Here is a 55,870-nt window from a genome sequence, read left to right on the forward strand (position 1 = left end):
AGCGGATGAGGTAAGCGCCCATCAGCTTATCGCAGGAAATTCCTTTGCGCAGCAATTCCATTGCGGCGTACACGGCAGGGATACTGCCGCCAAAGGGAACCGACCACGCAGGTTCGATTTGGTTTCTCGCAGCCAGCCTTACCGCTGTGCCGTCCGCAAGCTTGTATCTTGAGTGAAAAAAGGCAAACGACGCGCCGCCGCCGATGAGTAACACGGCGAAAACCGCGCCCAGAATATAGAGCGCGATCGGCGATTCCTCGTTTTCCGCGTTTTTCTGCAGGTCTTCAAAAGACATATCCGCCCTGGCGGCCTGCGGGAACAGCCCTCTCTCAAAGCGGCACAGCAGATTTACATAGTCTCCGCCGTCCAAAGATTCGGAGGAAGCGGCGGTCAGTATTCCGCTGCCGGCGATCTGCACATCACCGGGAAAGCCGTATCCCCAAATCCGGGCGTTATTCTCTGTTAGGGAGGTGTTTGCCATCCGGATTTTAACCGAGATCGCTTCCGGGGCGCTGGAAAGATCGGACACAAACTGATGATAGAATCCGGCGTAGTCGCCGTAATCCTTTACCAGCCCATCCAGAACATACTGGATGGTGTATTGATGATCTCCATACGTGCCGATTCCCCAGCAAAGCTCGTAGCCGTCGGTCGTTTTCAGAATGCCGCAGGTGCCGGCCTTTTCTTCTCTGGAACGGTCCGCGTCCCAGGTGCTCAGGGTTTGATACTGCGTGCCGGATTCGTCCTTTACCGTAAAAGAATGAACGCTCATGTTGTCCATGTGGTTCAGAACCTTGTAGTATTCCGTGCCGCTGTACACGCCGCGAACGCTCCAGACCTCCGTTATCACGGCGGAGCCGTCGCTTTGCAGAGCGGCTTCCACACGAATCGACGGAATCGCATCCTCTGCTGCAAAAACCGGAACCGCGCCGAAAAGAAAGAGTATCGTAAAAATCGCGGATAGCAGAAGTGTTTTCTTACGGTTTACTTTCATAAGCTTCTCCTGTGTTGTATTATATTTTTTATTTTTATAGAGAAACTGCCCAAGGCGCCGGCCTGCCGTGAAAATGACTACTGGAAAACAGGTATTCCATAACCTTGTACTTTTCTTATGTTTATCGGCGCAAGTCAATCAAAATCAAAATGTTCTGCAATCGTATCATAATCCCATTGCCACTGATCCGCCGCAAATGGCTTGAGCAATGTAAACGTTTCGGAATCCAATAATTTGTTCATGCCGGGATTGGCAATCAGAATAGAAATATTGCTCAGCCAGGTTTCATCCTTTGATTCAGCAGCCAATTTTGCGGCAAGCTCCAACGGCTTTACAAGCAATTCGGTGGAAATGCGCTGAAGACGATCCAGAATTCGTTCGGCCCCAGGCCAGTTTAAATCCTGCAGCCAGTTGAGCAAATCCGCCAGATACGGTTTGATTTCTTCATCACTCAGTATTAAAAAGGAATCGAGGCGTTTTCCCAGCTGTCAAAATGATCGGTTGGCTGCAGTAGGTACTTATGATCCGTTTCTTGCAATGCCGCGATAAATCCGGATTTTGTTTGATCCGCTGTGCTGTTCCAGGATAAATCTTTTAATATGTCCTCTTGTTTTTGATTCATGTATCGATCTCCTGTTCGTTGCACCTATCTGAAACTGGTAAGTCTGATTTTAGAATACCATGAAGTTTGTATGTCTGTAAGCCAAAAAGCGTTACCGCTCCGTTCTTCAGCCGCGCTTCATCCGTTTTTGCTGGCGCACGTCCTTGCCCAGAAACGTCAGGCGCACGTAGCTCCCGATGATCCGGGAAACAAAACGCTCGGAATAGCGCTTTTGCAGCTCGTACAAAGAAAGATTGGTGCTGATGATCGTGGGCCGCCCGGCCATCAGGCGCGTATTGACAATATTGTATATGGCGGCGTCGATGAACGAGGTGGAAAACTCGGTTCCAAGGTCGTCAAGAAGCAAAAGATCGCAGCCAAGCAGCAGCGCGTTGGTATCCTCATCCTCTTCCGCGCGGCCAAAGCGTTCCCGCTCCAGGCTGGTAGCCATATTCTGTGCGGAGAGATAAATCACTCCAAAGCCTTTTCCCACGGCTTCGCGCGCGATGGCCAGGGACAAATGGGTTTTGCCCAGCCCGGTTCCGCCCTGCAGAATCAAGCTGGGGGATTTCAGAGAAAAGTCGCGCGCGTAGGTGCGGCAGAAATGAAAGATATTCTCCATCTGCTTTTTCGGCGCGAGTTCCCCTTCGTTCAGCGGCGTTTCGGGGTAGTGCTCCAAAGAGAAATCCTCAAAAGAGCAAAGGGAAAGCGGCGTCATTTCGTTCAGGCGCTGGTAAGCGGTCTTGCGCAGAAGATCGCGCAGGCAGCTGCACATTCTGCCGTCTACATACCCGGTGTCTCCGCATTTTTTGCACTGATAATGGGGGCTCAGGTAGTCCCGCTCCAAACCTGCCTGGCGCAGCATCTGATGAAGCTCCTGCTGTAACGAAAGATTTTTCTCCTTCAGGCGAGTCAGCTCCGTTACGGTGTCGCTGCCGGTCAGCACGGCCTTGGCCGCGCCGATGGCCGTTGCGGCCAGCTGCCGCTCAATCTCCTGCGCACGGGGATACATGGCGTAAAAGGCTCTGCGGCGCTCGTCCGCGGCCTCGGTTTCGCGCATACGACGGTCATTCAGAATACCAAGGGCGATTTGGTAAATATCCTTTCCATAGGCCATCGACGCATCATTCCTTTCCCAATAGATCGGGAACCTGAGCGCTCATGCGCTCATATTCCTCAATGTCATAAGTGGTTTGCTGCGGCTTGGACTGTTTCTGTACCGCGGCTTTTTCTTTTTGCTCCATCGCGGCCTGCTGGGGCGTTGTGATGCCCTCCCGCTGCCAGCGCTCCAGAATCTTGTTCATGTAGCTCAGGCTCAGCTTGCCGATGGCGTCCACGCTGCGGTCATAGGCCTCGCGCACCATTTGGGGAGAAAATTTCCACTCCAGCAGCCAGCGGTTGGAATACCGCTCCTCCCGCGCGCTCGGGGCGCGGGGAGAGAGGCGCAGGGCCTGTTCGATTTTTCTCCATGCCTTATTGATTTCATCCAGCCGGCGCAGCTTTTCTTCTGCCTGCCCGTGGGTGGAGATGCCCTCTTCCGCCCAGTCGCGGGCCACCGCCTCTATGTAGCTGGTGTTGTCCTTGCCCTTGCTCTTGACGAACTGCAGGAGCATCAGGGTAACGTCTACGGGCAGGCCGTAATCGTCGTGAATTGCCAGCAGAGTAGAAGAAAGCCCTGGGGATAGAGGGCGCCCCAAAAGCTGCTGGGCCTCCTGCATCAAAAAGCGGATTTCCGCCGACTGATTGATTCGTTCCGCAATAAACAGGCCGTCCGGCTTGGGGATGCGGCGCGGCGGGGCAGGGGGGAGGCTTTCGGCAATGGGAGCGGCGGCCAGCGGAAGCTCCGGCTGTAAGGGGGGCTCCGCGGCAGAGGGCTGTGCCGCCTGCTCCGGAACCTCCTGTGCTACAAGACCGGCCTGCACCCAGTACTGCATCGCGTCCTGCACGTCGGCGGCTGTGATGCCCAGTGCGGCGGCGATCGTTTCATGCGTAAAGGATTCTTCCGCGTGGCGGAGCGCCCACAAAAGAACCTTCAGCTGATTTGGGCTGGCCATTTTAATATGGGAATCGACCAGTGCGCTGGGAACAGCAAAAACCGATTTCCATGCACCGGGATGAATAGAAAATACCATGGTGTACTCCTTTGTACGATGGAACCCGCACGGGATGAGCTGGCAGATCAGCAGGCAACTGCGCCGCCCCGCCGGCAGGATCCATAAAAAGACATGACATACTTTTCCTCTGTTTCAGAAAGAAATCATGCCGCAGAGGGCTTTTATAGGATACCACAAAAATGCGATATAAATGATTATAACATAAATCGGCAAGAGAAGGAATAGAACGGCAAAATGGAAGAACTGAAATAAAAAGAAAAAATTTGAAAAAAGGGGTTGACTTCAGGCGAATTCTGTCATATAATAACTCTCGCAGTTTGTTTGCGGATGTAGCTCATCTGGTAGAGCGCCACCTTGCCAAGGTGGAGGTAGCGAGTTCGAGCCTCGTCATCCGCTCCAAGGAGAAGGATCGGTTCTGTTGTTGCAGAATCGGTCTTTTTTATTGTTTTTTTTCTTTTTTGGCGCCCGGTTTCCAACGGAAAGGCAGATGATTTTCTCTTTGCCGGAAAAGAGAAATGCGTGGTCGCGGAAGAATTTCCGCAAAAGCGCTTACCCGAATTCAATCATATGGAGGAAAAAGATGGAGAAAAGAGCGAATTCTTTTGTGGAAAAATGGCATTCGGTTTATTTTTTTATGCCTGTGTTTGAGCAGCCGGTGAAAATGCCTTCTCTCAAAGAATTTGAACAGGCGATGACCGGAGCATTCGGGAGAATAGATTTTTTGGCAGATTCCCCTCAAATGCCACGAAAGGCTTCTGATTTACTTGGCGCCGCTTTATGGGAGCATCCCGCTTATTACCAAAAGGAAGATCGTTCTGTTCCAAGTCAGCTGGTGCTTTATGGGCCGGATCTGTTTGATCGGAGCCTGTGGGACGATCAGATCATCGCGCAATTTTGGGACTGCCAGCCGGATCGGCAGGCATTTGCTGCGCGATGCCGGTATTCTTTGATGGCCAGCAACATGATGGCGGCGAACCTGCCGCCGATGGCACAATACCGGATTATGGCTGATTATGCCGATTTGATTTTGGAGCTGTTTCCGGAATGCATTGGCATCTACTGGCCGCACAGCCAGCGGCTGGTACCGCGCGAATCCTTTGCCCGCTCCGAGTGGAACTCGCCTGAGCTGCATTTTTTGGACGGCGGTCTGAATATTCGCTTTTTCAATATAACAGATTCCGACGAAATGCTGTTCGATACCCTCGGATTGACTGCGATCGGCTTGCCTGATCTTCAGCTTCACTGCAAAGAGCTGGAGCCGAACGACGCGGTTCTGTTTCTGAAAAATCTGGCCGCATACCTGTACCGTCAGGGCGACGTGATTCAGGACGGCAATACGGTGGAGGGAATCGGCGGCGGCAAATGGCCCTGCCGGCATGAGGATGCTTTGGCCGGGCCGCAGCGTGTGGTGCTGGATATTCTTCCGGGAAAATACGCGGGCGGCGGCCGCGCGTAAACAGAGTTTATGGATAGAGAAATCCCTCAAAGCCGCTGCGGCTCTGAGGGATTTCTCTACCCATATTGTTTCATGTCTTAAAGGATGGGGTTTCATATTGCTTTCCGGTTTTCACTTTGTTTTTTTCGGGCTGAGAGGCTTTCGCTTTTTCTTCCTCGCTTTTCCGGATGGAGGGCAGCTTGATCTGGGAGAGCACCAGCGCGCTGAACATCAGAACGCAGCCGAAAATCTCCCGCGGGCTCATGGCCTCCTGAAACAGCAAGGCCCCGGAAATGACGCCGAAAAGAGATTCCGTGCTGAAAATCAGCCCGGCAATCGCCGGCGAAACGGTTTTTTGGCCAAGGGCCTGAAGTGTGTATGCAACGCCGACAACCATGATCCCCGTGTACAAAATCGGGCCGATGCTTTTTGTTACCGCCGAAAGATTCGGCGATTCCATCTGGAAGGCGCAGAAAAGGGACAAAACGCCCGCAACCAAAAACTCCACCGGAACCAGCTCCAGACTGTTTGTTTTCTTGGAGTAGGTATCCACCAGGGTGATTTGTATGGCCCAGAACAGAGAGCCGATGAAAACATAAAAATCGCCCTTGGATACGCTGAAATGTTCAGACATACACAAAAAGTATAATCCCACCGCGGCCAGCGCGATGCTCACCCAGGTCATCAGTTCTGTTTTGCGGTGGAAGAACAGGCCGATCAGAGGAATGATAACAATGTACATCGCGGTGATAAACCCGGTTTTCCCCACAGTGGTATCGGCAAGCCCCAACTGCTGAAAATAAGCGCCCAAAAACATGGCGATTCCGCAAAGTCCTCCGCCGATCACGAGATCCTTTCGCAGAAACGGGTTTCGACCCTCGTGGCCGACGCGCTTCAGAATCAGGCTCAGCGGGAAAAAGATGACGGCTCCCGTCAAAAACCGGGCGGCGCCAAAGGAAAAGGGCCCAAGGTACAGCGTGCCCAGCTTTTGTGGCACAAGGGCGGTTCCCCAGATTACGGCACAAAGGGAGAGCATCAGCTCCCCCCGGTATTGCTTCAGTCGATGCATTGGGATTCAGTCCTTTATCATGAAACTTCCAACTCATTGTATCATTATTCATTATGTAAAACAAGCGAATTTCTCGCGTCCCGTCGAAAAAACGTTGGAACCGCCGGGCTTTTTCCGGGGGAAAAGAGACTGTAAAAAGCAATAATGGTACGGCATTCCCAGTTTTGATTCCCTCGCCGCCCAAAAGGCGACACAATGCTTCCGTTTATATTTTAAATTTATTTTCAAAGAGAAAACCGTGAATTCAGTAAATATTCCGATATTTTATACAGGGTGGGAATGTTTGGGTCGGTTCGCGGAAGAAAAGGGATTCTTGCCGAAGAAAGCCCTTCGTTTTTTGAGATTTTGAGCACGATTTTTCTCTTTGGCTACCATTGGGCCGGTTTTGGAAATACACTATACAAAGCGTCGGGTTTCAAGGGGGATTTTTTACTCAAATTTTGTAGGATTTACATGCGGCAGTTTCTATGAAAAAGCAGGAAAGTATGTTATACTATGAAATGTTTGTGAATTTTTCAAAAGAGGTAATTGGATGGACATTAGAAACGATTTAAGAAACATCGCGATCATCGCGCACGTCGACCACGGCAAGACCACTCTGGTCGACCAGCTTCTGCGTCAGAGCGGCATTTTCCGCGTCAATGAGGCCGTCGCCGAGCGAGTGATGGACTCGAACGACCTGGAGCGTGAGCGCGGCATTACGATTCTTTCTAAGAATACTGCGGTCATGTATGACGGAACAAAGATCAATATTGTAGACACCCCCGGCCATGCCGATTTCGGCGGCGAGGTGGAGCGCATTCTGATGATGGTGGACGGCGTTCTGCTTTTGGTGGATGCCTTTGAGGGCTGTATGCCCCAAACCCGTTTTGTTCTGAAAAAGGCGCTCGGCCTTGGCAAAAAGCCGGTGGTCGTCGTCAACAAAATTGACCGCCCTGGCGCGCGCCCGCTGGAGGTTGTGGACGAGGTGCTCGACCTGTTCATTGAGCTCGGCGCAGACGAAAGCCAGCTGGAATTCCCGGTGGTATACGCCTCCGGCCGCGACGGCTACGCCACTCTGGACCCGGACAAGCCGGGGGAGAACATGATACCCCTGTTTGAATCCATTTTAAAGTTTGTACCGGCCCCGCAGGGCGATCTGGAAGGACCGGCGCAGGTGCTGTTCTCGAACATCGACTACGATGATTACGTCGGGCGCATCGGCATCGGCCGCGTGGAGCGCGGCAGAATCCGCGACGGCCAGAGCGTGGTGCTGTGCGGCCATGAGGACGGCAACCGCAACGCCCGCATCGTCAAGCTCTACCAGTTCGAGGGCCTCAGGAGAGTGGAGGTAACCGAAGCGGCGCTGGGCGATATTGTGGCCGTTTCCGGCATTACCGACCTGAATATCGGCGAAACGGCCTGTGCGCCGGATTGCGTGGAGCCGCTGCCGTTCGTCAAGATCGACGAGCCGACGGTTTCGATGATGTTCATGGTCAACAACAGCCCCTTTGCGGGCAAGGAGGGCAAATTTGTCACCTCCCGCAACCTGCGCGACCGCCTTTTTAAAGAGGTGGAAACGAATGTGGCGCTGCGCGTGGAGGAAACCGATTCCGCGGATACGTTCAAGGTGTCCGGGCGCGGCGAGCTGCATTTGTCCATTCTGATCGAAACCATGCGCCGCCAGAACTACGAGTTTCAGGTTTCTCGCCCGAGCGTGATCTACAAGACGATCGGCGGCAAGCGCTGTGAGCCCATCGAGCTTTTGATGATCGAGGTGCCGGATCAGTACGTGGGCGCCGTCATGGAAAAGCTCGGCTCCCGCAAGGCGGAGATCGTCAACATGGGCACCCGTGAGAGCGGCGTGACCCACATGGAATTTAAAATTCCCGCCCGCGGCCTGATGGGCTATCGTTCGGAATTTTTAACGGATACAAACGGCAACGGCATCATGAACCATGTGTTTGATTCCTACGAGCCGTACCGCGGCGATATTGTACAGCGCGCCCAGGGCTCGCTGGTTGCGCACGAAACCGGCCCCTCCACCGCTTACGGACTGTTTTACGCGCAGGACCGCGGCAAGCTGTTCATCGGCCCCGGCGTGGAGGTTTATGAGGGCATGATCATCGGCGCCAGCCCCAAGCAGGAGGATATCACGGTCAACGTCTGCAAGAAAAAGCACGCGACCAACACCCGTGCCTCCGGTTCGGATGATTCGCTCAAGCTGACGCCCCACACGGTGCTCAGTTTGGAGCAGTCTTTGGAATTTATTGCGGAGGACGAGCTGGTGGAGGTTACGCCGAAATCGATCCGTATGCGCAAGATGATTCTGAACAAAGAGCAGCGCATGAAACAGTCCAACAGAAAAAAATAAAGAAAGCGCCAGGGAACTGATGGATACATCCGCCCGCAGAGAAGCAATGAAGCTGATTATACTGGATTTGGAATGGAACGGTACCTATAGCCGCCGGCTGAAGGGCTATATCAATGAAATCATCGAATTCGGAGCCGTCAAGGTAGATGAAACCCTGGCGGTTGTGGATACCTTTCAAGCATTCGTCCGCCCTCAGGTGGGCAAGAAGATCAGCGGAAAAATCCGCACCCTCACCCGCCTGAGCAACAAAGACCTGGAGGACGGCGTGCTGTTTATGCAGGCGGTCAGCCGGTTTAAAAAATGGGCGGGCGACGCGCTGCTGATGACATGGGGAACCTCCGATCTGTTGGCTTTGATTGAGAACTGCCGTTATTTCTGCGGTGACGGTCACATTCCTTTTTTAAAAAAATATGTAGATTTGCAGCGCTACTGCGAATCCCGGCTGCCGGGCATCGGCACAATGCAGATGGGCCTTTCCACCTGCGCGCAGCTGCTGGGGATTCATGAGGAGGAGTCGGAGCACCACCGCGCCTTGAACGACAGCATCCTTTCGCTCGAGTGCTTTCGGGTGCTGTACCGCAAGGACGCGTTCGAGTCGATGATTCAGGATGCGGACGACCCGGATTTTTACCCCCGGCTCACCTTTAAGACCGTCATTCTGTCCGACTGGGAGCACCCCATGGTGCGAAAGGCGGATATGACCATCCTCTGCGACCGCTGCGGCCTGGAGGCGGAGCGGCTTGGCGATTGGGCTGTGCGCAACAAGAGCTTTCGCGCAGATTTCTACTGCCCGCGCTGTGATTACCGCTTTACCGGCCGCATACAGTTTAAGCTGAAGTACGACGGCCTGATCGTCCGGAAAAAGAATCTTCCCTTTCAGGAGGAGCCGCAGGAGGAAACTGCGGAAGGCGGCGCGGCGGATTCGGAGCCGGAGATGCAGGACATACAGGAGGAATCCTGAACGATACGGCCAGTTTGGGAAACGCCTTTCCCCCGCCCGCGGCGGGGGAAATCAGCCGTTTTACGGCGGAGTTATAACAGGAGGAGCACGGCATGCTGAATCAAATGGAACTGCACGAAACAGACGGGGTAAAATACCTGACCTTCCCGGCGCTGGAGCAATACCCGCAGCTGCTGCATTCCTTTTCTACCCGGGTCGGCGGGGTCAGCGGGGGAGAGTTTGAGAGCCTGAATTTCCGCAGAGGGGATTCGCGGGAAAATATCCTTGAGAACTACCGGCGCATCTGCCACGCGGTGGGGTATGACTTTGACGGTCTGGTTGCTTCCGCGCAGGATCACCACACAACTCTGCGCTATGTAACGGAGCAGGAGAAGGGCGTCGGCGTCACAAGGCCGCGCGACATGGAAAGCGTGGACGGCCTGTACACCGATGTTCCCGGCGTCACGCTTGTCACCAGCTATGCCGACTGCGTGCCGCTGTATTTTTTCGATCCCACGAAGGATGTGATCGCTCTGGCACATGCCGGCTGGCGCGGCACCGTACAGCGGATCGGTGAAAAGATGACCGAAGCTTTGTGCAGGCAGTTCGGCTGCTGCACGCAGGACATCATAGCGGCGGTAGGGCCGTCCATCGGCCCTTGCTGCTACGAGGTGGACGAAACGGTGCGGGAGCAGGTGATGCGGCACACGGATTTGCTGCCGGAGGAACTGTTGGCCGAGCAGGCAAACGGAAAATATCTGCTGGATTTGTGGGAGTGCAACCGGAGGATTCTGGTGCTGGCCGGCATCCCGGACGAAAATATTTCGGTGGGCGAGGTCTGCACGAAGTGCCACCCGGAGCTGTTTTTCTCCCATCGCCTGATGGGAGACAGGCGCGGCGGTATGGTGGCCATGATGTGTCTGAAGGAGGCGCAGGCCCTTGATTCTTGAGAATTGCATGCTGTGCCCCCGCGGCTGCGGGGTGCGCAGGGAGCCGTCAAAGGGTAACGGCTTTTGTCATATGGGCAGCCATCCCGTAGTGGCGCGCGCGGCGCTTCACTTTTGGGAGGAGCCCTGCATCAGCGGAATGCGCGGCTCAGGTACGGTGTTTTTTACCGGCTGTACCCTGGGCTGTGTTTTTTGCCAGAACTACGACATCAGCACCCGGCGGCAGGTGGGAAAAGAACTGACCGTCGCCCAGCTTGCCGAGGTGTTTCAAAGCCTGATCGAGCAGGGTGCGCACAACATCAATCTGGTCAGCCCCACGCAATTTGCCCTGCCGATTGCCGAGGCGTTAAGGCTGAAAAAGCTTCCGGTGCCGGTGGTATACAACAGCAGCGGCTATGAAACCATTGAAACGCTCCGGCTGCTCGAGGGCTTGGTAGATGTGTACCTGCCGGATTTGAAATATGTGAGCTCCGAACCGGCCGCGCGGTATTCCGGCGCGGCCAATTACCCCGAATACGCCAGGCGGGCGATTCTGGAAATGGCGCGTCAGACCGGCGAGGCCCGGTTCGACGAACAGGGAATGCTTGTCCGCGGTACGGTGGTGCGCCATTTGATTCTGCCGGGCCATACGCGCGAATCCATCGCCGTGCTCGATTGGCTGAGGGCGCATTTGCCCGAGGGGGTGCCGGTGAGCCTGATGGCGCAGTACATCCCCTGCGGAAGGGCGGAGCAGTACCCCGAGATCAACCGTCCCATCACCGCCCGGGAATTCCATAAGGTAGAGGAATATCTGATGAAATCCGGGCTGGACGGTTTTGTGCAGGAGCGCTCCTCCGCAAAAAAAACGTATATCCCGCCCTTTGATCTGGAAGGGCTGGAGTTCCTTTCCAATGCAAAGCAATAAAAAACCTGTGCCCAACTGATCGGGCACAGGTTTTTTGGAGTTTTATGAATGAGGTATCAAATGCTCTGAAATATGGTTGATCTTCTTCTGCACCGAAAGTGAAGAAAAAAACTGGAATGAAATTCACAGACGCAATCGTACCTTATCGGTATCGTGCTTGAACATATACACGCTCTGCACCAGACCGAAGCCAAGGTAAAAACACGCCGTGGAGGAACCACCCGCGCTGAAGAACGGGAGCGTAACACCCATAACGGGCAGCAGGCTCAAGCACATGCCTATATTGAAAATCGCCTGTGACGCAATCATGCCGAAGAAGCCGAAGCACATATAGGTTCCCATCGGGTCGCTGGCCTTTCTGGCACAGTACAGCACGGTAATCAGCAGCGCAAGAATCAGAATCAGGATAAGCGAGGTACCGATGAACCCGAGCTCTTCGCCCGCAACGGAGAAAATGAAGTCACTCTGCTGAATCGGCACGCTGTTGCGCGCCACGCGCGGGCCCTCAAACAGCCCGCGCCCGAACAGCTGACCCGAGCCGATGGAGATTCTGCCCTGAATCTGCTGCAGCCCCGCGCCCAGCGGGTCGGCCTCGGGGTTCATCATGTTGATCAGGCGGGTTTTCTGGTAATCCGCCAGAACGTATTTCCACGCGAGGGGAGCGCCGATCAGCATGGCGCCGAATACCAGCGCAAAGTAGCGCAGCTGCACCCCTGCCGCAAAAGACATGGCAAGGAACATGCAGAAGAAGATCACCGCCGCTCCGTCGTCGCCCTGCATATGGGTCAGCAGCATGGGGATCAGGGCATGTACACCTAAAGAGATCACATACAAGGGATTCCGCAGCAATCCACGTTCCTCCAAAACGGAGAGGTGCTTCGGGAAGGTGATCATAAAGCCGATTTTCGCCAGCTCTGACGGCTGAAAGGTCGTGCCGCCCGGCAGCTTGATCCACGCCTTGGCGTCAACACCGGAGGAGCCGGAAGCAGATTGCCCGAACAGCAGCGTGTAGACGATCAGAAAAATACAAAAGCCCGCCACAAGGTACCAGTAATTCGCAATTTCCCGGTAGTTCAGACGGGTCAGGATAATGGCGGCAATATACCCCAGTATCACGGCGATCAGCTGCGTTTTAAAGTAGTTGACGCTGAACGCGCGGGTTACGCTGGCCACCAGAAGAAGTCCGTAAACGGAAATCGCTATCATAAACAGCCACAGGGGCTTGTTTGTTCGTCGAAAATACAGTTGGAACGAGTCAAGAGCTCTGGACATAATTTCACCTCGAGTCTTATTATAGGCGGAAGCGGGCGAAAGTTCAAGCAAATACTTTTATCCTGCCCACGAATGTGGTATAATTCTTTCGATTGTTTTTTGCAAAGGGCGCCGGAACCGAATCAGCGCGTGGTTGTTCCTTCGCTTGCCCAAAGGCAGAAGGGAAAAGCTGCCTTTTGCCAACGCAGGCGGGAAAGCGAAGAACGCTTGTTTTAAATCGTAAGGATTGCCTTCGGAGCACGCCGTTTGAAACCGGCCCTTTGGGATCGTTAAGGAGGATTCTATTTTGCAGATTGTCACAGACTCGCCCGCACAGACGGAAGATCTGGGCCGCCGCGTTGCCCGGCAATTGAGGGGTGGGGAGGTTCTGGCGCTGTTTGGCGGTATGGGAATGGGAAAAACGGCGTTTACGCGGGGTCTTGCGGCGGGCCTGGGAATTTCTTCCGGAATCAGCAGTCCCACCTTCTCTATTGTAAACGAATACCATGGCCGTCTCACGGTCTATCACTTCGATATGTTCCGGGTAGAAAGCTGGGAGGATCTGGAATCCACGGGCTTTTTCGATTATCTGGATACCGACGCGGTACTGGTCATTGAGTGGAGTGAAAATATCAGCGGCGCTCTCCCGCCCGACGCAATTACCATTGAGCTCTCCGCCGGGAAAACGGAGCAGGAGCGCATTTTCCGAATCGAGGGATTAGAGCTATGAAAATACTTGCTATAGATTCCACCGCCGTTGCGGCTTCCGCCGCGGTGCTGGAGGACGACCGCCTGCTGGGGGAATTTTTCGTTCACACCGGCCTTACCCACAGCCAGACACTGATGCCGATGGTGCAGCAGGTGCTGGCGTGCGCGGGCGTTTCCGTCGGGGACATTGACTTATTTGCGGCGGCCGCCGGGCCCGGTTCGTTTACCGGCGTGCGCATCGGCGTGGCCAGCATCAAGGGAATGGCGATGGCGCAGGACAAGCCGTGCGTCGGTGTTTCCACTCTCGAGGCGATGGCCTATAATCTTGCCCTGCCCGGCGCCACGGTGTGCGCGGTGATGGATGCGCGGCGCGGGCAGGTGTACAATGCCGTGTTCCGTTTGGAGCAGGATGGTTTCGAGCGCCTGACGCCGGATCGCGCGATTTCGGTGGAGGCGCTCAGCGAAGAATGCAAAAATTATAGCCGGCCTTTATTTCTTGTTGGAGATGGGGCAAAACTGTGCTATAATACGAACGGGTTTCAAGAGCTTTCCGCTGTTCTGCCGCCGGAGCCGTCGCTGTATCAGCGCGCGTTCGGAGTGGGCAAAGCGGCCTTTGGCGCCTGGCAGCGAGGGGAAGCGGTACCTGCTTCCGAGCTGCTGCCCGTATACCTGCGCCTGTCTCAGGCAGAGCGGGAACTCAAAAAACGGCAGGAAAATCAAAAGGAGGGCTGAGCATGGTAGTACTGGGAGCGGATCACGGCGGATTTTGCCTGAAAGAAGCGGTAAAAGCCTATTTGGAGAAGAACTCCATTGCGTATCACGATTACGGCTGCTACAGCGAGGAATCGGTGGATTATGCGCTGTTTGCTTCTAAGGTGGCTTACGATGTGGCCGAAGGAAGAGCGGAAAAGGGAATTCTGTGCTGCGGCACCGGAATCGGAATTTCGATTGCCGCCAATAAGGTAAAGGGAATCCGCGCGGCGGTATGCACAAACGAATTCTGCGCAGATGCCACCCGCCGGCATAACGACGCCAACATTCTGTGCATGGGCGGCCGTGTGATCGACGAGGAAACGGCGGTTAAGCTGACCAAAATTTTTCTCGAAACCCCGTTTGAAGGCGGGCGGCATGCGAGAAGAATCGCGCAGATCAAAGAAATTGAAGACGGAGAAAAGCTGTAAAGGAGTAAACGGATGGAACATCAGGTTTTTGAAATGACACACCCCCTCATTCAGCACAAGCTGACTTTTTTAAGGGATAAGAACACAGGCTCCAAGGAGTTCCGCAGCTTGGTGGGCGAAATCGCCATGCTGATGTGCTATGAGGCCACACGAGATCTTCCCTTGGAAGAAACACGGGTCGAGACGCCGGTCGCAATGGCCACCACAAAGGTGCTGTCGGGCCGCAAGCTGGCATTTGTGCCGATTCTGCGCGCGGGCCTCGGCATGGTAGACGCCGTGCTCGAGCTGGTTCCCGCCGCGAAGGTGGGCCATATCGGCCTGTACCGCGACCACGAGACCTTGCAGCCGGTAGAGTATTACAGCAAGCTGCCGCAGGATACCAACGAGCGCGACGTGATTGTGCTCGACCCTATGCTGGCTACCGGCGGTTCCGCTGTGGATGCGATCAACATTATCAAGCGCAGCCATCCCAAGAGCATTAAATTTATGTGCGTTATCGCGGCGCCCGAGGGCGTTGAGGCGCTCTCCAAGGCCCACCCTGATGTGCCGATTTACTGTGCTCATATTGACGACCATCTCAATGAATCCGGATATATCGTTCCCGGCCTGGGCGACGCGGGCGACCGGATTTTCGGCACCCTGTAACACAAAGCGCCGGGCTGCCGTGCCCGGCCCATTTCGGGCCGGCGCTGGCGGATTCTCGCAAAAGACAAAAAGAGATTCTTCCTAAGTAGCGGTGTTTTTCACCGAGTTTAGGAAGAATCTCTTTTGATATGGCCGGTTATTTTCCGTTGCGGCTTTTGTATTCCTGGTACAGAAGATCCTTCAGAATCAGGAATGTGTCCGCTTCGCTCAGGCCGAGCTGCTCTTGGCAGCGGCCGCACAGAGCCGCAATCTGTTCCTGGTAAGCCCTGATCCCATGAAGTCCCTGATAGGTGGCCAAAATGGGGTATTTCCGGCTCCAGGCCGCGGTTCAGTCGATTTCGTCCGCCGCGCTGTCCATGCTGGTCCAATCCCCGCCCACTGTGTTTCCGCTGATCAGCTGATCATAGCTGACACGGTACAGCTCACAGAGGAGCTTTGTCTTGGTCAGATCGGGAACTGTCTGGTCGGTTTCCCATTTGCTTACGGTTTGTCTGGAAACAACCAAACGTAACATTTTCGGCTTTTTACAACCGCTTGACAAAATTGCCGCTGATGTCCAGCCGGTCGTTGATGATGATAAACGCCTGGGGGTCGATATCCCGAACGATCCGCTTCATGCGGCTGATTTCAAATTTGGAAACCACCGTCATAAAGATGTACGACTGTTCGTGTGTATAAGCGCCGTAGCCCTGCCAGCAGGTAACGCCACGGTGCAAAAGCTGAACGATGGTATCGGCTACCTCGGGGTGCCTTGTAAAGATCATAGCGCTCGATTTTATGTTCTGATAATGGGTTCTGTCCACTACCAGAGAGGTTGCGGCAGAGAAAATAACGGAGTACACCACCACTTCCACCTCAAAACGGAAGAGGCAGTACAAAAATACGATACTGCTGACAGAAATGCCGAGCTTGCCGACGCTCATGTCAGGGAATTTTTTGGTGCAGTACACGCCGATGATGTCGGTTCCGCCGCCGGAGCCGCCGGAGCGCAGGGTCAGGCCGATCCCGGAGCCCGCGATCAGTCCGCCGATGACGCAGGCCGTGAGGTAATCGTTAATTAGCGGTGTGCTCGGAATCGGAATGATCGTCATCGCCATCGACTGGCTTGCGACGGTCAGCACGGTTTTCAGGAAAAACGTACGGCTGATTTCCCGGTAGGCGAGCAGCAGAAGGGGAATGTTCAGAACCATCATCATCACGCCGGCCAGATTGAAGGTTTGCGGAATATTCAGGTGCAGAACATTGACGGCAAGATCGGAGAGAACCTGCGCAATGCCGATGAATCCGCCGTTATACAGCTTGAGCGGAACAATAACGGTATTCAGGTTCGCGGCGCAGATGATTCCCCCTAAAACAGAGAAAAGGTAGCCTGGCAGCATTTGCAGGTGTTCTTTATGCAGCATATGCGATTTTTGCATGGACGATCCCCCTGATTCTATATCTGTTTCCATTATATCGGGCGGGAAAAAGAAGTCAAGCGGTGAACTGCGTAACTGAAAAATATCTTTTTATTCAAATTTTAATCAAGTAAGTTCTGGAATACGGAAAAAAATATTTTATTTTTAAAAAAAGTGTGGTATAGTGAATGACAGTGTTCCAGATATAATGAAAAAGGAGTGGAAGTCCCGGGATGAATAGTCCGAATCATGTGCTCATCGGACTGATTGTATACGAGTATGTAGCTGAAAAATATGGTGTTCGGCTGGACAGAGCCAGCTTCCTGAAGGGAAATACCAGCCCGGATCATTCTCTTTCTTTCCTCAGGCCGCATCGCATGCGCTATTGCAAGGATATGGTAAGGAGAAAGATCGGCCGCACCTGCCGCCTGGAATGGCAGGATAAGAATCGGCAGCTGTCCAAAAAACTGGGAGTTTTGTGCCACTACTATTCCGATTTCCTCTGCCTGGCGCACAGCTCTGAATTTGACGGCACTCTTTCAGAGCATATTCAGTACGAGCAGGACCTGTTGTTTTACATGGGCAATCATATGGAATATTTCAAAGGCCTGGATTACGTGCCTGAAATAGAGGTTCCTTTGACGGTGCAGGAAATTTATGAACATATGCACGATCGTGTTCACCAAAAATATGAGCTCGGGCAGGACTTTGAGACCGAACTGTTCTTTGCGATTCGATCCTGCATTGAGCTGGTGCTGTATGTGTTTTATCACGGCCGCTGTGTGGCCGAGCCGGCTGTACAGCGGTAATGCTTTTCTCATTTATCCTATAGCATAAGCGTAATTTTTGGGTATGCGGCGTTGCCGTGTACCCTTTTTCTTTTTTCTGTGCTTTTATCATTTAAAAATGGGGAATTTATTTGTTCCGGATTCTGTGATAGTTTCATAGTAATAAATGGATATGGGCATCTTATGGAAAACAGGAAAAGGGTGAAGAAAATGGATGCTTGGAAAAATTCAAACGACAAAAAGGGCACTGCGGCACAGGCTTTTTACCGCCCTGCGCAGCAGAAGACGCTGGAACGGCTGTGGGACAGCGGGACGCAGCTGTTTTACCGCAGAGACCGAAAGCGCATCGCAACGGCCGGTGCATATCCGCAGGGCTTTTACCGCACGGGCTCGGTCAAAGAGTTGCACTGATTTGGTTTGTTTTTTGCTGGACAGATGTCTTTGAATCCGCTATGATTATGCCAGAAGAAAGTGTGAAAGGGAGGGAGAACATGCTGCACGAAGAAGTAAAGGAAGAAATCCTGCGCCAGCTGGCGGAGTACGGTGAGCGCGGAATCAGTCTCGATCTGGCGGAGCGGATGACAAAGGCGGCGCGTGAAAAGGCAAAAGAGGTGGGGGTACCGATTTCCGCCGCCGTGGTGGATGCAGGGGGAAACCGGATTCTGCACCTGCGGATGGACGGCGCGCTGTTGATCAGCGTGGACGCCGCGTTCAGCAAGGCGTACACCTCGGCCTCTTTAGAGACTCCTACCGGGAGCCTGCACGAACGAACCGTTCCCGATGGGGCTCTGTACGGGCTCCACACGATGTTTGGCGGCAGATACTGCGTGTTCGGCGGCGGGCTGCCGCTGTTCCGGGCCGGCAGACTGGCCGGCGCAGTCGGAATCAGCGGCGGAACCGTGGAGGAAGACACCCTGATTGCCGAAGCGGCGGTGAGCGCCTGCCCGGAGTTCAGCTGGACTAAAAAGTAGCGATTGGCCGGATTTAAAAAGACTCTCTTTGGGAATGTTCCCGCAAAATAAAATGAGCACGCGCACAGCCAGAGTTTAAAAAGCAAGGTGTTGTTCCGGTGGAACAGCACCTTGCTTTTTTGCGGGATAGGGCAGAGATTTTTTCCCATTTCCCGTCATATTCTTTTAAGGGCCGCACATCGGCGGCAGCAGCCCAAATTTTCCAGTAAAAGGTAAATTTCAAATCGATCCGGCGATCGATAATGACAAAATCCGACAATCGTGATATACTGAAAAAAATCATGATTGCTTGAACGTGTGCAGAAATTCATCAACAGTTTTTCATAAAAGCCACAGAATGGTTCAAGAGCAAGGCAAGCCCTATGAATGGAAATAAAGGAGTTATTTTTTATGCAGGACGAAAGAAACCAGACACAAAACAGTGAAACAGAGCCGAAGGACCCATATAAATTTGTTTTTATCGATCCGAAGCTGATCCGAAGCGCTGCGGAAACGGTGAAACAGCAGCAGGAGGATTTGCAGGAGCTGATTGCAAGAGCCGAGGACGACGATTTGGAGGCAAAGCACCAGCTTGCCCTCTGCTATTACCGCGGGACGGGCGGCGTAAAACAGGACGGTGAAAAGGCCTTCTATTGGTTTCAGCAGGCGGCCGAGCAGGGGGATGTTTCTGCTCAGTACAATTTAGGCGCGTGCTATGAAAACGGGATCGGCGTGAAGCAGGATTACGAAAAAGCGGTGTCCTTGTACCGTGAGGCGGCGGAGCAGGACTTTCCGTCCGCACAATGTGCTTTGGGGCTGTGCTATGAAATCGGGCAGGGCGTCGAAATGGATAAAGACAAGGCGATGGAGCTGTACCTGCTGGCCGCAGAGCAGGAGTATGCCCCGGCGCAGTGCAATCTGGGCTTTTTCTATTACCACGGGATTGCGGTGGAAGAGAACGACGCCGAGGCTGTCGTCTGGTTCTCCAAGGCGGCGGAGCAGGAGTATCCGCGCGCGCAGTTTTTGCTGGGCGAATGCTTTGAATATGGATACGGCGCGGAAAAAGATACCGACAAGGCAGTCGAGCTGTACCGCCAGGCGGCGGAGTCGGAATTTGCGCCTGCGCAAACGCGTCTGGGCCTGATTTATCTTCACGCGCTCGGCGTAGAGCGGGACGCGGAACAGGCTGTCACCTGGTTCAACAAAGCGGTGGAGCAGGAGTATCCGCAGGCAAGATGTGTTTTGGGTGAGTGCTACGAAAACGGATGGGGGATAATGCAGGATCTGGAAAAAGCCCGGGAGCTGTATCTTCTTTCCGCGGAACAAGGCTATGCGCCCGCGCAGTGCAACCTGGGCTATTTGTACTATACCGGCACCGGTGTGGAGGAAGACAACGAGGAGGCTGCCCGCTGGTTTGAAAGGGCGGTCGAAAAAAAGCATCCCCGTGCGCAGTGCCTGCTTGGTCTGTGCTATGAAAATGGCTATGGCGTGGAAGAGGATAAGGCAAAAGCGGCAGAGCTGTACCGCCTTTCGGGGGAACAGGGCTATGCGCCCGCGCAGTGCAATCTGGGCTATTTCTATTACACCGGCGTCGGTATGGAAGAAAACAACGAAGAAGCCGTGAGCTGGTTCTCCAAGGCGGCCGAGCAGGGGTATCCGCGTGCGCGGCATCTTTTGGGCATCTGCTATGAAAACGGCTACGGCGTGGAGCGGAACCCGGCCCGTGCGGCGGAGCTGTATCAGGCGGCGGCCGAGCAGGAGTACCCCGATGCGCGGTGCGCGCTCGGCGTACTGTACGAATACGGGATGGGCGTGGAGCAGGACAAGGAAAAAGCGGTAGAACTGTACCGTGCTTCGGCGGAGCAGGACTATGCGCCCGCGCAGTGCAACCTGGGGTATTGCTATTACTGCGCGATCGGGGTGGAAGAAAACAACGAAGAGGCCGTACGCTGGTTTTCCAAAGCGGTGGAGCAGAATTTCCCGCGCGCGCAGTGCCTGCTGGGTGAATGCTACGAAAGCGGCTATGGGGTGGAAACGGATAAGGCAAAGGCGATGGAGCTGTACCGCCTGGCGGCGGAGCAGGGCCACACGACCGCGCAGTGCAATCTGGGCTTCTTTTACTATGTTGGTATTGCAACAGAGGAAAATAACGAGGAAGCCGTTCGCTGGTTCACCAAGGCGGCGGAAAAGAACTATCCGCGCGCACAGAATCTGCTGGGCGAATGCTATGAGAACGGCTACGGCGTGGAGCGGGATCTGACCCGGGCAAGGGAGTTCTACCAAAAGGCCGCGGAGCAGGGCTACGCCCCGGCACAGTGCAATCTGGGCAATTTCTATTATTATGGCGTCAAGACAGAGGTTGACTACGAGGAGGCCGTTGGCTGGTTTACCAAGGCGGCGGATCAGGGGCATGCCCGCGCACAGCGCATGCTGGGCCAGTGCTACGCGCAGGGCCGCGGCGTAGAGGCAAATCCGAAACGGGCAGTCGAGCTTTACCAGCTTGCCGCCGACAAAAAGGATTCCGATGCGCAGTGCGACCTGGGCCTGTGCTATGAATGCGGCGAGGGCGTGGAAGAGAACAAGGAAAAGGCAATGGAGCTGTACCGCCTTTCCGCGGAACAGGGGAATGCCCGCGCACAGTGCAATCTGGGCTTTTTCTACTACCACGGCATCGCCGTGGAGGAGGACAATGAGCAGGCCGTCCATTGGTTTACCAAAGCGGCGGAGCAGGACTATACCCGGGCGCAGCATTTGCTGGGCGTGTGCTATGAACACGGCTGGGGCGTGGAGCGTAACCCCGAGAAGGCGGTGGAGCTTTACCAGATCGCAGCGAAAAAGAATCATCCGGTGGCGCAGTGCGATCTTGGCTATTGCTACGAGGTTGGCTGCGGTATAGAGAAAGACGTGGTAAAAGCGGTGGAGCTGTTCCGCCTTTCGGCGGAGCAGGGGTATCCCCGAGGGCAGTCGAATCTGGGGAATTGCTATTATTATGGCCATGGTGTGCAGGAGGATAACGACCAGGCGTTTTACTGGTTCTCCAAAGCCGCCGAACAGAAACATCCCCGCGCTCAATTCCGCATGGGACAATGCTATGAATTCGGCTATGGCACGGAAAAGAACATGGAGAAAGCGATTTATTGGTATCAGCTGGCCGTGGATCAGGGGTACGAAGATGCTTTGATCGTTCTTGGAAACCGGTATAATGACGGTGTAGGGGTCGCGCAGGATTACGAAAAAGCCGTTGAGCTGTATGAAAGAGCGGTGAATGCGGGGAGCAGCGACGGAATGGTGAACCTTGGGCGGTTATATCGCTATGGCCATGGGGTGAAAGCGGATTTGGAAAAAGCGGTATCGCTGTTTCGGCAGTCGATGGAAATGGGGTGCGATGAGGCTTTCGGCAACCTGGCGGACTGCTACGAGAGCGGCCAGGGCGTAAAGCAGGATTTTGCCGAGGCGATGCGGCTGTACCTGCTGGGAGCGGAGCGGGGCGACGAAACAGCGATGTTCAGCATCGGGAAGCTGTATGAAAACGGCAGGGGTGTATCGAAGGATCTTGTCAAGGCGGCGGAATGGTACCACAAGGCGGCGGAAAACAAGGATGCGGAGTCCTGCTATCGGCTTGGGTATTTCTATGAGAAGGGAACCGGCGTAAAACAGGATACCGACAAAGCCCTTGAGATGTACCGGCGGGCGATAGAGCTTGGATATGAAAAAGCCAAAACAGCCCTGAAGCGCCTGGAGGGCAAATCAAAGCGATGGGGCGGTTTGTTCTCGCTGTTCAAGCACTGAGAATAAGAACAGTATGGCCGGGAGCGGTTTTTCGGAACCGCTCCCGGCCATTTGCTGTTCAGACCCGCGAGTGCGATTGGTCAAGTGCTCCACAGAACTCCCCTGCGGTAAAAAGCAAAACAAGGCGGAGGCGGTGCCGAAATGAACCTTTTTCGGCATCGCTTCCCATATCTTGATTTTACATGATTTTGGTCTGAATTTCGTTACCGGCAATCCGGGGAGAAATGCTATGATAAAGTAACGGAAAACTGTACCCGAAAGGCCGGCCCAAGGAACCCGCGGCCCGTTTTTCGGGGAGAAAAAGCCCTGTGGAAGTGATCAATTCAAGGAGGAGACGTTCTTATGGAAGAAAAGAAGAAACACGAAGCCGCGTCCCCGCAGAAATTGGCGGAATTACAGCACTTGGATCTGGAAAACTTCTATAAACAGCCGGACGAAGCGGTGAAAAAGGAGCAGGCGGAGGATTGCCCCGAATGCTACTACCCTCAGGCCGAAGAAGAGGAGAAGAAAAAACAGGCGCAGGAGTGCGCGCAGTGTTTCTATCAGCCGGAACAACCGGAAGCAGGCGGCAACAATAGCTGAAAAAGAGAAATGGCTGCGTCTCTGGTTTGGGGGCAGCCTTTTCTCATTTTATATCCCAATTTATCATTACCATGCGAAGGGGGAATGTGTGTGAAGCTGGAGGAACTCAGAACATCGGGCGGCGAGCATCTGACGCGTATTGTTCAGGAGATTGTTCCCGGAAAGCAGATCACCATGGCGCACATCATCTGCAGCCCCGATCCGGTCATTTATCAAAAGCTGGGTCTGGATCCGAGAGTGGATTACGAGCACGCGGCGGTGGGCATTATCACCATCTCGCCCAGTGAGACCGCCATCATCGCGGCCGACATCTGTATGAAAAAGTCCGCAATTGAAATCGGTTTTATCGACCGCTTCAGCGGGACGCTGATCATTACCGGCAGAATGGCCGACGTATCGGTGGCTTTGGAATCGGTGCTGGAATATACGGAAAACGTCATGGGATTTACCGTGTGCAATCTGACAAAGGCATAGGTGTTTAACATTGAAAAGAATTATTCTGATCGGCAGGGCGGAGTGCGGAAAAACCACGCTGACGCAGGCGCTGCGCGGCCACAAGCTGCAATACCATAAAACGCAGGCGGTCAACCGTCACGACGTTGTGATCGATACCCCCGGAGAATACGCGGAAAACCGGGAGCTTGCCCGGGCGCTCATCTTATACTCCTACGAGGCGGACGTCATCGCGCTGATGCTCAGCTCCACAGAGGATTACTCTCTGTTCAGCCCCAATATTGCGGCGGGGGCCACCCGCCCGGTGATTGGGATTGTCACGCAGATCGACCGGCAAAACGCGCGCCCCGACCGCGCGGAGACCTGGCTGCGTCTGGCCGGGTGCAAAACCGTATTTCGCGTCAGCGCCTTTACCGGCGAAGGGATCGAAGAGGTTCTGGATTATTTGGAGGCGGGGCAGGTGAACCGCTGCAATGTCTGAATTTTACCGGCAGATATTTTAATTTCGCCGGAGAAATACATGAGAGGAGGAGAAATATGTTGGTGAAAAATACCAAAGTCTTGCTTTTGACAGGGGATTTTACGGAGGATTATGAGATTATGGTTCCGTTTCAAACCCTGCTGACCTTCGGCGTGGCTGCCGATGCGGTCACGCCGGGAAAACGGGCGGGAGAATTTATTAAAACAGCCGTGCACGATTTTGAGGGCGACCAGAGCTATACGGAAAAGCCCGGCCACCGCTTTCTGCTCAATGCTGCCTTCGATTCCTGCAGTGCCGCGGATTATGACGGGCTGTATCTTACCGGCGGCCGGTGCCCGGAGTATTTGCGCCTGAACCCGAAGGTACTGGCGCTTGTGCGGGAGTTTCTGGGGCAGGGGAAACCGGTGGCGGCTATCTGCCACGGGATTCAGATTCTCACCGCGGCGGGGGTTGTGCGCGGGCGCAGGCTGACGGCATACCCCGCCATTCAGCCGGAGGTCGAAGCGGCCGGGGGAACCTATCTTGCGGCGGAATCCGACCAGGTTATCTGTGACGGCAATCTGATCACCGCGCCCGCCTGGCCGGCCCATCCGGCGATTCTGCGCGCGTTTTTAAAGGCCATGGGCGTGTCGGAATTTCTGTGCTGAAGCTACATAAAAATGGAGTTTATTTGAGGTGCTGTTTCTTCCCTGCCATTGGCGGCCAGAGAAATAGCTCTTTGAAAGCAGACTCGCTTTTGCTCCGAAATAAGCTGTAAAAACAGAGAAATCGTCGAAGGGAGGAACTGCCTGGCCGTTTTGGCCCGGCGGTTCCTCCCTTCGTAAATATGAACAAAAAAACCAAATTTGTTCTGTAAGGTTATGTTTTTTAGTTTGTATTTTACAGATTTATGTCTGGATTGTGTTAGGGAGAAGATAGGGGGATCCGTTATAATGAGAACGACACAAAACACAGCATCAATATGCACGTCATGCGTGATTCCATGAATTTATAAGGAGGTTGTAAAATGCTAGCGAAAGGTTTTTCACAGCCCACACAAAGGGTAGAGAAGCTGAAAAGAATGATTCTGGATGCCACTCCCTATGTGGAGTCGGAGAGAGCGGTTTTAGTGACCGAGTCTTTCAAAGAGACAGAAGGTCTTCCGGTCATTCTCAGAAGAGCGAAGGCGGTTGAAAAGATTTTCAACCAGCTGCCGATCACCATCCGGGATGATGAGCTGATTGTCGGCGCCATTACGAAAAATCCCCGTTCCACCGAAATCTGCCCTGAATTCTCTTACGATTGGGTGGAGAAGGAATTTGAAACCATGGGCAGCAGAATCGCCGACCCGTTCCAGATTCCGAAAGAAACTGCGGCCGAGCTGCACGAGGCGTTCCAGTACTGGGAGGGCAAAACCACCAGCGCTCTGGCGGACTCCTATATGTCGCAGGAGGCCAAAGACGCGATCGCGTCGGGCGTCTTTACGGTAGGCAACTATTTCTATGGCGGCGTCGGACACGTTTGCGTCGACTACGGCAAGGTCATGCAGATCGGCTTCCGCGGCATCATTACAGAAGTGGTGGAAGCGATGGAGCACATCGACCGCACGGACCCCGAATATGTGCGCAAGGAGCAGTTCTATAAGGCCGTGATCATTTCGTACAACGCGGCGATCCGTTTCGCGCACCGCTATGCGGAGAAGGCCAGAGAGCTTGCGGCTACCGAGCAGAACCCCACCAGAAAAGCGGAGCTTTTGCAGATCGCCAAGAACTGCGAGCGCGTGCCGGAGTACGGCGCAACCAATTTCTACGAGGCCTGCCAGTCGTTCTGGTTCGTGCAGATGATGCTGCAGATCGAATCCAGCGGCCACTCCATTTCTCCCGGTCGCTTCGACCAGTACATGTATCCTTTCTATAAAGCGGATAAGGACATAACCCCCGAATTCGCACAGGAGCTGATCGACTGCATCTGGATCAAGCTCAACGACGTGAATAAAACGCGCGACGAGGTTTCCGCACAGGCATTCGCCGGTTACGCGGTGTTCCAGAACCTCGGCGTGGGCGGCCAGAACGAAGAGGGACTGGACGCCACCAACGAAATCTCTTATATGGCCATGGAAGCCTGCGCGCACGTTCGTCTGCCCGCCCCTTCGTTCTCCATCCGCGTATGGCAGGGCACTCCGGACGAATTCCTGTACAGGGCCTGCGAGCTGGCCCGTCTCGGCATGGGCGTTCCCGCCATGTACAACGACGAAGTCATCATCCCCGCTCTGGTCAACCGCGGCGTTACCCTGCGCGACGCGAGAAACTACTGCATCATCGGCTGCGTGGAGCCACAGTGCCCGCACAAAACGGAGGGCTGGCACGACGCCGCGTTCTTTAATGTGGCGAAGGTGCTCGAGATCACTCTCAACAACGGCAAGGTCGGCGACAAGCAGCTTGGGCCGGTTACCGGTGAGATGACCAGCTGGAAGAGCATGGATGATTTCTATACGGCGTTCAAAAAGCAGATGGCTTATTTTGTCCACTATCTGGCCGAGGCCGACAACTGCGTCGACATCGCGCACCGCGAGAGAGCCCCGCTGCCGTTCCTTTCCGCTCTGGTAGAGGACTGCATCGGCCGCGGAAAATCCCTGCAGGAGGGCGGCGCGATATATAACTTCACCGGCCCGCAGGCATTCGGTGTAGCGGATACGGGCGACTCCGTATATGCCATTCAGAAGCATGTGTTCGAGGAGAAGAACGTCACTCTTGAGCAGCTCAAGGAGGCGCTCGACGCCAACTTCGGCTACCCTGTGAGCGCGTCTCCCGCCGCTCCCGCAGGCGATGCCAGCCAGGAGACCGAGCTGAAGGTGTACGAGGCGGTCAAGAAGATTCTCGGCAACGCCAGTTCCATCAATCTGGCAGATATTCAGAAGAAGATTTCCGCAATGGACTTCTCCGGAAGTGCCGGCGATCCCGCCAAGTACGATCACCTGCGCCGTTTGCTGGACAGCACGCCCAGCTTCGGCAACGACGACGATGAGGTTGATATGGTTGCCCGCAAGTGCGCGCAGATCTACTGCTTTGAGGTAGAGAAGTACCGCAATCCCCGCGGCGGCCAGTTCCAGGCCGGTGTGTACCCGGTATCGGCCAACGTGCTGTTCGGCAAGGATGTTGCGGCGCTGCCTGACGGGCGGCTGGCAAAGCATCCTCTGGCAGACGGCGTGTCTCCCCGCTCCGGCAAGGACTCCAAGGGCCCGACGGCCGCTTCCAACTCCGTTGCCAAGCTCGATCACTTTGTCGCTTCCAACGGCACGCTGTACAACCAGAAGTTCCTGCCCTCCGCTGTTGCAGGCGATAACGGCCTGAAGAACTTTGCCTCCGTGGTCAGAAGCTACTTTGACCACAAGGGAATGCACGTTCAGTTCAACGTCATCGATAAGGAAACGCTTCTGGCCGCGCAGCAGCATCCGGAAGACTACAAGGATCTGGTTGTCCGCGTTGCGGGCTACAGCGCTCAGTTTGTCGTTTTGGCCAAAGAGGTGCAGGACGACATCATCAACCGCACGGCGCATACTTTCTAATCGGCAGGCAGTCGGGTTTATTTGAAAAAGCGCTGCGCAGGAATGCATCACACAGATGCCAATGAAACCAAGGGAGTTGTGAGAATGCCTTCACCAATCGATTACAGTGCCGCCGGTACCGTGTTTAATATGCAGCGATACTCCATTCATGACGGGCCGGGGATTCGTACGATCGTGTTTTTAAAAGGCTGCCCGCTGTCTTGCCTGTGGTGCTGCAATCCCGAGTCGCAGAACCCGAAGCCGGAAGTGATGTACCAGGCTTCTCTGTGTATCCACTGCGGAAAATGTATTAAGGCCTGTAAATTCGGGGCGATCGATCCCCAGAACGCAGGGCTTTTAGACCACACAAAATGCGTTGCCTGCGGGGAATGCGTGAATGTGTGCCCGGCCGGCGCGCTGACCATGAAAGGCCAGCGCCTGACCGTGGAGCAGGTGATACAGGAGCTAAAGCGCGATGAGATCAATTATCGCAGGTCTGGCGGCGGAATTACACTGTCCGGCGGGGAACCCCTGCTGCAAAGCGGTTTTGCAGTTGAACTGCTGAAGGCCTGTCACGCGAAAGGGTGGCATACAGCCATTGAAACCACTGCATATGCCTCTGCCGAAGCCATTGAAACGGTGTTCCCGTTCATCGATTTGGCCCTTCTGGACATCAAATCGCTGAACAACGAGATCCACCGGAAAGTGACCGGAGTTTCCAATGAAATCATTTTGAAGAATGCAAAGCGTATTTCCGAGCTGACAGAGACGGTGGTGCGGGTGCCGACCATTCCGGGAGTGAACGCCAGTCCCGAAGGGATCAGCGCGATCTGTGAATTTGTACTGACCCTGCACCGGGTAAAAACGGTTCATCTGCTGCCCTACCATACGTATGGGGAAAATAAATACGATCTTCTGGGCAGGGAGTATTTGATGGATGCGAACGTGTCGCTGTCTGCGGAAGACGCCGAGCAACTGAAACAAATTGTGGAAAGCTATGGCCTGAACTGTGTGATCGGCGGATAGCAAATTTAAGAGAAACGGAGGATAGACAATGGATCAGCAATTAATTGAGAAAGTGATCAATCAGGTCGCTGAGGAGCTAAAGCAGAAGCCGGAGGAATCCGCTCCTTCCTGCTGCGGGTCTTTGGGGGTGACGGAGTTTGTCGGAACCGCTGTCGGCGATACGATTGGTCTTGTGATTGCAAGCGTAGACCCGCTGCTGGTGGAAAGACTGCACTTGGGCAAATACCGTTCCATCGGAATCATCGGCGGGAGAGTGGGCGCAGGCCCGCAGATCATGGCGGTGGATGACGCCGTAAAGGCAACCAATACGGAGGTTATCTCGATCGAGCTCCCCAGAGATACCAAGGGCGGAGCAGGCCACGGCAGCCTGATTTACATCGGCGCCGACGATGTTTCGGATGCCAGAAGAGCGGTGGAAATCGCTCTGGCAAGTCTGGATAAGTACTTTGGCGATGTGTATGGAAATGAGGCCGGGCATCTGGAATTCCAGTACACGGCAAGAGCCAGCTACTGCCTGGAAAAGGCGTTCGGCACCCCGCTCGGCAGAGCGTTCGGCATGGTGTGCGCCGGACCCGCGGCAATCGCCACGGTTTTGGCCGATGTTGCCGTTAAGGCCGCCAACGTCGAGGTGGTCAGCTACAGCTCTCCCTCGCAGGGAACCAGCTATTCAAACGAAGTGATCCTCACCTTTACCGGCGATTCCGGCGCGGTGCGTCAGGCGGTTCGTTCGGCGATCGAGGTGGGCAAAAAGCTGCTGGGCGCTTTGGGCAGCGAGCCAAAATCGACAACACAGCCTTATATTTAAGTGTAAGTGCCGGCGGAACAGCCGGATGACAACAAAGGAGGATCCATATGAATTCTGATGCATTGGGCATGATTGAGACCAAAGGACTGGTAGGAGCGATTGAGGCAGCCGACGCCATGGTAAAGGCTGCGAACGTTTCTCTGGTCGGGTACGAAAAAATCGGTTCCGGGCTGGTAACCGTGATGGTGCGCGGCGATGTCGGTGCGGTTAAGGCCGCCACAGACGCCGGTGCGGCTGCCGCAAGGCAGGTTGGCGAGGTCGTTTCCATCCACGTGATTCCGCGCCCGCATTCCGATACGGAAAAGATTATCCCCACGATGGCTTCCAAATAACAGTTTACCGATTCCCAAGGCAGGTGCGGGCGAAATTTTTGTTGATTCTGTGTTTTCGTCCGCACACACTGCCGGGTGACATAGCGCCCGGAGCACTCCGTTCGCTGAAAGGGGTTGTAACCTTTGCTGGATCATAAGCTGCTCGAGCAGATGGTGCTCAAGGTCATCAGTCGGCTGGAAGAAGAGCACCTTCTTCCGCTTTTGCAGCGGAAGGCCTGTTATCTGATGCTGCCGGAACGCTGGCAGGACGATTATTTCAAACGGCTGGGCAGCCTTTCGGTTCCCTGCGATTTGCAGGTGATCTCCGTATTGCCCAAAGCACGATACAACGATTACTACATACAAAAGCTCAAAGAGCTCTTTCCCGGCAGCCTTGCAATAGAGCAGGAGCAGGCCTGGGAGGAGCAGCGGGAAGAATCCGTCACGGTCTTTCCGTTTCCCAGCAGGGCTCTGGTAGCCAAAACCGCGCTGTGCCTGGAGGATTCCTTTGAAACGCGATGGATCGGCCGGTGCTTTTCTCAGGGCCAAAAGGTCATTATGCTGCAAAGCGGCATGGAGCCGTTCAGCGGCAAAGAACCCAAAGCATACCGAACCAAAATAGAACAGTATATCCGAACCTTAACGGATTTTGGAATAGAGCTTTCCGACCAGCTTCCCGCGCCGCAGCCGCGCCGCGAACCGGCTGCAAAACCGTCGGCGGAAAGTAGCGCCAATAAAAGAGTTATTACCGAAGCGGATCTGGCCTTTGGCCTGACGGAGGGGAGGCTGGTTCTGCATCAGGGCGATCTCATTACCATGCTGGCCAGGGAAAAAGCCGCAGAAATGGGAATTCAGATCGTCAGGGAGTAACCGAAAAAGAACAGGAAACGAGGTGGCCAAATGAACGACGCGTTGGGTCTGGTAGAAATCAAAGGATTGGCCGGGGCAATCGCCGTGGCGGACGCGATGGTAAAAACCGCAAATGTGGGGTTGATCGGCATCGAAAAGGCAAAGGGCTTCGGCTGGATTACGATTAAGGTTTCCGGCGATGTGGGCGCAGTTACCGCGTCGGTGCAGACCGGTCGGGCCGTGGCGGAGCAAAACGGCCAGCTGGTGTCCTTCAAAGTCATTCCGCGGCCGGCACCGAGCATCGGCGAGCTGTTTTGTAGTCCTGTCGCGCCGCAGCAGGAGCCGCCTCCGGAGAATCCCGGGCCGGGTGCTCCACCCCCCGCGGAGGATTTGCCGCCGCAGGACCCGCAGAGCGAGCCGCTGGCACAGCCGGAACAGACAAATACCGACGAGGCGGACGGAACAACGGCCGGGCCTGTAACGGCTCCGGTTCCGCCACAGGCTTCGCCGAAGGAAACGGCAATCCCGTTTGAGCAGGCCGTTCCGGAACAAACGGAATCCGCGGCGGAGCCGCAGCCGGAAGAAACCGGAAAGGCGGAATTGGAAGCGCCGCCGGTGGAGCCCCTGACAGAACCGGCAGCGCCGGCCGCAAAACAGCAAGCGTCGAAACAGGAGGCTTCCTCCGTTGTTGATTTGCAAGAGCGGCAGAGCGCCCCCGAAACCGCGGTGGAAAAAGTGGTTCCGACCGAAGTACAGCCGCAGATAAGCCCCGTTCCGGAAAAGAAAGCCGACCCCCCCGCCAAAAAAGGCAGGCCGGCAAGATCGCCGGGGCGCCCCTCAAAGAATAAGAAAAAGCCGGCAGATGCCGAGTCTCAGCAGCCTGGGGAGGAGAGTAGATGAACGCAGAGCAAATAGAAGCCCTTGTGGGTCAGGTTTACCAGAGTTACCAAAAGAATAACGCTCACACGCTGAAAAGCGGTGTTTTTTGCTCCGTGGATGACGCGGTGGCGGTGGCGGCCAGCGCATACCGGCAGTATTCTCAGCTTACCTTAAATCAGCGCCAGCAGGTGATCGACGCCGTGAAAGCGGATCTGCTTTTGAAAGTCGATGATCTGGCGCGCATGACGGTCGAAGAAACCGGCATGGGTGTTGCAGAGGATAAGAAAAAGAAGCTTCTTCTTGTTCTGCGGAAAACGCCGGGCACGGAAGATTTGGTCACGGAGGTAAAAACCGGCGACCATGGAATGACGCTGTATGAGCTTTCCTCCTACGGTGTGGTATGTGCGGTGCAGCCCTGCACCAATCCCTGTGAAACGCTGATCTGCAATACGATCGGCCTTCTCGCAGCCGGCAACGCGGTGATTCACGTGCCGCACCCCAGAGCGCTGGAGGTTTCTCAGCTCGTAACGGAGCTGGTCAGCAAGGCCGTCAGCCGCACCTGCGGAATCGACAATCTGGTTTCCACTCTGAGTGAAACCTCCATGGCGGTTACGCGCGAGCTGATGACGCACCCCGATATTTCTCTGGTGATCGCCACCGGCGGGATGGGAATGCTCCGGCAGGCCATGTCCTGCGGGAAAAAGGTGATCGGGGCAGGCCCCGCCAACCCGGTGGCCATCATCGATGAAACGGCGGATCTGCAAAAGGCTGCCCGCGACATCGTGTTCAGCGCTTCTTTTGACAACAATCTGACGTGCATTACCGAAAAGAGCATTGTCATTGTAGACTCGGTCGCGGAGGAATTTCTCCGTGAGCTGAAAAAAAATCATGTACATTGTGTCAGCGACCAGCAGGAGATGCTCCAGCTTACGCTGGCAACGGTAACGCCGGAAATGGTTCCGAATAAGGCCCTGGAAGGAAAGAGCGCGCGGGAGATTCTTTCTGCAGCCGGTATGGACTGCGATGATTCGGTACGGCTGATCGTTGTGGATACGGTTCGCCAGCACCCGTTTGTAACGGAAGAGCTGCTCATGCCTCTGGTTCCGCTGGTACGTGCGAAGGACTTCGAGCAGGCCGTGGAATTTGCCTGCGAGATCGAGCAGGGGCTGCGCCACACGGCGACCATCCATTCGCGGCTGATCGAGCGGCTCAATTATGCCGCGCAAAAGCTGCAGACGGCGGTGTTCGTCAAAAACAGCTCCGCGCTGGCGGGAATCGGGTTTGACGGAGAGGGCGACACGAGCTTTACAATTGCCACCGCCACCGGGGAGGGAACCACAACCGCCCGGCACTTCTGCAGAAGGAGAAGATGCACCCTGGCCAACGCGTTTTCCATTCGCTGAAAGAGAAGGAGGACCCCCTTGCATACCATATTTTTAAAAACAAAAATTCACAGCGGAATCGGTTCCCTGCAGGTGCTTTCCGCTTATCGGAATCAAAAAATCTTTTTGGTCTGCGATGAATTCCTGCTGGGCAGCGGCGGGGTAAAGCTGCTGCTGGAGGCCGTCGACAATTCCTGCGAGGTGAGAATTTTTCACAAGGTGGTTCCGGATCCGCCGATGGATACGGTTGCGAAGGCTCTGGTCGAGTTCCGGCGTTTTGGGCCGCAGGTGATGATCGCCCTGGGCGGCGGTTCCGCAATTGACACCGCAAAAGGCGTTTTGTATCTTTCAAAGCAGATGCCCGGCGGCTCGGATGTTCGGCTGATCGCCGTGCCCACTACCAGCGGTACCGGGTCGGAGGTGACCTCCGTCAGCGTTCTGACCGACGAGGACTCCCATGTGAAGCATATGATCGTGGACGACATCATTCGTCCGGATGAGGCGATTCTGGACGCGCGTCTCGTTTTATCGGTGCCGCCGCGCGTTACGGCCAACACCGGCATGGACACCCTGACGCATGCGGTGGAAGCCTATGTGGGTCTGCATGCCGATTCGTTCAGCGACGCGATGGCGGAAAAAGCGGTGGAATTTGTCCATTCCTCGCTTCTGGCCTGTTACGGCAGCGGAAGCGATCTGGAGGCGAGAACCCGAATGCACGAGGCGTCCACCTATGCCGGAATCGCCTTCAACAAAGCCGGGCTGGGCCTTTCTCACGCTCTGGCGCATTCGCTCGGCGGTGTGTTTCACTCGTACATTCCCCATGGCTTGGCCAATGCGCTGGTATTAAAGGAGGTGATCCTGTTTAACAGCAAAGCCCCGGGCGTTTGCGCCCGGTACGCGGATCTTGCGCGGCGCACGGGTATTTCCACGGGAGCAAAGAGTAACCAGGATGCTGTTCTGGATTTGGTCCGCTATATTGAAGAGTTAAAATTTCAGATGAAAATGCCCGGTACGATCAGAGACTGCGGAATCTCCCGAAAGGAATACGACAAATCTCTGGCAACGCTCGCCCTGAACACACTGAAAGATTGGAGCCTTTCGTTAAATCCAACAAAAGCTGCGGCGGAAGACGTGGTGAAAATATTACATTCGATTTATTAGTCTTTCCTTTGCAGACAAGAATACGTTATAATAAAGTTTGAGTGCTTTATTATAATCATTCTTGAACAAGGAAAGGATGTAAAGTATGGATAATTTATTTGAATCTGATCTTCATTCCGGCTTCCATGCGATCTCTGAAGAGAATGGCTCCATCAGTAATTTCAGTATCGCGCGCCTCTTTGGCATAAAGGTTTTGGAGAATATTCAGGATAAGATAGCGAAGGCGACCGGCCTTGCCTTTGTCACCGTTGATTACAGGGGCGAACCGATTACCGAGATGACTTCTTTTACTCCTTTCTGCCAGCAGGTTCGCAAAGATGAAAATGCCAAGCGGATCTGCATGTCGTCCGACGCATTCGGCGCGATTCAGGCGGCGGTGACCCAAAAAACCTATGTTTATTTTTGCCCGTGCGGGCTGATCGAGATCGCGATTCCGATCATCGTCCGCGGGCATTACCTGGGGGGCTTTATCGGCGGACAGATCCGCTGTGGGGACGCACCAACGGACATTTGCCGGCTGGAAAGCGTTCTGCACCATGACCGCAATCACAGAGAAGACCCGGAAATGGAGCGGCTGTTTGAGTCGATTGCCATCTACCCCTATGAAAAGTTCTTTCACATTGCCAATCTGGTCTCCCTGATCGTCAACCAGCTTGCGGAAAAGGAGCTGTCCCGCCTGGTTCAAAAGGAAAATCTGGATAAGGAGCTGGAAGTGCTCAACGAGCAGAAAAAAGAGATGGAGGCCGAGCTGGCCGCACTGAAAACACAGATGAATCCCTATTTTCTGTTCAAGAGCCTGAATGCGATCTCCAATCTTTCCGTCGTGGAGGACGCGCCCCGCACCAACCGCGCGATCAATCTGTTTGCGGAGTTCATGAAATCTAATTTTTCTGAAACGAGAGACAATGTCTTTGTGTCGGAAGAAATCGAGAATCTGGAACGCTACCTGAAAATCCAGAAGGAGCGCATGGGCGATCAGCTGGAATACGTGCTCGACATTTCAGACGAGCTGAATATGCAGAAGATCCCGAGCAGGATTCTGCTCCCGTTTGTAGAGAGGGCCGTTTTCTACGGGATCGGGCAGAAGAAAGAACACGGCACTCTGCGGATCGCCGCGCAGTATCAGGGAGATGACGTTGTGTTCCAGATCGAGGACAACGGCCCGGGCTTCGGCGACAAAAAAATCGCCCAGCTGTTTAAGCAGTACAAGGGCTCTTATGAGGGCGGCGCAATCGAGGCCAGCATCGCGTTCTCCCGGCAAAGACTGGTCAATTCCTTTGGCTCCGGGTACGATGCTGTAATCAAAAGCGCGGATGGCGTTGGAACCACCAGTACCGTACGCTACCCGAAAAACTTTGATGAAAAGGCTAATTGATCATGTATAAGATATTGATTGCAGATGACGAACAGCTGATGCGGGACGCTTTGCAGATCATGATCGAAAAAGTACCCGGCTTTGAGGTCGCGTTTTCCGTCAGCAATGGAGAAGATGCGGTGGAGCTGTGCCGAAAGGAAAAGCCGGATATTGTGTTTATGGACATCATGATGCCCGGAATGTCCGGAATTGAGGCCAGCAAACGAATTTATGCCAACAATCCCGAAATCACGATCTACATATTGTCTTCGTACAATCATTTCGATTTCGCCATTGAAGCGCTGCGCGCCAAGGTAAAGGAATACATTTCAAAGCCCGTTTCCTGCGACATGATTCGGGCATTGCTCGAAAAGCACAGCAAAAGCAGCCAGCCAGAGCAGCTGTACTGGAATATGACCTTAAAGGTTCTGAAGGAAAAGGACTTTAAGCAGATGTATTATCAGGTTCCCGAGATTGTTCAGGAGCTGTACCGGAGCTGCGGCGCAAACCGCGGGCAGATCCAAACGGCCGCGGAGCAGCTGGGGCAAAACAGTTTCAATTATCTGGGCCGTGTTTCCGCCCGGCCGGTTGACTGCGCGGAAATGTTTCCGCTCAGCGAGGCGGCTCTTGCTGCTCCCGCCGGGATGGAGATTTGGCTGTTCCGCGTTCTGGACTACATTTTTCAGCAGACCAGCATTCGCAAATACGAGCTGCTTCAGAATGTGTTCTCTTATATCAACGCCCGCATTCAGGAGGAGATCGGCCTGACGCAGATCATTGAAAACTGCGCCGTCAGCCAGGGGTATCTCAGCCGCATCTTCAAGAACTGCCTGAATGTCAGCGTGATGGAATATCTGCATTTGAGAAAGCTGATGCTCGCAAAGGAGTACTTCCAGTCCACGGATTTGAGCATCGCAGAGGTTGCGTTCCGCCTGGGCTACAATGAAAGCGGCTATTTCAGCAAGGTGTTCAAAAAGTACGAAAACATAACCGTCTATCAATATAAAAAAGCCGTCGGGGCATCCTCCGAACGGTAGCGGTGCAAGGGACAGGTGACAGTGATGTGCGATTATTTGGTAACTTCAGAATCGGTGACGGAGGGGCACCCCGATAAGGTGTGCGACCAGATTTCCGACGGGATTCTGGACGCCTACCTGACGCGGGACCCCAATGCCCGGGTTGCGGTGGAAACCATGGTCTCGCCCGGGGTGGTCATGATCGCCGGCGAGGTGACCTCCGGCGAAAAGGTGGATGTGGAGGACGTGGCCCGCAGAATTCTGCAGAGCGTTGGGTATACCGATGAGAAAAAGGGAATGGATTACCGCACCTGTATGGTTTTGACGAATCTGAACGCCCAGTCTGCGGATATTGCCCGTGGGGTGGACGGGGAAAACCAGCCGGTAGGTACCAGCGCGCGCCTTGGCGCCGGGGATCAGGGGATCATGTACGGCTATGCGTGCAATGAAACCAAAAGCTATATGCCAATGACCGCGGAGCTGGCTCATAAGCTGGCAAAGCGGCTGGCGGATGTGCGGCATCAGGAGCTTTTGCCCTGGCTCTACCCGGACGGAAAAACGCAGGTGACCATGCGGTATTCTCCCGAGGGGAAGCCGCTCGAAATTACCAGTATCATTGTTTCCGCACAGCACGACGACGGCATCGAGTACGATTACCTTAGGGATGCGATTTTAAACGAGGTGATCCATTCGGTGGTCGATTCCGGGCTCATCGGCTACCGTACGAAAATACATATCAATCCCACGGGGCGCTTTGTTACGGGCGGCCCGGCGGCCGATGTCGGCCTGACCGGCAGGAAAATCATGGTGGATACCTACGGCGGCATGGGCCGCCATGGAGGAGGGGCTTTTTCGGGGAAAGACCCGACAAAGGTAGACCGTTCCGCGGCTTACATGGCCCGCTATGCGGCAAAGAACATTGTGGCTGCTGGTCTGGCGGAGCGCTGCGAGGTTTCTCTTGCTTACGCCATTGGCCTGCCGGAGCCCGAGGCCGTTACGGTGAATCCCTTTGGCACACAGCGCATTCCCCTGAATGATCTGAACCGGATCGTCAAGGAGGAATTTTCCTTTTCCGTTTCGCAGATTCTCGAGCAGCTTCGGCTGCGCAGACCCCAATTCTTAAAAACCGCGGCTTATGGTCATTTCGGCCGGGAGGATCAGGGCTTTCAATGGGAGAAAACAGATCGAACGGAATCTTTACGAAAAAAAGCGGTGACTTGTATCAGCAACATATTTATTTAATTTTATTTAGGAAAGGTTGAGAGGTATGGATTTATTCGCGCTGGTCGCAGCCTTTGGCGGAGGAGTTTTGGGCGCAATGCTGGGAGCGCTGCCGGTCTTTATTTTAACAGGTGTATTTGCGGTCGTGGGTGGCTTGATGGGGATGGCGGGGATTGCCGAGCTTTCAGTTGGCAGTATCACGTTCGGTTCCATGCTGGGGCCGCATATTGCTTTTGCCGGCGGTGTTGCCGCGGCGGCCTTTGCGGGCAGAAAAAAGCTGATTCCCAACGGCGCGGATATCCTGTATTCCCTGAACGGCACGGGCAGCTCCGCCGTGATTTGCGTCGGCGGAATGTTTGGTGTGATGGGCTATCTCATCAAATTCCTGTACGGCGATATTCTTCACCTGAGAACGGATTTGCCCGCCATTACGGTGATTACGCTCGCGATTATTACACGCCTGGTGTTTGGCACCACCGGCCTGTTCGGCAAATATGAGGGAACCGAAAAGAGAGCGTGGGTGCCAACGGGCAGCCCGCTGGTGTATAACATCCTGCTGGGGCTGGGCATCGGCGCGGCAGTCAGCGGCGTGGCGGTTTCTCTGCTCTCCTCGGGCGCATCAAAAGAGGCGATGGCAATGTTCCCGATCGCCTGCTTCGGCCTGAGCGCGGTCAGCCTGATTTTTGTTCAGACGGGCTTTGCCGCCCCGGCCTCTCACCACATCACCCTGCCGGCGGCTTCTGCGGCCGTGATGACGGGGAATGTATGGATCGGCATTCTGGTGGCGATTTTCTGCACGGTTCTGGGCGACACGCTGGCCAAAACCTTCAACAGCCACTGCGATACCCATATTGACCCGCCGGCCTTTACCATTATGCTCAGCATGTTCCTGGTAAACGGATTGTTTGCGTAATTTACGCCTGGCTACGTAATCAGCGAAAAACGACCACTCCTTAGCTGTGTGCAGCGCAGATAGATGGCCTTTTTCAAACAGAAAATGAAAATACTTACTTTGGAAACAGGAGGAATGCAATATGTCAAACGAAGCGTTGGGCATGATTGAAACAAAAGGGCTCGTGGGCGCGATTGAGGCGGCAGACGCCATGGTGAAAGCGGCGAACGTCGTTCTGATCGGCTACGAGAAAATCGGCTCCGGCTTGGTAACCGTTATGGTGCGCGGGGATGTCGGTGCGGTCAAGGCGTCGGTAGATGCCGGCGTAGCGGCGGCGGACGCAGTGGGAGAGGTTGTTTCCCGCCATGTGATTCCGCGGCCCCATTCAGACACAGAAAAAATACTGCCGTAAGCTGCGGCAGGGAAGAACCGGCCCGACCGCACTTTAAGCGGCGGGCCGGAATCGAAAACAGGGAGGTGTGCAAGGGTTGAAGCACACGGATCAAACGGTGGAAACCATTGCAAAGCTTGTTTTGGAGCGGCTGCGCGAGATGCAGAACTACATGGTGCCGGTAGGAGTATCAAACCGGCATGTGCATCTCAGTCAGGCGGATCTGGATACGCTGTTCGGCCCCGGGTATCGGCTGACATCCATCAAGGAGCTGGGGCAGCCCGGCCAGTTCGCGGCCAAAGAAACGGTCACGATCATCGGGCCGAAGGGCAGCTTTGAAAACGTTCGTATTCTGGGGCCGGTTCGCCCCAAAAGCCAGGTGGAGATTTCCCTTTCCGACAGCTTCCGGCTGGGGGTCAAGGCGCCCATCCGGGAATCGGGCCAGCTGGAAAACACGCCCGGACTGCAGCTCTGCGGTCCGCTGGGAACGCTGGAGCTGCCCTGCGGCGCCATTGTGGCGCTGCGTCATATTCATGCAACGCCAGAAATTGCGAAGCGTATGGGAATTTGCGACAAAGAGATCGTCGAGGTGGAAACCTGCGGCGAAAGGCGCTGTGTGCTCGGGAACGTGTTGGTTCGCGTCTCGGAGAAATCCGCGCTGGAAATTCATGTGGATACCGACGAGGCTAATGCGTGCGGGCTGAAAAACAACGATTATGTCCTGATCCGCAAATGCCGCTGAATTGGAAAGCAGTATCGATTCCCCTGAAAAGTGTGCATGCTTGAAAACGGCAGCAGATCTCTCCGCCAAAAGCGGGAGATTGGCGCCTGCTTTTTGGGAATCGATTTTAGAGTGAGTCTACGATAAGGAGCTGACAGCTATGAAATTAGATGATAAATTGATCGAACAGGTCGCCCGCCTGGTGATGGAGGAAATGAAGAGCACAGGCGCCGCGCCGTGTGAGGAAAACGGAGCCTGCGGAAGCTGCGGAATTTTCGATTCCATGGACGACGCGGTACAGGCCAGTGAAGCGGCGCAGAGAAAGTACCTGTTTTCCACCATGGAGGATCGCCAGAAGTATGTCGACGTGATCCGCCGCACGGTACTGGAACCGGAGCTGCTCCAGAAAATTTCGCGCATGGCGGTGGAAGAAACCGGCATGGGCAACTATGAACATAAGCTGATCAAAAACCGTGTGGCGGCGGAAAAATCCCCCGGCACCGAAGACCTTGTCACCGAGGCGATGACCGGCGACCGCGGCCTCACTCTGGTGGAATACTGCCCCTTCGGCGTGATCGGCGCGGTCACGCCCGCGACGAACCCGACCGAAACCATCATCTGCAATTCCATTGCGATGCTGGCGGGTGGGAATACCGTGGTGTTCAGCCCTCACCCCAGAGCGAAAAACGTGACCCATGTGCTGGTAACGGCTTTGAATCAGGCGCTGGAGAAAGCGGGCGCTCCCGCGAATTTGATCGTAACGGTGCGCGAGCCCTCCGTTGAGAACACCAACCTGATGATTAAGCATCCCAAAGTCCGGGTGCTGGTCGCCACAGGCGGCCCCGGAATCGTTAAAATGGTCATGTCCACCGGCAAAAAGGCCATCGGCGCGGGAGCGGGCAATCCCCCTGTCGTCGTGGACGAAACGGCGGATATTGAGAAAGCGGCCAAAGACATCATCGACGGGTGCAGCTTCGACAACAACCTTCCCTGTATCGCGGAGAAAGAGGTCATTGCGGTCGATACCATCGCTGACTGCCTGATCTGGCACATGAAGCGCGTCGGCGCGTTTGAGATCAAGGAGGAAAGCACCATCAGCCGCCTGCTCCAGCTGGTCACCAACGAAAAGGGCGGCCCCAAGGTGGAGTTTGTCGGGAAAAGCGCCCCCTATATTCTGAATAAGCTGGGGATCAGCGGCGGAGAAAACGCGCGCGTGATCCTGATGGAAACGCCCAAGGACCACCCCTTTGTGATGGAAGAGCTGATGATGCCCATTCTGCCGGTCGTTCGGGCTGCGGACGTTGACGAGGCCATTGAGATCGCCCTGGTGGCCGAGCGCGGCAACCGCCACACCGCCATGATGCACTCCAAAAACGTCGATAAGCTGACAAAGATGGCAAAGCTGCTGCAAACGACGATCTTCGTGAAGAACGCGCCGTCCTATGCCGGAATCGGCGTGGGAGGGGAAGGCTGCACCACCTTTACGATTGCAGGCCCGACGGGAGAAGGCCTGACGACCGCCCGTTCCTTCTGCAGAAAGCGCCGCTGCGTCATGTCTGACGCGCTGCATATCCGCTGAGCGGGAAAATTCAACGGAAACGGAGGCTGCCCGCATTGCTGGAGCTGGAACGAATCAATGAATATATTGCGCAGGTTGAGCGCTCTGAAACCCAAACCCTTGTGCCGTGCCCCGGCAAACTGAAGGTGGGGCTGGATTTGGGCACCGCTTATATCGTGCTTGTTGTGCTGGATGCCGAGGATCGCCCGGTCGCCTGTGAAAAGCGGGCGGCGAGCGTTCTGCGCGACGGCGTTGTTGTGGATTATGTCGGAGCCTGCCGCATTGTGCGCGAGCTGAAAGAAAAGCTGGAGGCCCGACTGGGCCGGCCCCTGGAGCAGTGCGCCATCGCCATGCCGGCCGGAACCGACAGCAGCCTGAAAACGCACACCTATGTGGCCGAAAGCGCGGGAATGCAGGTGGTCAACGTGCTCGACGAGCCGACCGCCGCCAACACCATTTACCGCGTTTCCGACGGGGTTGTGGTAGACATCGGCGGCGGCACCACGGGCCTTGCCGTTTTAAAGGACGGCAAGGTGGTTCAGATCGAAGACGAGCCGACGGGCGGCACACATCTGACGCTTGTGCTGGCGGGCAGCTATCAGATCCCGATTGCAGAGGCAGAGGCCATCAAGCTCGATTCCTCGCGCCACAAGGAGATCTTCCCCGTCGTGAAGGCGGTGATCGAAAAAATGGCGGCCATCGTGAAAAAATATGTCAGCAAAGAAGCTGTGAGCGCGATTTACCTGTGCGGCGGAACCTGCTGCCTGGCCGGGATCGAATCGGTATTTGAAAAGGAAACCGGAATCCCCACCTATAAACCGGAAAATCCGTTTTTGGTCACACCGGCGGGGATCGCCATGAACTGTATTGAAAAATAACCCCCTCAACGGGAGCGGGAGGAGCTTTTTATGCTGGTAGGAAAGGTGATTGGAAATATCTGGTCAACCCGGAAGGAAGAAAGCCTGAGGGGATTTAAGTTTCTGGTCGTCTGCCCTCTGAATTTACTGGAGGGAGAAAAGCCCGGAACCCCCATAGTCGCGGTGGACAGCATCGGCGCGGGGATCGGGGAAACGGTGCTCATCGTCAGCGGGAGCTCCGCCCGAACAGCGCTTGGGCGTTCCGATGTTCCGGTGGACGCAACCGTAGTCGGCATCATAGACGACAAAGAAATCAACACCAATGTGCTGTAGTAGAAATAACTGATTCAAAGTAAGAAACAGTTGTCCTCTCTCGTTGAAAGCGGGGAGAGACAACCAGTTTTGATACACGGTTTTAACGGAAGATCGGTATCAATGAGGCAGGATGGTGATCGTATGGATTTGATCGAAGCGGTAAAGGCTGCGGGTGTGGTAGGGGCCGGCGGAGCCGGGTTCCCCACGCACGTAAAGCTTTCCGCCAAGGCGGAGTGCTTTGTGGTGAACGGCGCGGAATGTGAGCCGCTGATTGAAACGGATAAATATTTGATGCGTACCTTCCCAAATCAGATCGTTCAGGCGGTGGGTGCGGTGGCGGCTCATGTCGGCGCCCAAAGAGCCGTGATTGCCCTAAAAAAGAAATATGTCAAAGAGATCGCCGCGCTGCGGCAGGCCATCGCGGCCTCTGGCGCAAAGATCGAGCTGTTCGAGATGCCGTCCTTTTATCCGGCCGGGGATGAGCAGGTGCTGGTCCGGCAGGTGTGCGGCACCTCGGTTCCCGAACGCGGAATCCCGCTCGACGTGGGCGCCGTGGTGGACAACGTGGGAACTCTGCTGAATATTCACGACGCCCTGCGGGGCATCCCCGTAACGGAAAAATATCTGTCCGTCGTCGGCGAGGTGGAGCGCCCAGTGATGCGAAAGGCTCCGCTCGGCACGCCCTTGCGCGAGTGCGTCGGCAGCGCCCATCCGAAAATTACCGATTATGTCGTCATCCTCGGCGGCCCCATGATGGGGCGCGTCGTGACCGACCCTGCCGAAATCGATCATCTGACCGTGACGAAAACAACAGGGAACCTGATTGTTCTGTCAAAGGAGCATTATCTGGCGCGCCGGGCGGCGCTGCCGCTTGGCCGGATTAAAACGCAGGCCAAAAGCGCCTGTGTTCAGTGCCGGATGTGCACCAGCCTGTGTCCGCGGTATCTGATCGGGCATACGATCCAGCCGCATCTGATGATGCGGAATCTGTTCCGCGAGGAATTGATCTCCGACAGGGACGAATACCAAAAGGTATTCGGGCAGGCCGCGAACTGCTGCGACTGCGGTGTGTGCGAAATGTTCTCCTGTCCCATGGGGCTGTCGCCCCGCAAGGTAAATGCTTACCTGAAGGGCAGGCTGCGTGAGCAAGGCATTCAGGCGCCGCGAAACCTTTCTCCTAAGGCGAGGGAAGGGTCATTGTACGGCAAGGTGCCGACCGACCGTCTGGTGGCCCGTCTGGGGCTTTCGGAGTATTTCCATCAGCATGCCGGGGACGACTGCGCCGAGCTTTTCCCGGAGCAGGTCTGGATTTCGTTCCGGCAGCATATCGGCAAGCCCGCCGTTCCGGCCGTGCAGGCTGGAGAAACGGTACGAAAGGGCGATCTGCTGGCGTCGGCCGCACAGGGGCTCTCCGCCAATATCCACGCCAGCATCGGTGGAATTGTGACACAAATCAATGAGGACGGCGCATCGATCCGCCGCGATAGGGAGGCTTGAGGACAATGAGAGAAGCGATTGGAGCAATTGAGCTTTCCAGCATTGCCCGCGGAATAGAAGTCAGCGACCGAATGGTCAAGGTGTCCAGTGCCGAACTGGTCAAGGCCTCTACGGTTTGTCCCGGAAAATACATTGTGATTATCGGCGGCAGCACCGGCGATGTGGAAACCTCCATGGATAAAGGAATTCAGGCGGCGGGGGAATACTTTGTAGACAGCCTGCTGATTCCCAACATTGATCCCCAGTTGATTCCGGCCATCGGTCTGACGAACCCGGTAGAAGCGATTCGGGCGGTCGGTGTGATGGAATTTTACTCGGTGGCCTCCGGCATCCGCGCAGCGGATATTGCCGCAAAGGCCGCGGACGTTACGCTGATCGAAGTGAAAATAGGCTATGCGATCGGGGGGAAGGGCGTCGTTCTTCTCACGGGCGACGTGGAGGCTGTGAAGACAGCGGTTGCGGCGGCGACTGCGGAAACGGAGCTTTTGCTTTCTACCACGGTGATCGCCCGTCCCTCCGAAAAGATTTTTCAAACACTGCTGTAAGATATCGTTTGTTCCTAAAACTACTCTCCATAAAAAGCAGGCATCAATCGGGTGCCTGCTTTTTTGCCGTATCAAGGGGGAAAGAACGGGGCAGGCGCGATTCTGCCGGAGATTCCGGGAAAATCGGATCAGAATTGCCGCCTTTGCCGCCTGATACGGGCCAAGAGAGCGATTCGTTCGATTCTCACGGCTTTCTTGCGGGAGGCTGCGTTTGACTTTTTGTGGAATAGGTATAAAATCGAGGTAACGAACAATGTCACGATAAGAAAAGGAGTGTTTATACGATGGAAGAGATTGCTTTAAAAGCAGTGATCAGAAAAGACAAGCCGAAAAAGGTGAGAAGAGAAGGCTCTGTTCCGGGGGTTCTGAATGGGCCCGGTACCGCATCCACTCCTGTGCAGTTTGAAAGCAATGATCTGAACAAAGTGATTGCGCGGCATGGCACCAGCGCAAAATTGTGGATTCTGCTGGGCGGCGAAAAAAAATTTGGATTTTTAAAAGAGGTTCAGCGGCATCCTGTGGACGGGAATGCGGTTCATGTGTCTGTTCAGATGATCTCGCAGGATCAGGACGTAAAGATGCAGCTTCCCATCGCATTCCGTGGCCACGGTGATTTGGAGCACAATTTGCTGCAATTGCAGGTATATCATTCTGAAGCCGAAGTGGAAGGCAAGGCGGCGCTGATCCCGGACGAAATTGTGGTCGAGGTTTCTGGCAAACAGGCCGGCGATACCATTACGGCCGCGGATTTTCATCTTCCCGAGGGTGTGCGGACAATCGACCCGGAGGGCGAGGCTTATGCCGCTGTTAAGGCGGTAAGGGCAGTGGCTGCCGATGATGCGGAAGAAACAACCGAGGCTGCGGCGGAAGAAGCGGCCAATTGATGCAGTAATACCGAAGCACGGGCGGCTTCACCTGTGTCTGTTTTGTTTAAAGTCCCGCAGTTCAGTTGGACTGCGGGACTTTTGTTTTATTTTCCTATTGTCAGAACGCATGTTCTGTATTAAAATAATCAGAGGAATAGAACATGCGTTTGGTGGTGAGTATGTGGATCGAATCATATTACATTCAGACTGCAACAGCTTTTACGCAAGCGTTGAAAGCCTGTACCAGCCTGAAATGAAAAGCAGACCGGCAGCCGTGGGGGGCGATGTGGAACAGCGCCACGGCGTCATTCTTGCCAAAAATGAGCTGGCAAAGAAATACGGCGTTAAAACAGGAGAGGCCCTCTGGCAGGCCCGGCAGAAGTGCCCTGATCTGATGGTTGTTCCGCCGCGTTTTGAGCTTTACAGGCAATTCTCGCGGCTTTGCCATCAGATTTATCTGGAATATACGGACCGGGTGGAACCGTTCGGTCTGGATGAATGCTGGCTCGATGTCACCGCCAAGGGCGCAAACGGCGCGCAGCTTGCGCAGGAAATCCGCAGGCGGATCAGCCGTGAGCTGGGCATCACCGTGAGCATCGGCGTATCTTACAATAAAATATTTGCGAAACTGGGGTCGGATTACAAAAAACCGGACGCAGTCACCGAAATCCATCGCGGGAATTTCAAGGAGATAGTCTGGCCGCTGCCGGTTGGAGCTTTGCTGTATGTCGGCAGAGCCACGCAGCACAGGCTGGAATCTTACTGTAAGCATACCATAGGGGATTTGGCCGGCACTCCGGAACAGACGCTGAAGGGCTGGTTCGGCAAATGGGGCGGTGTGCTGTACGCCTATGCGAACGGCTTTGACAACACGCCTGTCGTCCGCTATGAAGACCGGGAAGAGGCGAAAAGCATCGGCAACAGCACCACCACGCCCCGGGATCTTTTGGATAATGAGGACGCTAAAATTATCCTGTACGTTCTGGCGGACAGCGTCGCCCGCCGCCTGCGTGAGCACGGCTGTAAGGGACGCACCATCAGCATCAGTGTCCGCGATAACCGGCTGGAGACCTTTGGCCGGCAGCATGCCTTGAACCACTACACCAACAGTGCCGCCGAGATTGCACAGGCGGGCATGGAGCTGTTTGTACAGCACTACCACTGGCAGCGCCCCGTTCGCAGCCTTGGCATCAGTATCTCCGATTTGGTCAGTGATTCGGCCCCGCTGCAGATGGATCTGTTCGGCACGGGGCAGGAGCAGCTGCGCAGAGAGCGGCTGGAAACCGCTGTGGACGGCCTGAAAAGGCGCTTTGGCACCAACGCCGTGCAGCCGGCAGTATTGCTTCAGGACCCGGAGCTCTCCGGATTTGACCCCGGGCGCGACCACGCGATACTGCATGGCCCGGTATTGGAAGGAACAGTCGGAAGGAAGCGTTTTTCATCCGTGGAGGAGGGCGCCGAAGAAGAATCATGCCCCGCAGCGGAGTAAATTCTTCTGCGGAGCATGATTCTTGATGCTGAGGTGTATTGCTTTAACGCACCGCTCTCCTTGTTTTCCTCGCGTACAACCAGGATAAAAAGAAAGTAAAGGCGTGAAAGGAATAAACGCTGAGTCTTTGTAAAAGGCCCAGGATATTCCATCCGTTTTGTATAGCCGCCAGATGCAGCAAATCGAAAAGCAAAATCAGGATGCCTGCAAGGAAGGCCGACCTTGACAGCATGCTTCTACGATCTTTCTGGAAGCCAAAAGAAAGCAAGAATAAAGCCAAAATTGGCAAGGTGATAATGCTGACTGCCAAAATAAGGTGAATCATGTTTTGCGGATTGATCGCGGATTCTACCGTCATTGGGAAAACGCCGAGCGTAAAAAAGGATAAACAGGCGATGCCAAAGAGCAGAATAGAACCCACACGTGTGCATGGGCAGTATTCTTTAAACGATTTCACGCAGAGTGTAATTGAAAATAACAGAAAACAGATTTGATATATCATGATAAAGGTTCTCATCACCCCGGAATAGGGCGTACCGTCCGCAGATAACACACTGATATAGGACGTTACCGGATGATACCCTTGTACAAGAAAGCAGCCAAGAACGTCACTCAGGAGAAAAGAGAGCACACCGACCATACCAAGTGACAAGAACCGTTTTTGCAGACCCATTGTTTTAGCTCCTGATTCTTATTTTCGGCGCAGTCCTTCGGTGCCTGCCCGCCGCGCAAATCATCTCTTCCTATTATGGCTGGATTTGCTTCATTTACACTTGTTGTTTCACTCATATCGTTCCTGAAAACAGCTCTGGATTTCTCTCAGAATTAAAATAAAGAGCGGAAACAGCTGTTACAGTCAGAAAATGGATTTTGTCGGGGAAAAAGGGAAAAGCTGAGAAACGGCATATTTGTTTTGGACAACGTAAAAGGGTCGACTTTTTTAAATGGGCTCTATAATAAATGTTGGGGTAGAGCGAATAGAGCCTGAAAATATTTCAAAAATAAAAACAAAAAACCCGCTTAGCGTTTCAACTAAGCGGGTTTTATTGGAGCTGCTAACGCGATTCGAACGCGTGACCTCGTCCTTACCAAGGACGTGCTCTGCCAACTGAGCCATAGCAGCAAACTGGCGACTCGGAACGGGTTCGAACCGTCGACCTCTAGCGTGACAGGCTAGCGTTCTAACCAACTGAACTACCGAGCCGTGTAATCACACGGAACAATTTGCCGGGACAACGATAGTTATTATATCTGGTTTTATTCAATCTGTCAATATCTTTTTTTAATTTATTTTTAGTTTTTTTGAAAAAGCCTGACGGAAGAAATATGGCGGATTTATAATGAAAATTAAGAAAATTGGTAAAAAGCGTCGGGGATGCTTGGTTGTCATTTGAATCGGATTCAGGTATAATAAAATGAATAGATTTTAAGAACTACATAGTGAGGAATCTAAGATGTTTGAGAGATTTTTTTCAATGCTGGGCAGAGAGATCAGCAATAGTGTGCGTGGTGTGGTTCATTCGGAGGAGTTTCGCGATTTAAAGCAAGAGGTAAAGGAGACCTTTCAGGATGCGGTAGGGGACGGGAACTCCCGCCGCCGGAGCAGAAAGAACCGGCACAGGCCCCCTCGGCCGCCGTTTTCTTCCGATCCCTCCGTTCCGGTGGAGGCCCGCCCTCTGCGGTATTCGGATTCCCGCTTTCCCTGGAAGCAGGTTTCCAGTATTTTGCTTTTGATATTTGGAGGGATTTTCGGCGTGGTTTCAGCCAGCCTGATGATTGCACTGGTCGTTGCGGCGGCAACACTGTCGGCGGCGGATGTGCTTTTGACGCTGGCTTCCATTACCGTGCCCTTCACCGGGCTTTCTGCGTGGATGATTACACTGGGCTGTCGGATACGCGGCAGGTTAAACCGCATTGTTCGTTATTTAAACGGTGTCGGCACTGCGAATTTCTGCTCTGTTGATCAGCTCGCCAAACTGGTGAGAAAGTCCCCGGCGTTTGTGGCAAAGGATTTGGAAAAAATGATCCGTTCCAACATGCTGCCCAATGGGTATCTGGATGATCAGAAAACCGTCCTGATGCTGGGGGAGGAAACATATCAACAGTATCTTCAGGCACAGCAGTCTATGGAAGAACGGGAACGCCGGAGCGCCCAAAAAAAGGAACCGGAAGAAAGCGCGGCGCCTTCCAAAGGACGCGATCTGCTGAATCAGATCAGTCAGGCCAAAAATTTCATTACGGACGAAGTTGTTCTTCTGAAAATATCCCGTTTGGAAAGCGTTACGGAAAAAATACTGAATTATGTGGAGGAACATCCTGAAAAGGGATCTCAGATCCGAAAATTTAATGAGTATTATCTGCCGACCACCTTAAAGCTGATTCATTCCTATTGCCATTTTGACAGTCAGCCAGTACAGGGGGAGAATATTACCTCTGCCAAAAAGCAGATTCGTGAAAGTCTGGATACAATCAACACCGCGTTTGAAAATCTTCTGGATAGTTTGTTTGGGGACGCCACAATGGACATCTCCTCCGATATTTCCGTTCTGGAGGTCATGCTGGCCCGCGAGGGACTCACCGGGGATGACTTTAAAAAATCTGACGATACAAAGTAACAAATTTTTACTTGTTTTCCATGTTAAAAATTGCATTTGAAAAGAGATTACAGAAGTGTTACACTTTAGCCACATTCAAAAACCGATTCAAAACTTTGAATGAACTCGGGGAAAAGGAGGATGTGGATGATGAATTGCCAGGAATTGATTCAGCTGCTGCTCCAGTATATGAATAAGTGCAGCAAGTAATGAAAAAGTGTATCATTCATTTTTAACAATGGGGATTAAAGGAGAATTGGATTATGAGTTGCAAAGAGTTATTTGAGCTGCTGCTCCAGTACATGGGGCAGTGCAATCAGTAAGGTCGGAACCAGTCAGATGAAATTCAACGACGGAACAGATAAGGAGAATGACAGATGAACTGCAAAGAGTTATTTGAGCTGCTGCTCCAGTACATGGGCCAGTGCAATAAATAGAATATAGCGTCGATTGCTATGATAAAGTGGGCGGGCAGTTTCTTTTGTCCGCCTGCTTTTTTGTTTGAAGGAATAAGCTTTTCAGAAGAATTTGGCTGAAAGCTTTCTGTTTGCTCATTGCTCAGGAGAGCGGAAAAGAACGGGAACAGCGAAAAGCGGTGCGGCGTTAGAATCGAAAGATCTTCAAAGCCTATATTTGATCTGAAGCAGTTTTGTTTTTGATTTGTTTCGATTCGGTTCATAATTTTCACATAACTTTCCACTATACTGAAAACAGTAACAAAACACTGCATTCGCTGCCTGCGGTTGGCCGGAATACCGGGCCGCAGGCTGGCAGACAAATGACAAGTGCCTTGGTATAAGGCTTAATAAATAGAATGAACTCTCCTTCAAAGCATGCTAACGTTCCGCCGGAGGGCGGAAAAAAACCTCCACAGTTCCGGCTCCGGATCTGTGGAGGTTTTTATTGTGGTTAAAACTGGCGGGTGAAAATATCGCTCTTCTCGAGCAAGTCCTCAACGGTATCGAACCCCAGGCGATGCAGAAGCTCTATCACATAGGGATTGTCGATGGGGGTGGGGTAGGTAGCGGTGTCGCCGTATTCAAATACGTTCTTACGGCCTTCCTCTTTCGGAATCAGCGCCTTCGGCCCGCCGACACAGCCGCCGACACAGCCCATGCCTTCAATAAAGTTAGCGGTCAGCTTGCCCTCCAGCGCGCTGCTGAGCATCTCTTTGCAGGCGCGCACGCCGTCTGCGTGTGCGGCGCGAACGGAAATTTGGCGGTCCGGGTTCAGGCGCGTTACCGTGCTCTGTACCGCTTCACTGACGCCGCCGGTGCCGGCATAGATACGGCCGGCGCGGGAAGAGTGGTCGCGTTCATCCTCCGGCATAGAGGCCAAATCGATTCCGGCAAAGTCGAAAACATCCTTGATTTCCTGGAATGTCAGAACAAAATCGGTGGAGTCCGAAACATCGGCCTCTTTTGCCTCTGCTTTTTTGGCCAGGCAGGGCCCGATAAAGATGGTGATCGCGCCGGGGTACAAGGTTTTAATGGAACGGCCGCAGGCCACCATGGGCGAAACAGCGCCGGGCACGTGGGGGATCAATTGCTTATACACCTTGCGAATCATCGAAATCCACATGGGACAGCAGCAGCTGGTCAGCTGATAATCTTCCTCTTTCACAATGTTTTTGTCGAATTCCAAAGCTTCCTTCAGCGTGAGGATATCCGCAAACAGCGCCACCTCTACCATGCCGTCGAACCCGATTTTCTTAAAGGCGCTGCGCAGCTTGCCGGGGGTAACGTCGCTGCTGAACTGGTTGATGAAAGCCGGCGCAACCATTGCGTATACCGGAGTTTTCGCGTTCTGAATAGCAGACAATGCGGGAAGAATATCTCGGCTTTCCGTCAGCTTTTTGGCCTGACAATTGTTGACGCACTCGGAACAGCCAACGCATAGCTCCTTGTTAATCGAGATATTTCCGTTTTCGTCGCGGTACAGTGCGTCAAACAGGCACTTTCCGGCGCAGGATGTATCTTCTTTATCGGTGCAGTCGCAGTCGCCGATTCGGATCACCGGCGCGTATTTCGACGGGTTCAGCAGGCAGTCCAGATGATGCGGATCAAATCCGTCCTGCTTGGCCTGCTCCAACTCCTCCTCCAGGTGATTCTGTACGGAAGCTTTGACCAGTCTGTTGTAAAGCTCTTCAAATGTAGTCATGATAATGCTCCTTCTGCCGGGGCGCATGATCTGTGCAAGAGAAACGCCCGTTTCCATGTTATTTTGGGGATTCCTGGAACTATTATACAATTATTGAAGAAATTATTCAATGGTTAGGCTGCTTGAAACCACCGCCAATGCTTGACTGATTCTGTAAATTTATAATAACCCTTCGCAGCGGATTGAGGCGAAATTCCGGGCGGCTGATGCGGGGAGATTAAATATCCATTGTATCCGTCAGGCTGCGCATTGCGAGAATGGTGCGCTCGATCAGCTCGTCCAAAGACCAGCCGAGCATTTCGGCGCCCCTTGAAATGACCTCGCGGGAGCATCCTGCCGCAAAGCCGGCGGATTTGAATTTTTTCTTAACCGATTTCAGCTCCAGATCCGAAACACTTTTGGATGGCCGCATAATCGCCACCGCGCCGATCAGGCCGGTGAGCTCATCCGTAGCATACAAAATCTTCTCCATGATGTGCTCCGGGGGAATATCCACACGGAGCAGGTGCCCATGGCTGGCCACCGCGCGAATCAGCCGTTCGTCCAGCCCGCGCTCGCGCATGATCTCCTGACATTTAACGCAGTGCTGCTCCGGGTATTGCTCAAAATCCAAATCGTGAAGCAGGCCTGCCACTTTCCAGAACTCCACGTTTTCCGGGTCGTATTCCTGCGCAAAATAGCCCATCACACCGGAGACGATTTTCGCGTGGCGCAGATGAAATTCGTCCTGATTATATTCTTCCAGCAGAGCCTGCGCCTGCTCAAGGGTGGGAATGGTTCCCATATCGGTCACTCCTTTTGCTTGTGTTTGTCGTTAGTATAGCGCAGAAATTCGGGAATGTCCACTGCCGCATTCATAACATATATGTATGGGTTGATAAAAAGACAAAAAAGAATGATACAGCAGCGCTATACCATTCTTGAAAGTGTACATTCAGTAGCATTCTGTGATAACGAAGGAATCAAACGGAATGCTGCGTCCTTCCGCGTCGTACACAGTGATTGTCCCGTTGTGTGAATGATCATGGGATGAGAAGGTGACTGCAAAGGGCTTGCCGGGGACTACCTCCCGACTCTCTTTTGGGAGGTTTTCTTTTTCCAATACTCTTTCGACCCTCACCGCGTTTACTTTGTTCATAGATAAAACAGCAAAACCGTTTCCGTAGCCATAGCCTTGTATTCCTTCTACGATATCGGTATCCGCAAGGCTGCCTTCTGCTTTTAAGAAATAGCCGACAGACGGTCGTCTGTTGTGCGTTTCATACAGGGCATAGCTGCCTTGGCTTTGGGATTCGTCATAAAAGAGAACCGCAGAAAATTTATCTGAATGAGCGGAGACTGCTTTCCAGCCGGCGTCAATCTTCTGCGATTTTCGGGCATCCGATTCCAGACTGCCTTTCATTACGCCCAAGGAAATAAAATGAGAGCCTGCGAGAAAAAGAGAAAGACAGATACAGAAAGCCGCGATACCGATTCCATAACACCTTTTCATCCGTAGAACCTCCCGCATTTATCAATAGAACACAACGGCTGGAGAAGAATTTTAGAGCCGAATCAAACAGGGTGCTTTAAAAAATATACCACAATACTGCCCAGTGCCATAATAACGGTGAACGCGACCCCAACCTTCTCGTTAAAGATATGCAGCATATTGTAAATTTCTTCGGTTTGCAGCAGGTGAAAAATGTCTTCGGCGCTTTTCCCCCCCTGACGCATTTTGCGCTGCAAAAAAAAATAAGAGAACAAATAAAAAACAGACAGCGCAATGTACAGAGCGATCACCCCAACGGAGGTGTCTCGTCCCATGGAAAACTCGGCAAACGCGAAAGCAAACACCAGCATGGTGGCGATCATAACGAGCTGCAGGACATAGTATTTTATGTATTTCAAAAAAATCCTTCTTTCTTCCAATGACCGGCGGATTCTCTATTCCTCCGCCGCGTCATCTTCGATTGGCATGTCGCCGGCCGATTGACCGTACTGCTCCAGAAAGCTGTGTGCTTGGCCGCCCTGGCGGTAGCCGAGAACGGTATCGAGATTTACGTTGTGCATGCTGCGAAAAATATTGATGTCCACCTGCGGGTTGTCCCTGCGCAGGCGGGCGATCAGCTCTTTTACCATCGCGCGCTTTGAGCCGTTGTTTTCCTTTTCCGTGCAGACGGGAGCGTTTTCAGACAAAGGACACCCGCAGCGCACGAATTCCAGCGCGTTGTAACGCTTCCAGGCCAGCACGTCGCGCTCGCGCACCAAATACAGCGGACGGATGATTTCCATGCCGGGGAAGTTGGTGCTTTTGAGCTTTGGCATCATGGTACGGATTTCCGCGCCGTAAAGCATGCTCATCATCGTGGTTTCGATCACGTCGTCAAAATGGTGCGCCAGCGCAATTTTGTTGCAGCCGAGCTCTTTCGCCTTGGCATACAGATGGCCGCGCCGCATTCTGGCGCACAAATAGCAGGGATTCCCGCCGGAATGACTGACGATCTCGAAAATCCGCGACGAAAACACCGTCAGGGGGATTCCCAGCTTTCCGGCATTTTGTGCGATCAGCTCCCGGTTATACTCGTTGTAGCCGGGGTCCATCGACAAAAACTCCAGCTCAAACGGAATCTCCGTATGGCGCTGAAGCATTTGCAGACACTTGGCCAAAAGCATGGAGTCCTTGCCGCCGGAAATGCACACGGCGATCCGGTCGCCCGGCAGAATTAACTGATAATCCTTGATTCCGCCGATCATGCGGTTCCAGATTTCTTTTTTATACTTTTTGAGAATACTTTGTTCGATCTTCTGTGTTTCTTCCATCCCATCGCGCCTTCATTTTAGAATAACAGTCGGTTTTTCCCGCGCCCTCGGCAGAGGGGAAGCCGACGATTTTACATGAATTTCATTTCAGATTATAGCACGCCTGTCCCGCTGTGGTCAAACAAAAGAAAGCGAAAAGCGGCCGGCACCACTTTTCGCTTTGACAAGGACAGCAGCAGACGAAATGCGCCCGTTCTCAGGGCCGCTCCCGATCTCTGTGCGGGAGGGGAACCTCCGGCATCAGCTCGTCGTACATCACGGTCAGAATATGATCCAGCAGAGTCACCTCCTGCGGGGTAAAACGATGCTTAATCCGGTCGATCACGGTCAGAATATAACCGTGGTTCAGATTGTAATACTCAAAATATTTCGGAGTGACCTCTAAAAAATACTCCCGCTTATCCGTTTTGGAACGAATCTTTTTGAGATACCCCTTCTGAATCAGGTTCGTCACTTTATAAGCCGCGTTGGGGGGGGATATTTGGGCAAAGGAGGCAAATTCATTGATCGTTGGGTGCTCCAACGCATGAATAATTTCGATGCAGTAAGTTTCCACCGTAGTCAGGCTCGCTTCGCGGCCTTCAAACCGGGAAAATACCTTCCGATAAAAATAAAGCTTAAATTTTGAATAGACGTCTGACAAGGATTGTTCAAGCATTCGTGATCTCCTTTGCAGGTATACGGGCGCCCTCTGGCACAGGGCGGCCCGCGTTTCATTTTCGTGGCTTTGTTCGCTCACCGCGGGATTCAGTCGCCGATGGCAAAGGTCAGCTCGGCGGAGGCGGCTACCTTGCCGTTTACGGTGGCGGTGGCGGTTCCAAAGCCGACCGGCCCGCGCTGGCGGGTGAGCTCACAGGTGAGCTCCAGCACGTCGCCGGGCACCACCTGCTGCCGGAAGCGGGCGTTTTTAATGCCGCCCAAAAAACCAATTTTCCCCCGGTTTTCTTCCACGGACAAAATTGCAACAGCGCCTACCTGCGCCAGCGCCTCAATGATCAGCACGCCGGGCATCACGTGCTTCTGCGGAAAATGTCCGCAGAAAAACGGTTCGTTTGCGGTGACGCACTTGATTCCCTTGGCCCACGTGCCGGGCTCTCCGTCCACAATTTTATCCACCAGCAGAAAGGGGTAGCGGTGGGGCAGAATCTCCTGAATCTGATTGGAATTGAGCTGCATATCATTCTCCCTCCCAGCGTTTGAGGATCAGGCTGGCGTTATGCCCGCCGAATCCCAGAGAATTCGAGAGCGCAAAGCGCAAATCGGCCTTGCGGCCGGTGTTCGGCACAACGTCCAGATCGCATTCTTCATCCGGTACCCGGTAGTTGACGGTGGGGGGCACAAAGCCATCCTTCAGCGCAAGTGTGCTCAAAAGCGCTTCTACCGCGCCGCTGGCCCCCAGCAGATGGCCTGTCATCGATTTGGTGGAGCTGATCATCAGGTGTTTGGCGTATTCGCCGAACACCGCTTTCACAGCGGCGGTTTCCCCTTTATCGTTCAGCGGGGTAGAGGTTCCGTGCGCGTTGATATAGTCTACCTGTTCGGGGGTGATCCCGGCATCCTCAATCGCCTGACGCATACATTCCTGCGCGGCGCCTCCGTCCGGGTCGGGAGCCGTAATGTGGTACGCGTCGCAGGTGGCGCCGTAACCGATTACCTCCCCGTAGATGTTCGCGCCGCGCGCCTGCGCGTGCTCCAGGCTTTCCAGCACCAGCATCGCGGCGCCCTCGCCCATCACAAAGCCGTCGCGCTCCTTGTCAAAGGGGATGGAGGCCCGGTTCGGGTCGTTCGATTCCGACAGCGCCTTCATCGAGGTAAAGCCGCCGATCCCCAGCGGGGTGATGGAGGCCTCCGCGCCGCCGCAGATGGCGACCTCCGCGTGACCGCCGCGAATCAGGCGCATGGCGTCTCCCACGGCGTTGGTGCCGCCGGCGCAGGCGGTAACCGGGCAGGTGACCATACCGCGAAAGCCGCAGCGGATCGCGATGTGCGCCGCGCCCATGTTGGCAATGGACATCGGGATAAAATACGGGGAAACGCGGTCAAAGCCCTTCTGCTCGCCGCGGGCGTGCTCGTC

Annotated in this window: 61 protein-coding genes and 3 tRNA genes (2 of these 64 running past the window's edge); 41 read left to right on the forward strand and 23 right to left on the reverse strand. The window is 54.2% G+C overall.

The window, feature by feature from the left end; genetic code table 11:
* The 5 genes from G340_RS0108905 to G340_RS0108925 form a co-directional block, all read right to left on the reverse strand.
* Positions 1-994: the 5' portion of a DUF2207 domain-containing protein gene (locus tag G340_RS0108905; RefSeq protein ID WP_020073305.1), read on the reverse strand. It extends 665 nt beyond the left edge of the window; only the first 994 of its 1,659 coding nucleotides appear in the window; its start codon is at positions 992-994; its stop codon lies beyond the left edge, outside the window.
* 134 nt (positions 995-1,128) lie between these two features.
* The gene (locus G340_RS0108910; protein ID WP_081626943.1) at positions 1,129-1,479 is read right to left on the reverse strand and encodes a DUF5071 domain-containing protein; all 351 of its coding nucleotides are present in this window, start codon (positions 1,477-1,479) and stop codon (positions 1,129-1,131) included.
* Positions 1,452-1,616 carry a hypothetical protein gene (locus G340_RS17895; RefSeq protein WP_020073307.1) on the reverse strand — a complete coding sequence of 55 codons (165 nt, stop codon included), beginning with the start codon at positions 1,614-1,616 and terminating at the stop codon, positions 1,452-1,454. The genes G340_RS0108910 and G340_RS17895 overlap by 28 nt, the downstream gene beginning before the upstream one ends.
* 106 nt (positions 1,617-1,722) lie before the next feature.
* Entirely contained in the window at positions 1,723-2,712 is a 990-nt protein-coding gene (locus G340_RS0108920; protein ID WP_020073308.1) for an ATP-binding protein, read from the reverse strand.
* A gap of 7 nt (positions 2,713-2,719) precedes the next feature.
* The gene (locus G340_RS0108925) at positions 2,720-3,727 is read right to left on the reverse strand and encodes a DnaD domain protein (protein WP_020073309.1); all 1,008 of its coding nucleotides are present in this window, start codon (positions 3,725-3,727) and stop codon (positions 2,720-2,722) included.
* Between the two features lie 305 nt (positions 3,728-4,032).
* Between G340_RS0108925 and G340_RS0108930 the strand changes: the two genes are divergently transcribed.
* Both G340_RS0108930 and G340_RS0108935 read left to right on the forward strand, forming a co-directional pair.
* Positions 4,033-4,108, forward strand: a tRNA-Gly gene (locus G340_RS0108930).
* A gap of 340 nt (positions 4,109-4,448) precedes the next feature.
* Positions 4,449-5,165: a DUF4261 domain-containing protein gene (locus G340_RS0108935; protein WP_177309661.1), complete on the forward strand. Its 717-nt coding sequence runs from the start codon at positions 4,449-4,451 to the stop codon at positions 5,163-5,165.
* A gap of 70 nt (positions 5,166-5,235) precedes the next feature.
* Here the strand turns inward: G340_RS0108935 and G340_RS0108940 are convergent, their stop codons facing one another.
* Positions 5,236-6,213 (reverse strand): DMT family transporter, encoded by a 978-nt coding sequence (locus G340_RS0108940; protein ID WP_027103938.1) that lies wholly within the window; start codon positions 6,211-6,213, stop codon positions 5,236-5,238.
* A gap of 532 nt (positions 6,214-6,745) precedes the next feature.
* Here G340_RS0108940 and typA point away from each other — a divergent pair.
* The 4 genes from typA to G340_RS0108960 all read left to right on the forward strand — a co-directional run bounded on the left by typA (position 6,746) and on the right by G340_RS0108960 (position 11,357).
* The gene (gene typA, locus G340_RS0108945) at positions 6,746-8,566 is read left to right on the forward strand and encodes a translational GTPase TypA (protein ID WP_020073312.1); all 1,821 of its coding nucleotides are present in this window, start codon (positions 6,746-6,748) and stop codon (positions 8,564-8,566) included.
* Positions 8,567-8,585: 19 nt separating this feature from the next.
* A complete protein-coding gene (locus G340_RS0108950) occupies positions 8,586-9,527 on the forward strand; it encodes a 3'-5' exonuclease (protein WP_020073313.1) in 942 nt (313 codons plus the stop codon).
* A 92-nt stretch (positions 9,528-9,619) separates the two neighbouring features.
* Positions 9,620-10,456 carry a peptidoglycan editing factor PgeF gene (gene pgeF / locus G340_RS0108955; protein ID WP_020073314.1) on the forward strand — a complete coding sequence of 279 codons (837 nt, stop codon included), beginning with the start codon at positions 9,620-9,622 and terminating at the stop codon, positions 10,454-10,456.
* The gene (locus G340_RS0108960; protein ID WP_020073315.1) at positions 10,446-11,357 is read left to right on the forward strand and encodes a radical SAM protein; all 912 of its coding nucleotides are present in this window, start codon (positions 10,446-10,448) and stop codon (positions 11,355-11,357) included. The genes pgeF and G340_RS0108960 overlap by 11 nt, the downstream gene beginning before the upstream one ends.
* A 123-nt stretch (positions 11,358-11,480) precedes the next feature.
* Here the strand turns inward: G340_RS0108960 and G340_RS0108965 are convergent, their stop codons facing one another.
* Positions 11,481-12,563, reverse strand: a complete 1,083-nt coding sequence (locus tag G340_RS0108965) for an FtsW/RodA/SpoVE family cell cycle protein (RefSeq protein WP_326522363.1) — start codon at positions 12,561-12,563, stop codon at positions 11,481-11,483.
* A gap of 352 nt (positions 12,564-12,915) precedes the next feature.
* On the opposite strand from G340_RS0108965, the gene tsaE reads away from it, so the two are divergent.
* The 4 genes from tsaE to upp are packed head-to-tail and all read left to right on the forward strand — an operon-like array spanning position 12,916 to position 15,142.
* Positions 12,916-13,338 carry a tRNA (adenosine(37)-N6)-threonylcarbamoyltransferase complex ATPase subunit type 1 TsaE gene (tsaE, locus tag G340_RS0108970; RefSeq protein ID WP_020073317.1) on the forward strand — a complete coding sequence of 141 codons (423 nt, stop codon included), beginning with the start codon at positions 12,916-12,918 and terminating at the stop codon, positions 13,336-13,338.
* On the forward strand, positions 13,335-14,048 hold the full coding sequence (tsaB, locus tag G340_RS0108975; protein ID WP_020073318.1) for a tRNA (adenosine(37)-N6)-threonylcarbamoyltransferase complex dimerization subunit type 1 TsaB: 714 nt from the start codon (positions 13,335-13,337) through the stop codon (positions 14,046-14,048). The genes tsaE and tsaB overlap by 4 nt, the downstream gene beginning before the upstream one ends.
* Positions 14,049-14,050: 2 nt before the next feature.
* Positions 14,051-14,497 carry a ribose 5-phosphate isomerase B gene (rpiB, locus tag G340_RS0108980; RefSeq protein ID WP_020073319.1) on the forward strand — a complete coding sequence of 149 codons (447 nt, stop codon included), beginning with the start codon at positions 14,051-14,053 and terminating at the stop codon, positions 14,495-14,497.
* Positions 14,498-14,509: 12 nt separating this feature from the next.
* A complete protein-coding gene (gene upp / locus G340_RS0108985; RefSeq protein WP_020073320.1) occupies positions 14,510-15,142 on the forward strand; it encodes a uracil phosphoribosyltransferase in 633 nt (210 codons plus the stop codon).
* Positions 15,143-15,278: 136 nt separating this feature from the next.
* On the opposite strand, the gene G340_RS17900 is transcribed toward upp, so the two are convergent.
* From G340_RS17900 to G340_RS0108995, 3 genes are read right to left on the reverse strand one after another with little or no spacing between them, the layout of a single operon-like run.
* Complete coding sequence (locus tag G340_RS17900) at positions 15,279-15,440, reverse strand: hypothetical protein (protein WP_020073321.1); 162 nt, start codon at positions 15,438-15,440, stop codon at positions 15,279-15,281.
* A gap of 30 nt (positions 15,441-15,470) precedes the next feature.
* Positions 15,471-15,656, reverse strand: a complete 186-nt coding sequence (locus G340_RS17515; protein WP_154653153.1) for a helix-turn-helix domain-containing protein — start codon at positions 15,654-15,656, stop codon at positions 15,471-15,473.
* Positions 15,657-15,666: 10 nt separating this feature from the next.
* Positions 15,667-16,560: a YitT family protein gene (locus G340_RS0108995; RefSeq protein WP_020073323.1), complete on the reverse strand. Its 894-nt coding sequence runs from the start codon at positions 16,558-16,560 to the stop codon at positions 15,667-15,669.
* A 212-nt stretch (positions 16,561-16,772) separates the two neighbouring features.
* Between G340_RS0108995 and G340_RS0109000 the strand changes: the two genes are divergently transcribed.
* The 3 genes from G340_RS0109000 to G340_RS0109010 all read left to right on the forward strand — a co-directional run bounded on the left by G340_RS0109000 (position 16,773) and on the right by G340_RS0109010 (position 18,298).
* Positions 16,773-17,348, forward strand: a complete 576-nt coding sequence (locus tag G340_RS0109000) for a zinc dependent phospholipase C family protein (RefSeq protein WP_020073324.1) — start codon at positions 16,773-16,775, stop codon at positions 17,346-17,348.
* 189 nt (positions 17,349-17,537) lie between these two features.
* Positions 17,538-17,738 (forward strand): hypothetical protein, encoded by a 201-nt coding sequence (locus tag G340_RS0109005; protein ID WP_326522364.1) that lies wholly within the window; start codon positions 17,538-17,540, stop codon positions 17,736-17,738.
* An 80-nt stretch (positions 17,739-17,818) separates the two neighbouring features.
* On the forward strand, positions 17,819-18,298 hold the full coding sequence (locus G340_RS0109010) for a GlcG/HbpS family heme-binding protein (RefSeq protein WP_020073326.1): 480 nt from the start codon (positions 17,819-17,821) through the stop codon (positions 18,296-18,298).
* Positions 18,299-18,311: 13 nt separating this feature from the next.
* On the opposite strand, the gene G340_RS18230 is transcribed toward G340_RS0109010, so the two are convergent.
* Positions 18,312-18,581: a hypothetical protein gene (locus G340_RS18230; protein WP_177309662.1), complete on the reverse strand. Its 270-nt coding sequence runs from the start codon at positions 18,579-18,581 to the stop codon at positions 18,312-18,314.
* Between the two features lie 107 nt (positions 18,582-18,688).
* On the opposite strand from G340_RS18230, the gene G340_RS0109015 reads away from it, so the two are divergent.
* The 26 genes from G340_RS0109015 (at position 18,689) to dinB (ending at position 46,240) form a co-directional block, all read left to right on the forward strand.
* The gene (locus G340_RS0109015) at positions 18,689-22,066 is read left to right on the forward strand and encodes an SEL1-like repeat protein (RefSeq protein ID WP_020073327.1); all 3,378 of its coding nucleotides are present in this window, start codon (positions 18,689-18,691) and stop codon (positions 22,064-22,066) included.
* Positions 22,067-22,408: 342 nt separating this feature from the next.
* Complete coding sequence (locus G340_RS0109020) at positions 22,409-22,648, forward strand: hypothetical protein (RefSeq protein WP_020073328.1); 240 nt, start codon at positions 22,409-22,411, stop codon at positions 22,646-22,648.
* A 90-nt stretch (positions 22,649-22,738) separates the two neighbouring features.
* Entirely contained in the window at positions 22,739-23,122 is a 384-nt protein-coding gene (locus G340_RS0109025) for a BMC domain-containing protein (protein WP_020073329.1), read from the forward strand.
* Between the two features lie 10 nt (positions 23,123-23,132).
* Positions 23,133-23,582, forward strand: coding sequence for a EutP/PduV family microcompartment system protein (locus G340_RS0109030; RefSeq protein ID WP_020073330.1), 450 nt, complete (start codon positions 23,133-23,135; stop codon positions 23,580-23,582).
* A gap of 56 nt (positions 23,583-23,638) precedes the next feature.
* Positions 23,639-24,229 carry a DJ-1/PfpI family protein gene (locus tag G340_RS0109035; protein ID WP_020073331.1) on the forward strand — a complete coding sequence of 197 codons (591 nt, stop codon included), beginning with the start codon at positions 23,639-23,641 and terminating at the stop codon, positions 24,227-24,229.
* A 359-nt stretch (positions 24,230-24,588) separates the two neighbouring features.
* Positions 24,589-27,126 (forward strand): glycyl radical protein, encoded by a 2,538-nt coding sequence (locus tag G340_RS0109040; protein WP_020073332.1) that lies wholly within the window; start codon positions 24,589-24,591, stop codon positions 27,124-27,126.
* An 84-nt stretch (positions 27,127-27,210) separates the two neighbouring features.
* A complete protein-coding gene (locus G340_RS0109045; RefSeq protein ID WP_020073333.1) occupies positions 27,211-28,131 on the forward strand; it encodes a glycyl-radical enzyme activating protein in 921 nt (306 codons plus the stop codon).
* Positions 28,132-28,159: 28 nt separating this feature from the next.
* Positions 28,160-28,936, forward strand: a complete 777-nt coding sequence (pduB, locus tag G340_RS0109050; protein ID WP_020073334.1) for a propanediol utilization microcompartment protein PduB — start codon at positions 28,160-28,162, stop codon at positions 28,934-28,936.
* Between the two features lie 47 nt (positions 28,937-28,983).
* Positions 28,984-29,268, forward strand: a complete 285-nt coding sequence (pduA, locus tag G340_RS0109055) for a propanediol utilization microcompartment protein PduA (protein ID WP_009063953.1) — start codon at positions 28,984-28,986, stop codon at positions 29,266-29,268.
* 123 nt (positions 29,269-29,391) lie between these two features.
* Positions 29,392-30,117 carry a hypothetical protein gene (locus tag G340_RS0109060; protein ID WP_020073335.1) on the forward strand — a complete coding sequence of 242 codons (726 nt, stop codon included), beginning with the start codon at positions 29,392-29,394 and terminating at the stop codon, positions 30,115-30,117.
* Positions 30,118-30,147: 30 nt separating this feature from the next.
* Complete coding sequence (locus G340_RS0109065) at positions 30,148-30,996, forward strand: BMC domain-containing protein (protein ID WP_020073336.1); 849 nt, start codon at positions 30,148-30,150, stop codon at positions 30,994-30,996.
* On the forward strand, positions 30,993-32,378 hold the full coding sequence (locus tag G340_RS0109070; protein WP_020073337.1) for an aldehyde dehydrogenase: 1,386 nt from the start codon (positions 30,993-30,995) through the stop codon (positions 32,376-32,378). The genes G340_RS0109065 and G340_RS0109070 overlap by 4 nt, the downstream gene beginning before the upstream one ends.
* 18 nt (positions 32,379-32,396) lie before the next feature.
* Positions 32,397-33,518 (forward strand): 1-propanol dehydrogenase PduQ, encoded by a 1,122-nt coding sequence (locus tag G340_RS0109075; RefSeq protein ID WP_020073338.1) that lies wholly within the window; start codon positions 32,397-32,399, stop codon positions 33,516-33,518.
* Between the two features lie 85 nt (positions 33,519-33,603).
* A complete protein-coding gene (locus tag G340_RS0109080) occupies positions 33,604-34,893 on the forward strand; it encodes a sensor histidine kinase (RefSeq protein WP_020073339.1) in 1,290 nt (429 codons plus the stop codon).
* Between the two features lie 2 nt (positions 34,894-34,895).
* Positions 34,896-35,909, forward strand: coding sequence for a response regulator transcription factor (locus G340_RS0109085; RefSeq protein WP_027103941.1), 1,014 nt, complete (start codon positions 34,896-34,898; stop codon positions 35,907-35,909).
* A 24-nt stretch (positions 35,910-35,933) separates the two neighbouring features.
* Positions 35,934-37,130 carry a methionine adenosyltransferase gene (metK, locus tag G340_RS0109090; RefSeq protein ID WP_020073341.1) on the forward strand — a complete coding sequence of 399 codons (1,197 nt, stop codon included), beginning with the start codon at positions 35,934-35,936 and terminating at the stop codon, positions 37,128-37,130.
* Between the two features lie 25 nt (positions 37,131-37,155).
* The gene (locus G340_RS0109095; protein WP_020073342.1) at positions 37,156-38,022 is read left to right on the forward strand and encodes a hypothetical protein; all 867 of its coding nucleotides are present in this window, start codon (positions 37,156-37,158) and stop codon (positions 38,020-38,022) included.
* Positions 38,023-38,143: 121 nt separating this feature from the next.
* Positions 38,144-38,413 carry a BMC domain-containing protein gene (locus tag G340_RS0109100; protein WP_009064199.1) on the forward strand — a complete coding sequence of 90 codons (270 nt, stop codon included), beginning with the start codon at positions 38,144-38,146 and terminating at the stop codon, positions 38,411-38,413.
* Positions 38,414-38,489: 76 nt separating this feature from the next.
* A complete protein-coding gene (locus G340_RS0109105; RefSeq protein WP_020073343.1) occupies positions 38,490-39,134 on the forward strand; it encodes a phosphate propanoyltransferase in 645 nt (214 codons plus the stop codon).
* Positions 39,135-39,273: 139 nt separating this feature from the next.
* Positions 39,274-40,692, forward strand: a complete 1,419-nt coding sequence (locus tag G340_RS0109110) for an aldehyde dehydrogenase family protein (protein ID WP_020073344.1) — start codon at positions 39,274-39,276, stop codon at positions 40,690-40,692.
* Positions 40,693-40,727: 35 nt separating this feature from the next.
* Positions 40,728-41,549, forward strand: coding sequence for an ethanolamine utilization protein EutJ (gene eutJ, locus G340_RS0109115; protein WP_020073345.1), 822 nt, complete (start codon positions 40,728-40,730; stop codon positions 41,547-41,549).
* A 30-nt stretch (positions 41,550-41,579) separates the two neighbouring features.
* Positions 41,580-41,861 (forward strand): EutN/CcmL family microcompartment protein, encoded by a 282-nt coding sequence (locus G340_RS0109120; protein WP_020073346.1) that lies wholly within the window; start codon positions 41,580-41,582, stop codon positions 41,859-41,861.
* 123 nt (positions 41,862-41,984) lie between these two features.
* Positions 41,985-43,340, forward strand: coding sequence for a 4Fe-4S dicluster domain-containing protein (locus tag G340_RS0109125; protein ID WP_020073347.1), 1,356 nt, complete (start codon positions 41,985-41,987; stop codon positions 43,338-43,340).
* 5 nt (positions 43,341-43,345) lie between these two features.
* Positions 43,346-43,885, forward strand: coding sequence for a BMC domain-containing protein (locus G340_RS0109130; protein WP_020073348.1), 540 nt, complete (start codon positions 43,346-43,348; stop codon positions 43,883-43,885).
* A gap of 284 nt (positions 43,886-44,169) precedes the next feature.
* Positions 44,170-44,769 (forward strand): 50S ribosomal protein L25, encoded by a 600-nt coding sequence (locus G340_RS0109135; protein WP_020073349.1) that lies wholly within the window; start codon positions 44,170-44,172, stop codon positions 44,767-44,769.
* Between the two features lie 163 nt (positions 44,770-44,932).
* Entirely contained in the window at positions 44,933-46,240 is a 1,308-nt protein-coding gene (gene dinB / locus G340_RS16665) for a DNA polymerase IV (RefSeq protein WP_020073350.1), read from the forward strand.
* Positions 46,241-46,283: 43 nt separating this feature from the next.
* On the opposite strand, the gene G340_RS0109145 is transcribed toward dinB, so the two are convergent.
* From G340_RS0109145 to G340_RS0109155, 3 genes are all read right to left on the reverse strand, one after another.
* On the reverse strand, positions 46,284-46,913 hold the full coding sequence (locus G340_RS0109145; RefSeq protein WP_020073351.1) for a DUF998 domain-containing protein: 630 nt from the start codon (positions 46,911-46,913) through the stop codon (positions 46,284-46,286).
* Between the two features lie 374 nt (positions 46,914-47,287).
* Positions 47,288-47,363: transfer RNA gene (locus G340_RS0109150), tRNA-Thr, on the reverse strand.
* Positions 47,364-47,367: 4 nt separating this feature from the next.
* Positions 47,368-47,444, reverse strand: a tRNA-Asp gene (locus G340_RS0109155).
* A gap of 250 nt (positions 47,445-47,694) precedes the next feature.
* Here G340_RS0109155 and G340_RS0109160 point away from each other — a divergent pair.
* Both G340_RS0109160 and G340_RS17905 read left to right on the forward strand, forming a co-directional pair.
* Entirely contained in the window at positions 47,695-48,855 is a 1,161-nt protein-coding gene (locus G340_RS0109160; protein ID WP_020073352.1) for a 5-bromo-4-chloroindolyl phosphate hydrolysis family protein, read from the forward strand.
* 20 nt (positions 48,856-48,875) lie between these two features.
* A complete protein-coding gene (locus G340_RS17905) occupies positions 48,876-49,031 on the forward strand; it encodes a hypothetical protein (protein ID WP_154653154.1) in 156 nt (51 codons plus the stop codon).
* A 149-nt stretch (positions 49,032-49,180) separates the two neighbouring features.
* Here G340_RS17905 and G340_RS17910 read toward each other — a convergent pair whose 3' ends face one another.
* From G340_RS17910 to fabF, 9 genes are all read right to left on the reverse strand, one after another.
* Complete coding sequence (locus G340_RS17910) at positions 49,181-49,612, reverse strand: hypothetical protein (protein WP_154653155.1); 432 nt, start codon at positions 49,610-49,612, stop codon at positions 49,181-49,183.
* A gap of 131 nt (positions 49,613-49,743) precedes the next feature.
* Positions 49,744-51,051 carry a [Fe-Fe] hydrogenase large subunit C-terminal domain-containing protein gene (locus tag G340_RS0109165; RefSeq protein ID WP_020073353.1) on the reverse strand — a complete coding sequence of 436 codons (1,308 nt, stop codon included), beginning with the start codon at positions 51,049-51,051 and terminating at the stop codon, positions 49,744-49,746.
* Between the two features lie 160 nt (positions 51,052-51,211).
* Positions 51,212-51,778, reverse strand: coding sequence for an HDIG domain-containing metalloprotein (locus G340_RS0109170; RefSeq protein WP_020073354.1), 567 nt, complete (start codon positions 51,776-51,778; stop codon positions 51,212-51,214).
* Between the two features lie 150 nt (positions 51,779-51,928).
* Complete coding sequence (locus G340_RS0109175) at positions 51,929-52,504, reverse strand: arginase family protein (protein WP_326522365.1); 576 nt, start codon at positions 52,502-52,504, stop codon at positions 51,929-51,931.
* A gap of 44 nt (positions 52,505-52,548) precedes the next feature.
* Positions 52,549-52,884, reverse strand: coding sequence for a hypothetical protein (locus G340_RS0109180; RefSeq protein WP_154653156.1), 336 nt, complete (start codon positions 52,882-52,884; stop codon positions 52,549-52,551).
* A 36-nt stretch (positions 52,885-52,920) separates the two neighbouring features.
* Positions 52,921-53,796, reverse strand: a complete 876-nt coding sequence (locus G340_RS0109185; protein WP_020073357.1) for a tRNA 2-thiocytidine biosynthesis TtcA family protein — start codon at positions 53,794-53,796, stop codon at positions 52,921-52,923.
* Between the two features lie 196 nt (positions 53,797-53,992).
* Positions 53,993-54,454, reverse strand: a complete 462-nt coding sequence (locus G340_RS0109190) for a MarR family transcriptional regulator (RefSeq protein WP_020073358.1) — start codon at positions 54,452-54,454, stop codon at positions 53,993-53,995.
* An 89-nt stretch (positions 54,455-54,543) separates the two neighbouring features.
* Positions 54,544-54,972, reverse strand: coding sequence for a 3-hydroxyacyl-ACP dehydratase FabZ (gene fabZ / locus G340_RS0109195; protein WP_020073359.1), 429 nt, complete (start codon positions 54,970-54,972; stop codon positions 54,544-54,546).
* Position 54,973: 1 nt separating this feature from the next.
* A protein-coding gene (fabF, locus tag G340_RS0109200; RefSeq protein WP_020073360.1) for a beta-ketoacyl-ACP synthase II crosses the window boundary here: on the reverse strand, positions 54,974-55,870 show its 3' portion. 348 nt of this gene lie beyond the right edge of the window; the window shows 897 of its 1,245 coding nt (coding positions 349-1,245); the start codon falls outside the window, past its right edge; the stop codon is at positions 54,974-54,976.

This window comes from Faecalispora sporosphaeroides DSM 1294 (assembly GCA_000383295.1).
Taxonomy (GTDB): Bacteria; Bacillota; Clostridia; order Oscillospirales; family Acutalibacteraceae; genus Faecalispora; species Faecalispora sporosphaeroides.

Coding starts and splice junctions, on each gene's coding strand:
- G340_RS17895 (WP_020073307.1), bottom strand. CDS start 1,616: ATGAATCAAAAACAAGAGGACATATTAAAAGATTTATCCTGGAACAGC.
- G340_RS0108920 (WP_020073308.1), bottom strand. CDS start 2,712: ATGGCCTATGGAAAGGATATTTACCAAATCGCCCTTGGTATTCTGAAT.
- G340_RS0108925 (WP_020073309.1), bottom strand. CDS start 3,727: ATGGTATTTTCTATTCATCCCGGTGCATGGAAATCGGTTTTTGCTGTT.
- G340_RS0108935 (WP_177309661.1), top strand. CDS start 4,449: ATGCCACGAAAGGCTTCTGATTTACTTGGCGCCGCTTTATGGGAGCAT.
- G340_RS0108940 (WP_027103938.1), bottom strand. CDS start 6,213: ATGCATCGACTGAAGCAATACCGGGGGGAGCTGATGCTCTCCCTTTGT.
- typA (WP_020073312.1), top strand. CDS start 6,746: ATGGACATTAGAAACGATTTAAGAAACATCGCGATCATCGCGCACGTC.
- G340_RS0108950 (WP_020073313.1), top strand. CDS start 8,586: ATGGATACATCCGCCCGCAGAGAAGCAATGAAGCTGATTATACTGGAT.
- pgeF (WP_020073314.1), top strand. CDS start 9,620: ATGCTGAATCAAATGGAACTGCACGAAACAGACGGGGTAAAATACCTG.
- G340_RS0108965 (WP_326522363.1), bottom strand. CDS start 12,563: ATGATAGCGATTTCCGTTTACGGACTTCTTCTGGTGGCCAGCGTAACC.
- tsaB (WP_020073318.1), top strand. CDS start 13,335: ATGAAAATACTTGCTATAGATTCCACCGCCGTTGCGGCTTCCGCCGCG.
- rpiB (WP_020073319.1), top strand. CDS start 14,051: ATGGTAGTACTGGGAGCGGATCACGGCGGATTTTGCCTGAAAGAAGCG.
- upp (WP_020073320.1), top strand. CDS start 14,510: ATGGAACATCAGGTTTTTGAAATGACACACCCCCTCATTCAGCACAAG.
- G340_RS17515 (WP_154653153.1), bottom strand. CDS start 15,656: ATGTTACGTTTGGTTGTTTCCAGACAAACCGTAAGCAAATGGGAAACC.
- G340_RS0108995 (WP_020073323.1), bottom strand. CDS start 16,560: ATGCAAAAATCGCATATGCTGCATAAAGAACACCTGCAAATGCTGCCA.
- G340_RS0109000 (WP_020073324.1), top strand. CDS start 16,773: ATGAATAGTCCGAATCATGTGCTCATCGGACTGATTGTATACGAGTAT.
- G340_RS0109005 (WP_326522364.1), top strand. CDS start 17,538: ATGGATGCTTGGAAAAATTCAAACGACAAAAAGGGCACTGCGGCACAG.
- G340_RS0109010 (WP_020073326.1), top strand. CDS start 17,819: ATGCTGCACGAAGAAGTAAAGGAAGAAATCCTGCGCCAGCTGGCGGAG.
- G340_RS18230 (WP_177309662.1), bottom strand. CDS start 18,581: ATGATTTTTTTCAGTATATCACGATTGTCGGATTTTGTCATTATCGAT.
- G340_RS0109015 (WP_020073327.1), top strand. CDS start 18,689: ATGCAGGACGAAAGAAACCAGACACAAAACAGTGAAACAGAGCCGAAG.
- G340_RS0109020 (WP_020073328.1), top strand. CDS start 22,409: ATGGAAGAAAAGAAGAAACACGAAGCCGCGTCCCCGCAGAAATTGGCG.
- G340_RS0109035 (WP_020073331.1), top strand. CDS start 23,639: ATGTTGGTGAAAAATACCAAAGTCTTGCTTTTGACAGGGGATTTTACG.
- G340_RS0109040 (WP_020073332.1), top strand. CDS start 24,589: ATGCTAGCGAAAGGTTTTTCACAGCCCACACAAAGGGTAGAGAAGCTG.
- G340_RS0109045 (WP_020073333.1), top strand. CDS start 27,211: ATGCCTTCACCAATCGATTACAGTGCCGCCGGTACCGTGTTTAATATG.
- pduB (WP_020073334.1), top strand. CDS start 28,160: ATGGATCAGCAATTAATTGAGAAAGTGATCAATCAGGTCGCTGAGGAG.
- pduA (WP_009063953.1), top strand. CDS start 28,984: ATGAATTCTGATGCATTGGGCATGATTGAGACCAAAGGACTGGTAGGA.
- G340_RS0109065 (WP_020073336.1), top strand. CDS start 30,148: ATGAACGACGCGTTGGGTCTGGTAGAAATCAAAGGATTGGCCGGGGCA.
- G340_RS0109070 (WP_020073337.1), top strand. CDS start 30,993: ATGAACGCAGAGCAAATAGAAGCCCTTGTGGGTCAGGTTTACCAGAGT.
- G340_RS0109080 (WP_020073339.1), top strand. CDS start 33,604: ATGGATAATTTATTTGAATCTGATCTTCATTCCGGCTTCCATGCGATC.
- G340_RS0109085 (WP_027103941.1), top strand. CDS start 34,896: ATGTATAAGATATTGATTGCAGATGACGAACAGCTGATGCGGGACGCT.
- metK (WP_020073341.1), top strand. CDS start 35,934: ATGTGCGATTATTTGGTAACTTCAGAATCGGTGACGGAGGGGCACCCC.
- G340_RS0109095 (WP_020073342.1), top strand. CDS start 37,156: ATGGATTTATTCGCGCTGGTCGCAGCCTTTGGCGGAGGAGTTTTGGGC.
- G340_RS0109100 (WP_009064199.1), top strand. CDS start 38,144: ATGTCAAACGAAGCGTTGGGCATGATTGAAACAAAAGGGCTCGTGGGC.
- G340_RS0109110 (WP_020073344.1), top strand. CDS start 39,274: ATGAAATTAGATGATAAATTGATCGAACAGGTCGCCCGCCTGGTGATG.
- G340_RS0109120 (WP_020073346.1), top strand. CDS start 41,580: ATGCTGGTAGGAAAGGTGATTGGAAATATCTGGTCAACCCGGAAGGAA.
- G340_RS0109125 (WP_020073347.1), top strand. CDS start 41,985: ATGGATTTGATCGAAGCGGTAAAGGCTGCGGGTGTGGTAGGGGCCGGC.
- G340_RS0109130 (WP_020073348.1), top strand. CDS start 43,346: ATGAGAGAAGCGATTGGAGCAATTGAGCTTTCCAGCATTGCCCGCGGA.
- G340_RS0109135 (WP_020073349.1), top strand. CDS start 44,170: ATGGAAGAGATTGCTTTAAAAGCAGTGATCAGAAAAGACAAGCCGAAA.
- G340_RS0109145 (WP_020073351.1), bottom strand. CDS start 46,913: ATGGGTCTGCAAAAACGGTTCTTGTCACTTGGTATGGTCGGTGTGCTC.
- G340_RS0109160 (WP_020073352.1), top strand. CDS start 47,695: ATGTTTGAGAGATTTTTTTCAATGCTGGGCAGAGAGATCAGCAATAGT.
- G340_RS17905 (WP_154653154.1), top strand. CDS start 48,876: ATGTTAAAAATTGCATTTGAAAAGAGATTACAGAAGTGTTACACTTTA.
- G340_RS0109165 (WP_020073353.1), bottom strand. CDS start 51,051: ATGGAAACGGGCGTTTCTCTTGCACAGATCATGCGCCCCGGCAGAAGG.
- G340_RS0109170 (WP_020073354.1), bottom strand. CDS start 51,778: ATGGGAACCATTCCCACCCTTGAGCAGGCGCAGGCTCTGCTGGAAGAA.
- G340_RS0109175 (WP_326522365.1), bottom strand. CDS start 52,504: ATGCGGGAGGTTCTACGGATGAAAAGGTGTTATGGAATCGGTATCGCG.
- G340_RS0109185 (WP_020073357.1), bottom strand. CDS start 53,796: ATGGAAGAAACACAGAAGATCGAACAAAGTATTCTCAAAAAGTATAAA.
- G340_RS0109190 (WP_020073358.1), bottom strand. CDS start 54,454: ATGCTTGAACAATCCTTGTCAGACGTCTATTCAAAATTTAAGCTTTAT.
- fabZ (WP_020073359.1), bottom strand. CDS start 54,972: ATGCAGCTCAATTCCAATCAGATTCAGGAGATTCTGCCCCACCGCTAC.